The organism is Mycobacterium sp. NGS22 (genome assembly GCF_059813095.1).
Window position 1 is genome coordinate 114176 of record NZ_JCALDY010000007.1, and the last position, 56997, is coordinate 171172.

Sequence of the window (56997 nt, forward strand, 5' to 3'; positions counted from 1 at the left end):
ACCTCCTACTCCGCGTCCGCACCGGACAACACCATCCGCGCGTTCCGGGACGAGGTCATCTCGGCCATCGGCGTCAAGAATCTCGTCGACGTGCGATCCCCCGACGAGTTCTCCGGCAAGATCCTGGCCCCGGCTCACCTGCCGCAGGAACAGAGCCAGCGCCCCGGCCACGTCCCGAGCGCCATCAACGTGCCGTGGAGCAAGGCAGCCAACGAGGACGGCACCTTCAAGTCCGACGACGAGTTGGCCAAGTTGTACGCCGACGCCGGCCTGGACGGCTCCAAGGAGACGATTGCCTACTGTCGAATCGGGGAACGATCGTCGCACACCTGGTTCGTGCTGCAGGAATTGCTCGGACACCAGAACGTCAAGAACTACGACGGCAGTTGGACGGAATACGGCTCCCTGGTGGGTGCCCCGATCGAGTTGGGAAGCTGACATGTGCTCTGCACCGAAACAAGGACTGACGTTGCCCGCCAGCGTCGACCTGGAGAAGGAAACGGTGATCACCGGTCGCGTCGTCGACCGGGACGGACAAGCCGTCGGCGGCGCGTTCGTGCGGTTGTTGGACTCCTCCGACGAGTTCACCGCGGAGGTCGTCGCGTCGGCCACCGGTGACTTCCGCTTCTTCGCCGCGCCGGGATCGTGGACACTGCGGGCATTGTCCAAATTGGGCAACGGAGACGCCGCGGTGGCGCCGTCGGGCGCGGGCGTCCACGAGGTGGACATCAAGATCGCCTGACGGGTCGGTCACATCAGCGCCCGGATGTACCAGCCCGAGCAACAGGTGAGAATAGACTCGTCCCCGTGGTGCTGTTCTTCGAGATCATGCTGGTCGTGGCGACCGGGGTCATCTCCTGGTTTGCGCTGTATGCGCTGTACCGGTTGATCACCGACGAGTCGTGACCCCGACCGAGGGCGATGACGCGGCAGGCGGTTCCGAGGCCGCCGGTTCGGCGGATCGTGCCGTCGCCGCCGCGGCCGAACGCGCCAAACTGACCGCCGCGCGCAATATTCCGGCGTTCGACGACCTGCCGCTACCCGCGGACACCGCCAACCTGCGCGAGGGCGCCAGCCTGAACGACGCATTGCTGGCGTTGCTGCCGCTGGTCGGGGTCTGGCGCGGCGAAGGCGAGGGTCGCGGGAGCCACGGCGACTACCGCTTCGGCCAGCAGATCGTGGTCTCCCACGACGGGGGCGACTACCTGAACTGGGAAGCCCGGTCGTGGCGGCTCACCGCCTCGGGCGACTACGGAGAGCCCGGTCTGCGCGAGACGGGATTTTGGCGCTTCGTCAGCGACCCAGACGATCCGACCGAATCCACCGCGATCGAACTCTTGTTGGCACACTCGTCGGGATACGTCGAGCTCTTCTATGGGCGACCACTCACCCAGTCGTCGTGGGAGTTGGCCACCGACGCCCTGGCGCGCAGCCGGTCGGGTGTGCTGGTCGGCGGCGCCAAGCGGTTGTACGGCATCGTCGAGGGCGGCGACCTGGGTTACGTGGAGGAACGGGTCGACGCCGACGGCGCCTTGGTGCCGCATCTGTCGGCGCGCCTGGCTCGCTACGTCGGCTGATCGCCTCCCGCCGCAATGGCTGGCCGGGGAAATGGAGCGGCCCCCGAGCCATATTCCGGTTGGACAGACCGGAAGCTCGAGGGCCGGGTGACTGCGGGAAATTCGCCAGCGCGCGTTGATCGCTGACTCTTCCGAGCCAATGCAGCTAGCGCGCAGCCACCTCACATGTCCATGAAGCTATCAATTTCGCGGACCACCTCCTTTCCTGTGTACTGACGAAGCTACCACCGACCCCGAAACGGTTGCCAGCCATTAAATTTCGGCCGCTACCGGCCGTCCCGGTCGCTGACTATCGCGGCGTCGATCAACTCGGCGAACGTGGCCGCGAAGGGCGCGGGGGGCAGCAGCCGACCGTCCAGAGTGTGCACCCGGGCCGCCAGCGTCATGCTCGATATCAACCAAACGCCCTGAGCCGCAAGCAGATCCGCAACCCGAAGGGCACGGTAGTCGCAGTCGTAGCCGTTGCCGCGCGCGACCTCGAACAGCGCTTGTTGGGTGGTTCCCCGCAGGATGGGGAACCACGGCGGCGGGGTCAACAGACAGGGCTTGCCGTTCTCGCCGTCGGTCGCGATGACCACCGTCGAGCGCGGACCCTCCAGGACGTAACCGTCGGTGCTGACGAACACGACATCACCCGCGCCGCGGCGGGACGCGTGGCGCAACACCGCCATGTTCACCGCGTAAGACAGCGTCTTGGCGCCGGCCAGCAGCCAGGGCATCGCATCGATTCCCTTGGCCGGCAACCCTCTTTCGAGGGTGATCGCCGATACGCCGTCACGGCGCACCGCGGCCACTCGTTCCGGCACCTGGTTGACTGCGACGTAGCCGGTCGGGGCCGAACCGCTCTCCCGGCCGCGGCTGTAGACCAGCCGCATCGCGGCTTCCGCACCGGTGGTCGCGACCCACTGTCGGGTCGCGACGTCGATCGCGCGACGCCAGCCGGGCAAATCAGGTTCGGGTAGGTCCATCAGCTTGGCGGACTGGGTCAGCCGTTGCAGGTGCGACTCGATCAGACATGCCCTGCCGTCGCGCACCAGCAGCGTCTCGAACACCCCGTCACCGCGGACCGCGGCCAGGTCGTCGGCGTGCAGCAGCGGCGTTCCCGGATCGACGATCGCGCCGTCGAGCGTGACAACCACAGCGGCCATGAGGGGTCAGCCTAGCTACCCCGTCGTTCCCAGCGTGCGTCGCGCTGGCGTGACTGTCGACGTCGAGCGTCACGCCAGCGTGACGTTCGGGTGGCCCGGAGCCGTCGCCGTAAGGTTGACGTGTGAACCCAGTCCCTGCCCCGGATCCCGGACCCGACGCCGGTGCGATCTGGCATTACGGCGATCCGCTGGGTGAACAGCGGGCCGGCGAAACCGACGCCATCCTGGTGGACCGCTCGCATCGTGCAGTGCTGGCCCTGACCGGCGACGACCGGCAATCCTGGCTGCACAACATCTCCACCCAGCACGTCAGCGCACTGCCCGAAGGCGCGTGCACCCAGAATCTGAGTCTGGACGGGCAAGGCCGGGTCGAGGACCACTGGTTGCAGACCGAGCTGGGCGGCACCACCTACCTCGACACCGAGCCGTGGCGGGGCGAGCCGTTGCTGAACTACCTGTCCAGGATGGTCTTCTGGTCCGACGTCACACCCGCGGCCGCGGACCTGGCGGTGCTCTCACTGCTCGGTCCACGGCTGGCAGACACAACGGTGCTCGACGCGCTGGGACTGGACGCGCTACCGGCCGAAGGGCAGTCGATGCCGCTGGCCGGTGGCGGTTTGGTGCGACGTATGCGCGGCGTTGCGGACGGGCCGGTCGAACTGGACCTGCTGGTGCCGCGCGGCGAATCGGGCGACTGGCAGCGGCGCCTCGGTGTGCGCCCGGCCGGGGTGTGGGCCTATGAAGCTCATCGGGTGGCCGCGCTGCGTCCGCGGCTGGGCGTGGACACCGACGAGCGCACCATCCCGCACGAAGTGCGCTGGATCGGCGGCCCCGGCGAGGGCGCGGTGCATCTGGACAAGGGCTGCTACCGGGGACAGGAAACGGTCGCGCGGGTGCACAATCTGGGCAAACCGCCCCGGATGCTGGTCCTGCTGCACCTCGACGGTTCGGTGGACCGGCCGTCTACCGGTGACCCGGTCCTTGCCGGTGGGCGCACGGTCGGGCGGCTGGGAACGGTCGTCGAGCACGTCGACCTGGGCCCGATAGCGCTGGCGCTACTCAAACGCGGCATACCGGGCGACACCGAGCTGGCGGCGGGCGCCGAGGGCGAGGTCGCCGCGGTGATCGACGCCGAATCACTGCCGCCAGTCGACGAGGTGGGCGCCGGACGGCTCGCCGTGGAGCGGCTGCGCGGCGGTGGCCGTTGATCGACTGTGACGTCGACGACATCCCCGGGCCGGTCGGTGTCCCCAGGCAGGGCGAGCCGACGTTCGGGCACCGGGCACGGTAAGCTGTCGGCAGGACAATGACACTAAGAGATCGGAGCCGCCTACTTGTTAGGCCGCTCCGTTATTTCGCGAGGGGGTTCCCCCATGGGCCGCGGCCGGGCTAAGGCAAAGCAGACCAAGGTTGCTCGAGAACTGAAGTACAGCTCCCCGCAGACGGACTTCACGCGGCTGCAGCGCGAGCTGTCAGGGACGAGCACCGATGAGTCGGACCACGCGGACGACGATTCATACGACGACCAGGACGACTGGCGCCGCTAGACCTCACCACCCGACCGTGCCCTGCACATCGCAACGGCACGGTCGGCTTGACGTCTGGGCCTAGAAACGCGGGTGCTGTCCGACGAGCTTGGCCCGAGGGCCCTCTTTTCCTCCCTTGCCCACGGTGCCCAGCACCCAACAGTCCAGGTGCCGCGCGGTCAGTATCGCCTGGGCGCGATCGGTGTCCTCGGGGGCGACGACGGCGATCATGCCCACCCCCATGTTGAACGTCTTCTCCATCTCGGCCCGCGCTACCCGGCCCCGCTGGGCGATCATGCCGAACACCGGCGCCGGGGTCCATGTGCCGCGGTCCACCTCGGCGACCAGCCCGTGCGGGATGACCCGCGCCAGGTTGCCGGCCAGCCCTCCGCCGGTGACATGGCAGAACGTGCGGACCTGGGTCTCGGCGGCCAGTGCCAGACAGTCTTTGGCGTAGATGACGGTCGGCTCCAGCAGCTCCTCGCCCAGCGTGCGACCGAACTCCTCCACATAACCGGCGAGGTTCATCCGGTCGATGTCGAGGAGAACGGAACGGGCCAGCGAATAACCGTTGGAATGCAGTCCCGAGGATGCCATTGCGATGATGACGTCACCTGGTTTGACGCGCTCGGGGCCCAGCACGTCGTCGGCCTCGACCACGCCGACACCGGTCGCCGAGATGTCGTAGTGGTCCGGTTCCATCAGGCCGGGATGCTCGGCCGTCTCGCCCCCCAACAGGGCGCAGCCCGCCCGCACGCAGCCCTCGACGATGCCGCTGACGATCGCCGCGACCCGTTCCGGGACAGTGCGGCCCACCGCGATGTAGTCCTGCAGGAACAGCGGCTCGGCGCCACACACGACGAGGTCGTCGACCACCATCGCGACCAGGTCCAGCCCGACGGTGTCGTGCTTGTCCATCGCTTGAGCGACCGCGATCTTGGTGCCGACGCCGTCGGTGGACGCCGCCAGCACCGGTTCGCGGTAGTCGCCACGCAAGGCGAACAGCCCGGCGAATCCGCCCAGCCCACCACGTACCTCGGGTCTGGTGGCCCTGACTGCCAGCGGCTTGAACAAGTCGACGGCGCGGTCACCGGCCTCGATGTCCACCCCGGCCGATGCGTAAGTGACGCCTTCGGGATCCGTCATCGCGATAAAGGCTACCGGTAGCCGGCCACGGCGGTACGCGTCACCGCCGATTGCGCGCCGAGAGTCGTAATCGTCAGCGCGAGACGGGAACTTCCGGGACTTGCTGGCCGGACAACTCGCCCATGCCGGCCCCGCGCGCGGCGGTGGCGAGCATGTGCTCGATCACGTTCTTACCCAGCGCGCTCTCACTCGGCAGCTCGATCGGGTAGGTGCCGTCGAAGCACGCCGTGCACAACCGCGAGGCGGGTTGCTCGGTGGCCGCGATCAGCCCGCGCAGCGAGATGTATCCCAGCGTGTCGGCGTTGATCGCGTGCCGCACCGCCTCGAGCATCTCGCCTTCGTCCTCGACGGCGTTGGCGATCAACTCGGCCGGCGACGGGAAGTCGATGCCGTAGAAGCACGGCCATTTCACCGGCGGTGAGGCGATCCGCACGTGCACCTCCACCGCGCCGGCCTCACGCAGCATGCGCACCAGCGCGCGTTGGGTGTTACCTCGCACGATCGAGTCGTCGACGACGATGAGCCGCTTGCCGCGGATCACTTCTTTGAGCGGATTGAGCTTGAGCCGGATGCCGAGCTGGCGGATCGTCTGAGACGGCTGGATGAAGGTTCGCCCGACATATGCGTTCTTCATCAGGCCCTGGCCGTAGGGGATGCCCGATTCCTGGGCGTACCCCACCGCGGCGGGTGTGCCGGATTCCGGCACACCTATCACCAGGTCGGCGTCCACCGGGCATTCGCGGGCCAGCCGACGGCCGATCTCGAGCCGGGCACCGTGAATCGACCGCCCGGCGATGACGCTGTCCGGCCGGGCCAGATAGACGTACTCGAAGATGCAGCCCTTGGGCGACGGGTTGGCGAACCGGGTGGACCGCACTCCGTCGGCGTCGATGGCCAGCAGTTCACCGGGCTCGATGTCGCGGACGAAGGAGGCGCCGACGATGTCGAGCGCGGCGGTTTCGGAGGCGACGACCCAGCCGCGGTCGAGCCGGCCCAGCGACAACGGACGCACCCCGTGCGGGTCGCGACAGGCGTACAGGGTGTTCTCGTCCATGAACGTCAGACAGAACGCACCACGCACCGTCGGCAGCAGTTCCAGCGCCGCCTGTTCCAGGCTGGAGTCGGCCGCGCCGTGCGCCAGCAGCGCGCCCAGGATGTCGGAGTCGGTGGTCGCCGGTGCCGGGCACCGCCTGGCCATCAGCCCCGCGTCGCGGGCCCGGGCCGCCAGCTCGGCGGCGTTGACCAGATTTCCGTTGTGCCCCAAGGCAACTCCGGTCCCGGCCGCGGTGTTACGGAACACCGGCTGGGCGTTCTCCCAGGTCGTGTCCCCGGTCGTGGAGTAGCGGCAGTGCCCGATCGCGACGTGGCCGTCCATGGCCGCCAACGTCTGCTCGTCGAATACCTGACTGACCAGACCTAAGTCCTTGAACACCAGAACCTGGGATCCGTCGGCGACCGCGATGCCCGCGGCTTCCTGGCCGCGATGCTGCAACGCATACAGGCCGTAGTACGTGAGCTTGGCGACGTCTTCACCCGGGGCCCAGACCCCGAATACACCGCACTCTTCACGGGGCGAGTTGAAGTCTTCTTCGGGCTGCACGGTCACGGTTTGGCGGCTCCCTGGGGCGCGGGTAGTGACGGTAACGGAGTCTACGGCTTTGCCGCCGGTAGCGACGAATTCGGCGGGCGTGTTATTCCCGTTCATTTTCGGCGTGTCGCGCCAAACACGCAGGTCAAGTCACATATGCACCACCGGTAACAGGTGGCCAATCTCACTCGACCGGCTGCCCGACAGACGCAGCAGACCGCTGTCGGAGGCCTCGTCGAAACCCATCAGCCCCGTGGCCACCAACAGCCACGTGCGCGGGTCGGTCTCCACGACGTTCGGCGGTGTTCCGCGGGTGTGCCGGGGCCCCGCGACGCACTGCACCGCGACGAACGGCGGCACCCGGACTTCGACGCTGGCGCCGGGCGCCAGGGCAGCCAGTGTGCGGGCGGTAAGTCGCACAGCCGTCCCGAGCTCAGCCCGGTCCGGCCCGGGACGGGTCTCGTCGCGTAACCATTCCGCAATGGCCAGCACGGCCTGCCGAGTCTTCGCCGGATCAGCGCTATTCCGGGCAGCCATACCCTAGGGTCTCAGAACTATGGACCCGCGGACGCGGCCACCTTTCAAGACCATCGGCGTGCTCGCGCTGATTGTGCTGGTGATCGTGCTGGGGTCGCTGTATTGGCAGTTCCGCGGCAACTTCACCCCGAAGACCAAGTTGACGATGATCGCCCCGCGGGCGGGTCTGGTGATGGACCCCGGCGCCAAGGTCACCTACAACGGCGTGCAGATCGGCCGGGTGTCCCAAATCTCCGAGATCACCCACCACGGCGTCCCGGCAGCGCAGCTGGTGCTGGATATCTATCCGCGCTACATCCCGCAGATCCCGGCCAACGTCGCTGCCGAGATCAAGGCGACGACCGTGTTCGGCAACAAGTACATAGCGCTGAGCTCACCGACATCCGCGCCGTCACCGCAACACGTCACACCCTCGACGGTCATCAACGCGACCCAGGTGACCACCGAGTTCAACAGCTTGTTCGAAACTCTCACCGCCATCTCGGAGAAGGTCGACCCGGTCAAGCTCAATCTGACGTTGAACGCCGCCGCGCAGGCGCTGACCGGGTTGGGCGACGAGTTCGGCGCTTCGCTGTCGAATGGCAACGCCATCCTGGATGACCTGAACCCGCGACTGCCGCAGGCCCGCTTGGATATTCAGCGCCTCGCGGCCCTGGGAGACACCTACGCCGACGCCGTCCCAGACGTGGTGGAGGCCCTCGACGCCGCCGCGACCACGGCCCGCACCGTCGACAGGCAACAAGGTGACCTCGACGAGGCGTTACTGGCGGCTGCGGGCTTGGGCAACATCGGCTCGCCGGTATTCGAGCGGGCGGGGCCCTTCCTGACCCGCGGAGCCATCGACCTGGAACCGACCGCACGGCTGCTCGACGAGTACAGCCCCGAGGTCTTTTGCACATTGCGCAACTACGACCACGTCGCACCCAAAATCCGTGCGGCACTGGGGTTCAACGGCTACGCGCTCGGTGCGAACTCGGCGGGCGGCATCACCGGGGCGCCGCCGCCGTACTTCTACCCGGAGAACCTGCCCCGGGTGAATGCACGCGGCGGCCCCGGCGGCAAACCAGGCTGCTGGCAGCCGGTCACCCGTCAGCTGTGGCCCGCCCCGCTGCTGGTGATGGACGTCGGGGCCAGTCTGGCGCCCTACAACCACTTCGAACTTCCCTCGCCGCTGATGCTCGACTACGTGTGGGGTCGCCAGGTCGGTGACTACACCATCAATCCCTGATCTGTGCCCGCTGCACTACACCATCAGTAGTCCGCCATGGGGACCGCCGCCGCGGCAGTGCTGGTCGAGAATGTCCAGGGCTTCGCGCAGGAAAGCGTCTCCGTGCCGGATATGGGTCGCCGCCTGCAGCATTCCTGCGGCGTCTTCGGTGCGCGCGGCGGAGATGCAATAGGGCAGACCGATCTCGTAGTCGGTGACTGCCTGCTGCAGCGTTCTGTTCAGCGCCCGCTCCGGGCTCGGCAGCTGTTGGTGTAGTTCGCTGACCGCGCCGGCGGCGGATTGGCATGCCGCAGCCGTGGCCGCGACATCGCGGCGGGTGGCAGCAGCGGCAATGGTGTTTCGCTCGGCTACCAGGTGACTGATCAGCGGCTCGGATTTGGTGCGCCATGCCGCCAGCGACTCGGGCGTCGGTGCAACCGCTTCGCTGTCCGGTGAATCCGGTTGTTCGGTGCGGTAGTGAGCCCAGGCCGATAGAACGGCGATCACGATCAGCAGAACAGTCCAACCCGCCGCCATGACCCGGCGTTCGTGGCCATAACGGTCGATCTTCTGCAGCGAGATACCCGTGTCAGCGCGGTGGAGGCTTGCTGTGGCCATGGCTGCGTCCCTGCCTCTGTGCAATCGAAAATGGCCGGGTGGGGCGGTGCATCTGGCTCAGCTATCCGCAAGATCGAGGACCTCGACGCTCAAGTACCCGCGACTTTCCGCGGTAATCCCGGAAACCGGGTATTTCTTCGCCGGCGGCGTTAGCCGAAGAAGCGCGGCAGCACCGCTTCGGAGGTCTCGCGCAATTCGGCCAAGGGGATGGTGAACAGCCCTTGCACCTCGATGCCGTCCGAGGCCTGGTCGACGACGCCGATGCGGACGGCGGGCAATCCCCGCGCCTCGCACATGGACCGGAACCGGCTCTCCTCGGTGCGGGGTACGGCGACCAGCACCCGTCCGGAGGACTCGGAGAACAATGTCACGAACGGGTCTGATCCCTCGGGAAGCACTATGCGACAACCGGTTTCACCGGCCAGCGCCGCCTCGACGACGGCTTGGGCCAGCCCGCCCTCGGAGAGGTCGTGTGCGGCGGTCACCAGTCCGTCCCGGGATGCCGCGCTGAGCACCTCGGCCAGGAGCTTCTCCCGCGCCAGATCCACGGTGGGCGGTCGGCCACCCAGATGGTCGCCGGCGATCTGCGCCCAGACCGATCCGTCGAGTTCGTCGCGGGTATCGCCGAGCAGAATGAGGGTTTCTCCGGGTTCGGCGCCCAACCCTGTCGGGATGCGCCGGCCGACGTCGTCGATCACGCCGAGGACGCCGACTACCGGCGTCGGCAGGATCGCCGACGATCCCGTCTGGTTGTAGAAGCTGACGTTGCCGCCGGTGACCGGGATGCCCAGAGCCGCACAACCATCGGCCAACCCGCGCACCGCCTGGGAGAACTGCCACATCACGCCGGGATCTTCGGGCGAACCGAAGTTGAGGCAATTGGTCACCGCGACCGGGGTGGCGCCGGTGACCGCCACGTTGCGGTAGGCCTCGGCCAGCGCGAGCTGTGCACCGGTGTAGGGATCGAGCTGGGTGTAGCGTCCCGACGCGTCGGTGGACAGCGCGATACCGCGGCCGGTCGCCTCGTCGATGCGCAGCACACCGCCGTCGGCGTGCTCGGCGAGCACCGTGTTGCCGCGCACGTAGCGGTCGTACTGTTCGGTGATGAATGCCCGACTGCACAGATGCGGACTGCCAAGCAGCGCAAGCAAAGTCGCGCGTAGCTCGGCACCGGTGGACGGGCGGGGCAGCCCGGCGGACGTGTCGGCGTTGAGGGCATCCTGTGCTTCCGGGCGGGCGACCGGACGCTGATAGACCGGCCCTTCGTGGGCGACCGTGCGCGGCGGCACGTCCACGACCGTCTCCCCGTGCCAGGTGATGCGTAGCCGGTCTCCGTCGGTGACCTCGCCGATGACGGTGGCCAGCACTTCCCATCTGCGGCACACCGCCATGAACGCCTCGACGTTCTCCGGTGCCACCACCGCACACATCCGCTCCTGGGACTCGCTGCACAGCACCTCGGCCGGGGTCATGTCCTTGGCCCGCAGCGGTACGGTGTCCAGATCGATGGCCATGCCACCGTCCCCAGCAGAAGCCAATTCCGAGGTGGCGCATGACAATCCGGCACCGCCCAGGTCTTGGATGCCGATCACCAGACCACCGGCGTAGAGCTCCAGGCAGCACTCGATGAGCACTTTCTCCATGAACGGATCGCCGACCTGTACCGACGGCAGCTTCTTACGTGAGTTTTCGGCGTCAAAGGTGTCCGACGCCAGCACCGACACCCCGCCGATGCCGTCCAGACCGGTCCGCGCCCCGAACAGGATGATCTTGTTCCCGGCGCCCGAGGCGAACGCCAGATGCAGGTCCTCTTGCCGTAGGACACCGACGCACAACGCATTGACCAACGGGTTGCCGGCGTAGCTGGCGTCGAAGACGGTTTCACCGCCTATGTTGGGCAGTCCCAAGGAGTTTCCGTAGCCGCCGATACCTCGGACCACCCCGTCCACCACGCGACGGGTGTCGGGCGCATCGGCGGCACCGAACCGGAGCTGGTCCATCACCGCCACCGGGCGCGCGCCCATCGCCATGATGTCGCGCACGATGCCACCGACGCCGGTGGCCGCGCCCTGGTAGGGCTCCACATAGGAGGGGTGGTTGTGCGACTCCACTTTGAAGGTGACCGCCCAGCCGTCGCCGATGTCGACGACTCCGGCGTTCTCGCCGATGCCGGCCAGCATGCCGGTGCGCATCTCGTCGGTGGTGGTCTCACCGAAGTAGCGCAGGTGCACCTTGGAGGACTTGTACGAGCAGTGCTCGCTCCACATCACCGAATACATCGCCAGCTCGGTGTCGGTGGGCCGCCGGCCCAGGATCTCCCGGATCCGCTGGTACTCGTCGTCCTTGAGACCCAACTCGTGGAAGGGTTGCGGCTGGTCGGGGCTGGTTGCGGCGTGCTCGACGGTGTCGATCGATGAGGGCTGCGCGCTCGTCACGCAGTCAGTCTAGGTTCACCCCGGCAAGCCGGCTGACTCTCGTACCGTCGAACTGCTCGGCCCACCAACCGGCCAACGCCGCGGGATCGGTGGAGTCGAAGGTGACGATTTCCAGTGTGGGCGTCGTAGCCCACGGCCCTAGGCCGGGGCCGAGTCGGGCGAAAGGAACGCGCTGAGCGCAGCCGCATAGGCGGGCACATCGTGCGCGCCCATCAACTCGCGCGCGGAATGCATGGCAAGTTGCGGGGCACCGACGTCGACGGTCGGGATGCCGGTGCGTGCGGAGGCCATCGGCCCGATGGTCGACCCGCAGGGCAGATCCGCGCGATGTTCGTACCGCTGCAACGCAACTCCGGCCTGGCGGCACGCCATCGCGAAAGCCGCTGCGGTGCGTCCGTCGGTGGCGTAGCGCAGATTCGGGTGCACTTTGACTACGGGCCCCCCGTTGACCTCGATGAGATGGCCCGGCTCGTGCCGCTCGGGATAGTTCGGGTGGGTCGCGTGGGCCATGTCGGCCGACGCCAGCAGCGAAGCGGGCAGCAGCCGCAGGTAGTCCTCCCGGGATCCGCCGCCCGCGAGCACGATTCGTTCCAGCACGGTCGTCAGGAGATTGGACTGTGCACCGTGATCCGAGGTCGACCCAACCTCCTCGTGATCGAAAAGCACCAGCACGGGCAGGAACTCGCCGGGCGAAGCATTCAGCAGCGCTTCCAGTCCCGCGTAGCAACTGGCCTGATTGTCCAGCCGCGGCGCGCTGAGCAGGCTGGCGTCCGCGCCGATCACCGCCGAGGGGGTCAGGTCGTGCGTCATCAAATCGGCGCCCAGCACGTCGGCGGCGGAAACCTCGGCACGCTCGGCGACGTAGGCGAGGAAGGACTCGACCGCGGTGCCGACCCCCCATACGCCGTTGACGTGCCGCTGCGGATCCAGCGTCAACGCCTTGCGATCGTCGGCCAGGTGGATGGCAAGCTGGGGCACCCGCAGGATGGGTTCGTCGATCCGGACCAGTTGGTGAGTCACCGTCGTGCCGTCGCGCAACGACAACCTGCCGCTGACACCCAGGTCGCGGTCCAGCCAGGAGTTCAGCCACGCGCCGCCATATGGCTGCAGCGCCACCACCTTCCACCCGGCCACCGACCGGTCGGGATGTTGTTTGACCCGCAGGTTGGGGCTGTCGGTGTGCGCGCCGACGATCCGGAACGGAGTCACACCGTCCAAGCCGTGCCAGGCGACCAGCGACCCCGCGCGGACGGTGAAGTAGCGGCCGGGCTGCGCCGGCCAGCGGTCGGTCTCGTCGAGTTCGCGGTATCCGGCGTCGAGCAACCGCGCGGCCACCGTGGCACAGACGTGGAAGGGCGACGGCGAGGCGTCGATGAACTGAGCGAGACCCGCGGCGCTCGCCGACATGGCGGACATGGTCACCATCATCGCTGTCCCGGACAGCACCGTTGGAGTTAGGGTCTGCAGCGTGCCTCCGGTTCAGCCCCAACCCGTTCTAGCACCGCTGACGCCCGCCGCCATCTTTCTCGTGGCGACCATCGACGAGGGCGGCGAAGCAACGGTGCACGACGCGTTGGGCGACGTCTCCGGCCTGGTGCGCGCGATCGGATTCCGCGAGCCCGCCAAGCGTTTGTCAGCGATCGCCTCGATCGGTTCCGACGCCTGGGACCGGCTGTTCTCCGGTCCGCGCCCGGCCGAGCTGCATCCGTTCGTCGCCTTGGCGGGACCGCGGCACACCGCACCCGCCACACCGGGAGACCTGCTGTTCCACATTCGGGCCGAGAGCCTGGACATGTGCTTCGAACTCGCGGGTCGCATCCTCGAGGCGATGGCCGGTGCGGTCACCGTCGTCGACGAAGTGCACGGTTTCCGGTTCTTCGACAACCGCGATCTGCTCGGCTTCGTCGACGGCACCGAGAACCCCGACGGCCCGATCGCGGTGAGCGCCACGGCAATCGGCGACGAAGACCCCGACTTCGCCGGCTCCTGCTATGTGCACGTGCAGAAGTACGTGCACGACATGACGTCGTGGAACTCGTTGACGGTCACCGAACAGGAGCGGGTGATCGGGCGAACCAAGCTCGAAGACATCGAGCTCGACGACAACACGAAGCCGGCCGATTCGCATGTCGCGCTCAACGTCATCACCGACGAGGACGGCGACGAGCTGAAGATCGTGCGCCACAACATGCCGTTCGGCGCGGTCGGCAAAGGCGAGTACGGCACCTATTTCATCGGCTACTCACGCACCCCCACGGTCACCGAAACGATGCTGCGCAACATGTTTCTGGGCGATCCCCCGGGTAACACCGACCGCATCCTGGAGTTCTCCACCGCCGTCACCGGCGGCCTGTTCTTCTCCCCCACCGTCGACTTTCTCGACGATCCGCCGCCACTGCCGCAACATAGACCGGCCGTTGCGGTACCCGGCCCGCCACCCCACGACGGTTCACTGCAAATCGGCAGCCTGAAAGGAACCTCCCGATGAACAACCTCTATCGCGATCTGGCGCCAGTCACCGAAGTCGCCTGGGCCGAAATCGAATTGGAGGCCACCCGGACATTCAAACGACACATCGCGGGTCGCAGGGTGGTCGACGTCAGCGAGCCCGGTGGTCCGGTGACGGCGGCGGTCAGCACCGGGCGACTCCTCGACCTGGAGTCCCCCGCCGACGGCGTGATCGCCCACCTCCGGGACAGCCGGCCCCTGGTACGGCTACGAGTGCCATTCGTACTGTCGCGCAATGAAATCGACGACGTCGAGCGCGGCTCCAATGACGCCGACTGGGAACCGGTCAAGGCAGCCGCCAAAAAGCTTGCGTTCGTTGAGGATCGAGGAATCTTCGAGGGCTATGGGCCGGCATCGATCGAAGGCATCCGCGGCGCCAGCTCCAACCCGCCGCTCACGCTGCCGGAGGACGCGCGTGACTTTCCCGACGTGATCACCCAGGCGCTGTCGTCGTTGCGATTGGCCGGGGTCGACGGACCGTATTCGGTCCTGCTTTCCGCCGACGCCTACACCAAGGTCAGTGAGACCACCGAGCACGGCTATCCCATCCGTGAGCACCTGCACCGGTTAGTGGACGGGGACATCATCTGGGCACCGGCCATCGACGGCGCTTTCGTGTTGACCACGCGTGGCGGCGATTTCGACCTGCAGTTGGGTACCGATGTGTCGATCGGTTACCTCAGCCACGACGCCGACACCGTGCAGCTGTATCTGCAGGAGACCCTGACCTTCCTGTGCTACACCGCCGAGGCTTCGGTGGCGCTCGCGCCGCCGGCGTAGCCCGAGAGCACCAGCACAGGCAGGAACTCGCCGGGCGAAGCATTCAGCAACGCTTCCAGTCCCGCGTAGCAACTGGCCTGGTTGTCCAGCCGCGGCGCGCTGAGCAGGCTGGCGTCCGCGCCGATCACCGCCGAGGGGGTCAGGTCGTGCGTCATCGTTGACGTGCCGCTGCGGGTCCAGCGTCAACGCCTTGCGATCGTCGGCCAGGTGGATGGCAAGCTGGGGCACCCGCAGGATGCTGTTGGGTGTCGGGTCAGCGCCGCGCCGTAGGTACCACAATGGCTCGGTAGTGGGCGACGGTCCTGCCCAAGTCTGCCCCTGGAGCCAAATATCTGCTGAGTGGGATGCCTGACCCAGAATATCCCGCGGCTCGATCTTCATCGATCCGGGCCGATGCATCGATGGCGCCGTTCGTGCATAATGGGATGGACAACCCATTACGGGGTGAAGGAGGACTTACATGCCGAAGGTTCATCACCATTACCTCGCCGTGGATGGCCGCCAACTGTTCTACCGCGAGTCGGGCAGTCCCGAGAGGCCCACAATCGTTCTCCTGCACGGCTTTCCGACCAGCTCATACATGTTTCGCAATCTCATCCCTGCTCTCGCAGGTCGCTATCACGTGCTCGCACCCGACCATCTGGGTTTCGGGTTGTCCGACGCGCCGCCGGTCGAGGAATTTCATTACAGCTTCGATTCGCTCACCGATTTGACTGCCGGATTGCTGCAACAGTTGGGAATCGATCGGTATGCCCTCTACGTCCAGGACTACGGTGCTCCGATCGGTTGGCGGTTGGCACTGCGCAACCCGGACGCGATCACTGCGGTCGTCACCCAGAACGGCAATGGGTACGACGCCGGCTTCGTGCCGCAATTCTGGCAGCAGGTGTGGGCATATCAGGACGACCCGTCCGCCGGCAACGAGGCCGCTATCCGAGGGTTCCTCAGCTTGGCGGCCACCCGGTGGCAATACCTCACGGGCGTCGCCGATCCGACGCTGGTGGATCCCGACTGCTGGCATCACGACTATGCACTGCTCGCGCGCCCCGGGAACGACTCGATACAACTGAAGCTGTTCCGCGACTACGCAACCAACGCGCCGATGTATCCCCGGCTGCACGAATACTTCCGCGCCACCGGGGTTCCGCTGTTGGCGGTGTGGGGCCGCGGCGATGAGATTTTCGGTCCGGCCGGTGCCGAAGCGTTCGCCACCGATCTGCCCGACGCCGAAATTCATCTACTCGAAGGCGGGCATTTTCTGCTGGAGTCGGCGCTGGATGACGTCGCCGCACTGATGCTCGGTTTCCTGGACCGGAATCTGGTACCAAGCTGACCAGCCGCCCGATATCAGTGGGCTGAATATCCCATAATCGCAGTGGCGGTCACGTTAGCCTGACGCGATGGATCCGGATGCCGACTCCCATCCGCGGTTGACGGCGAAGGGGCGTGCCACCCGCGATCGGATCGTGCTCGCTACCGCCGAGTTGATCGTGACCGACGGCCTCGCGGCATTCAACATGGACAACGTGCGCCGCGCCGCCTCGGTGAGCGGTTCTCAACTGGCGCATTACTTCACCGATAAGGGCGCCTTGATTCGTGCGGTGATCGGTCGCCAGATCGGCGTGGTGCTTGATTTCCATCGGCAGCCCAAGCTCGGCGGGTTGACCACCTTCGCCGACTTCGAGCGGTGGATCGATCTCAATATGCGCTACCTCAGACGCATCGAGTACACCGGCACACCGACCTACCACGCCCTGGCCGCCCAGCTGGCCAAGTCCGACAGCGCCACCCGGGAAGCACTTGCAGCGGGTTACCGGCAATGGATCGTGCTGCTCGAGCGCGCACTGCAGCAGATGAAAGACGACCGAGTTCTCGTCGCCGACGCCGACGTGCATGCGTTGGCCTCGGTCATTGTCTCCGCCCACCAGGGTGGCGGCACCCTGGCCTTCACCTATCGTGCCGAGTGGCCGCACGCCGACGCGATCCGCTTCGCGATCAACTATCTGCGCACCTTTGCGGTCGATCCCGCTGAACGGGTGGCGCGAGCGCCGCGGCGTGCGCGCGGACGTGCGTCCATCCCGACCCGAAGTGACGCGCCCGATGTTCGGTTGACCAGCAAGGGTTTGGCGACCCGGGCCCGCATTGTCGACGCCGCCGCCCGGCTGATCTTCGAGCGCGGGGTGGCGAATACCAGCATCGACGACGTGCGATCCAGTGCCGGGGTGAGTGGATCGCAGATCACGCACTACTTTCGCGACAAGCGTGAACTGACCCGGCACGTCATCGCCGCGCGTCACACTGGCGTGCAGGCCTTCCACACCCGCCCGGCGTTCGGCCGCCTGGACAACGTGGACGCCCTACAAGCCTGGGCCGACGCGTGTGTCGCCGATGTCGACTCCGTGTATCGGCTCGGAGGGTGCGTCTACGGTTCGCTGGCCGGTGAACTCATCGACGCCGACGATGACATCCATGCCGATCTGTCCGCCGGCTACGACGCCTGGATCGCGCTGTTTCGCGACGGCCTGCTCCAAATGCAGAGTCGCGGCGACTTGCGGCCCGAAGCGGATGCACGACATCTGGCAACATCTCTCGTCGCGGCACACCAAGGCGGTGCCATGCTGACCTTCGTGGCCGGTGATCCGGCTCCGATAACCGCCGCCGTGTATGCCGCCGTCGACTATGTGCGTTCGTTTTCCAGCCAACGCAAGGCCCCTCGTGCCCGATCGGGAAACCCCAGACGCGCCTCGAAATCCTGACCCGGTCTGGACATTATGGGTTGCCCAGCCCATAATAATGGGACATCTGGCCCATTACTGATGGAAAGTCTGAAAAGCTATGCCTGTCAAAGAAGTCAGCGTGTTGCCGAGCGCACCAGCCGTGGTGCGTGAATCGGCCGCCGTCGAAAACATGCGTGCCATCGTCTTGGAGCGGTTCGGCGGGCTGGACAGCCTGGTGTACACCGACATACCGAAACCGCTCCCCCGGAACGGCGAGGTGGTGATCGAGGTCAAGGCCTTCGGCATCAACCACGCCGAGTTGCACATGCGGCGAGGCGAGTGGGCCGAAGCTGCCGAGGTCAGTGGTATCGAATGTGTCGGCATCGTCGATTCCTGCCCGGGTGGCGAATTCCCGGTGGGTGCGAAGGTCGCGGCCTTGATGGGCGGCCTCGGACGGACTGTCAACGGCAGCTATGCACAGTTCACCCGGGTGCGCACGGGGAATGTCGCGCTCATCGAATCCGATCTACCGTGGTCGCAACTGGCTGCGTTGCCGGAAACGTACGCCACCGCCTGGACGTGTCTGTTCCGCAACTTGACCTTGCAACCCGGCCAGAGGCTGCTGATCCGCGGCGCCACATCGTCTTTCGGCCAGGCTGCGGTGAAAATGGCGGTCGCAGCCGGCGCCCACGTCGTCGCCACCGTGCGCAGTCCGAAACGCATCCCGATGCTGGAGGCACTGGGTGTAGAGCGCGTGGAACTGGAACGAACCAACCTGGCCGCTCACCTCGCCGAAGCCAAGAACCTGGATGCCGTCTTGGATCTGGTGGGAAACAGCACCATCCTCGACTCCCTCGACATGTTGCGCCGTGGCGGTTCGGCCTGCCTGGCGGGATGGCTGGGCGGACTCGCGCCGATCAGCGACTTCAACCCGCTGCTGCGGATGGCAAGTGGAGTGAACCTGAACTTCTTCGGCAGCTTCGTCTTCGGCACCCCCGGCTTCCCACTGTCCGACGTGCCGCTACAGGACATCGCCGAACAGGTCGCCGACGGCTTGCTGGATGCCCGCCCGGCACGGATATTCGGCTTCGATCAGATCCGCGAAGCACATCGGGTGATGGAGTCCGGCGATGCCGGCGGAAAGATGGTCGTCACCATCGATGCGGAGCGCAACTGAAGCCCGGAGCATGGTAACCCCGAACGCCGACGCCGAACGAGTTCGGCAATTCTCCCATGGTGTCTTCGCGGTGATCATCACCATCCTGGTGCTGAAATTGGAACCGCCGAAAGCTGATTCGTTCGGTTCGCTGCTGCCGCTATGGCCAACGGGTTTGAGCTACGTAGTCAGCTATTTGTTCATGGCGGTGGTGTGGGTCAATCATCATCATCTGTTCCATTACGCCCAGGCAGCCACAACAAGGCTGGTCTGGTCGAACTTCGCGCACCTGTTCTCGGTGTCGTTGATCCCGTTCACCACCGAATGGATTGCCGAATCCCGCCTGGCCGGGGCACCCGTGGCGGTATATGCGGCGGTGTTCGTACTGGTTGATGTCACCTATCTCGCGCTGTGCCGGGAAGCCATCGAGCGTTGTGCCGCCGAGGATGTGTCGCGACGGATGCGCACAATGTTGCACATGAGATCTTTCGTCACGATCGGCGGATTCGCGGCGGCGGCAGTCATCGCACCCAAGTGGTCAATGGCAGCGATGATCCTGATCTGCCTGTGCCTGGTCGGGTACTTGCGTCCCGACATCGGCGCACCTTCGAAGCGGGCTGCGCGGTAGCTGTGTCGCCTTCGATTCTGGTCTTCGACGTAAACGAGACATTGATTGATATCGACTCGACGGCAGCAGTTTTCGGTGAACTCTTCGGCGATCGCCGAGTGCTGCGCGAGTGGTTCGGTCAACTGGTGATGTATTCGATGACAGTGACTCTGGCTGAGCGGTATGTCGATTTCGGCGCCCTCGGTGAGGGCGTGCTGCGCATGCTCGGCCAAATTCACCAAGTGGATCTGACCCAGCATGACGTCAACCGGGTCAGCGCGGCGATGCGAATGTTGCCGGCGCATGCCGACGCCGCCGACGCGTTAGCCCTGCTGCGCAACAACGGCTTTCGACTGGTCACCCTGACCAATTCCCCGCACGTTCCTGGCCTGCCGACGCCACTGGAGAACGCCGGGCTGGCCGGTCTGTTCGAGCGGCAGCTCAGCGTCGACCCGTGCCGCGCCTTCAAGCCCGCGGCGGACGTCTACCGGCATGTCTGCCGGAAACTCGACGTGGCGCCCGATGAGTGCATGATGGTGGCGGCTCACGGCTGGGATCTTCTCGGAGCACAAAACGTAGGCTTCAGCACGGCGCTGGTCGTTCGCCCAGGCAACCAGCCGTTGCTCGTTCCGGGGCTCCCACAACCGGACCTCGTGGTGACGGACCTGCACGAGCTGGCTGAGCGCCTCACGGCCGCGAGGTAGCCGAGCTCGCTCACCGCCCGGGTAGCTTCATTGACAGAACCGAGCCGAAAGGACCGTGCAGCCATGCCGGAGGAGCAGGAGTTCGACGTCGTAGTGCTCGGCGCCGGTCCCGTCGGGCAGAACGTCGCCGACCGGACACGGGCCGCGGGCTTGAGCGTCGCAGTGGTCGAACGCGAACTCGTGGGTGGCGAGTGCTCCTACTGGGCCTGTGTGCCGAGCAAGGCGCTGCTGCGTCCGGTCCTCGCCGTCTCCGACGCCCGCCGCCTCGACGGTGCGCGCCAGGCGATCATCGGCCCCATCCATCCGGGAGGTGTCTTCGCCCGCCGCGACCGCTACGTGAGCGACTGGGACGACACCGGACAGGTCGAGTGGGTGGAAGGCATCGGCGCCACACTGATCCGCGGACACGGACGGCTGGATGGTCCGCGACGAGTTGTGGTCACCACACCCGGCGGCAAGGAGGTGGCGTTGTCGGTCCGGCATGCGGTAGTCGTCTGTACCGGGAGCCGGCCGGCGTTGCCCGACCTGCCGGGTCTGTACGACGCCCGGCCGTGGACCAACCGCGAAGCAACCGACAGCAGCGAGGTCCCGAACCGGCTCGCCGTGGTCGGCGCCGGGGGCGTCGGCGTCGAAATGGCAACGGCCTGGCAGGGATTGGGCGCTCAGGTCACATTGCTGGTCCGAGGATCACAGCTGTTGCCCCAGATGGAGCCGTTTGTCGGTGAGCTCGTCGGCCGCGGACTCGCCGACGCGGGCGTGGATGTACGCATGGGCGTATCGGTGCAGGAGCTGCGCCGGGCCTATCCCTATTGCCCGGTGTCGCTGGCGTTGAGCGACGGCACCGACCTGGAAGTCGACGAGATACTTTTTGCCACCGGCCGAAAACCGCTCACCGATCACATCGGCTTGGAGACGGTCGGGCTGACGCCGGGCAGTTGGCTGGATGTCGACGACACCTGCCGGGTCAAGGGAATCGAAGACGGGTGGCTGTACGCGGCCGGCGACGTCAACCACCGCGCGCTGCTGACCCATCAGGGCAAGTACCAGGCCCGCATCGCCGGTGCCGCCATCGGTGCGCGCGCCACGGGACGACCGCTGGACACCGAACCGTGGGGCGCGCACGCGACCACCGCGGACCATCACGCCGTGCCGCAGGCGTTCTTCACCGATCCTGAAGCCGCGGCGGTGGGACTGACCGCCGAGCAGGCCGCCCAGGCCGGCCGCCGCACGAAGGTCATCGATGTCGAGATCGGCGATGTCGTCACGGGCGCCAAGCTTTTCGCCGACGGATATGTCGGTCGGGCCCGCATGGTGGTCGACGTGGACAGCCGGCATGTGCTGGGCGTGACCCTGGTGGGTCCGGGTGTCACCGAACTGCTGCACGCGGCCACCATCGCCGTCGCCGGCGAAGTGTCCATCGACCGGTTGTGGCATGCGGTCCCCTGCTTCCCGACCATCAGCGAGCTGTGGCTGAGACTCCTTGAGGCTTACCGGGATTCGTTCTATGTCGTCGTCTAGCCGAGCCGGTTTCTTCGACACTCGCGTGGGTCTCATCCTGGCTCTGACGATCAACGGCCTGGCGGTGAGCGCGTACCCCGATATAGTTGCCGTCTCCCAGAAAGCGGAACGCTACGGCTTTGATTCGGTGTGGTTGTGCGACCACTTCCTGACCATCAGTCCCGACGACTACGTCAAGGACGCCGGCATTGCCGACGGACCCGCCGGTGTCGACTCCGGCGCGCAGCCCACGTCGCTGCCTTTGCTGGAGTGCTGGACGGCGCTGAGCGCGCTGGCTCGCGACACCACTCGACTGCGGCTGGGCACCAGCGTGCTGTGCAACTCCTACCGCCACCCTTCGGTGCTGGCGAAGATGGCCGCCACGTTGGACGTCATCTCCGACGGGCGCCTGGATCTGGGCCTGGGCGCGGGCTGGTTCGAGCGCGAGTTCAATGCCTACGGCATCCCGTTTCCGCCGGTCCGCGACCGGGTCTCGGCACTCGAGGAGTCGCTGCAGGTGCTCAGGGCGGTGTGGACAGAGGCGAATCCCAGCTACGCCGGTCAGTTCTACACACTCGACGGTGCCGTGTGTGATCCGCCGCCGGTCCAGCAACCCCATCCCCCGCTGTGGGTGGGTGGTGAAGGCGACCGCGTCCAAACCATCGCCGCCCGTTCGGCGCAGGGGCTCAACGTGCGGTGGTGGTCACCCGAGCAGGTGAGCCGGCGCCGGGACTTCCTGAACCGGGCGTGCGAGTCGGCCGGGCGTGACCCCGGCACGCTTCGGGTGTCGGTGACGGCGTTGCTGGCACCCACCGAATCCGTCGAGCAGGAAGCGCGGATCCGCGCGGAATTCGCTTCGATTCCCGAATCGGGACTCATCGTCGGGTCCCCCGAACGGTGCGTCGAGCGCATTGGGCAGTACCAACGCTGCGGAATCGATCAGTTCCTCTTCACGATCCCGCACGTCGTCCGGTCCGATTATCTCGATGTCGTTGGGCGTGAGATCATTCCCTCGATCAAGGCGGCCTGAGCTGGGCGCTGTCGCTCAGCGAATTCTCAACTGATTCTTGGCAATCGCTGTCCGTCGCAGAAGGATTCGCATAGCCGCCGGCCTCAGCATGGCTACCATGACTGCGCTTTCGGCCGAGCCCTTCAGCACCAGCCTGATCGAACGCTATCTGTATAGCCGCGGTCGGCGCTTCTTCCGGGGCCGGCACGACGGCGAGTTCTTCTTCGTCCTCTCCGACAGCCGGCGCCTGCACGTCCACCTCGAGATCCCGGCCCTGCACGCCGACGTGTGCACGATCCGGGTCACACCGGCGTGCTTCTTCCCGGCCATCGAGCGCGCCCACCTGTCTCAGTTCGCCGACAGCTGGAACGAGCACAACCGCGACATCACGGCGATCGTGCACGCATCGTCGGATCCGCAGCGCATCGGCGTCACCGCCGAGCAATCCCGCTGGTTCGGCGAGCAGGTCAGCTTCGACGACTTCGCGGCCTTCGCCGACCGCGCCCTCAGCGCCGCGATCGACCTCTTCCGCAGGCTGGACCCGGCCGTCGAACTGCCGACCGCGCCGTTGCTTCTCGACGCCGGCTGACGGTCAGCCGATCAGCACCTTGTCCACGCGCGGCTCGCCCAGTTTGCGGCCTATCGCACCCCACGGGTCGGCGTAGCAGCCCGGCGCGTCCCGGTACGCCGCACGTCGCCGCAGCAGCATCCGCGCCAGCGGTGCCACCAGTCGCATCGGATGGCGACGCCAACCGGTCGCCGCACGCATCTCGGCCAGCATGTCCGGCCAGCTGTGCTGCTGAAATGCCAATGCCTGCTGAGCCTGGGTGGTGTCCATCCAGTCGGTGACGAACCAGTCCTCGTCGCTGTCGGGATTGCCGGGCCGGCCGACCGGCAGCACATCGTTCAGACCGCGGGTGGCGGCGAGCGCGGCGCCGACCTCGCCCTGCCGCAACTTGTGCGAGTCGTCGCCGGCAACCAGCAGGATCTCGCCCACCACGGCATCCCGTGCGGCAGTGGTCGCGGCGGCGAATGCGGCCGCGACATCGCGGACATCGACGCTGTGCATCCGCCCGTCGGCCGGCAGCGCACTTTCGAAGAACAGCGCGTCGAGGGTGAACGGCATCGCACCGGGGTCGACGCTCATGACGCCGCCGAGTCGCAGGATCACCCAGTCCAGGCCGGAGTGGCGGACGTGCTGCTCGGCCTCGGCTTTGTGCGCGCCGTAGAGATCCGAGGGATCCACCGGGCTCTCAGCGGTGAGCAGTTCGTGGTGACGGTGCGGGTTGCGGGCGCCGTGCACGGCGTTGCTGGACGCCTGGATGAAGCGGGGTGGACGCCGGCACGACTCGGCGGCGCGCAGCAGCGAGACGGTGGCGTCGACGTTGACCAGGCGCGCCAGGTCAGGCTTGCCGTAGATGACCGGCGGGATGACCGCGGCCAGATGGATGATCACCGTCGGTTCGACCTCTGGGACCAAAGTCGCCACGGCGTCCGGGTCGGTCAGGTTGGCCCAGCGCGCCTTGACGCCCGCCGGCAGTGCCCTGGCGGCTTTGCGCTGGGCGGAGGTGCCGATGTCGGTGGCGACCACTTGATGGCCGTCCGCGGCCAGCCGTCGTACGGTCTGCGAACCGACGAGTCCGAATCCTCCGGTGACCAGAACTTTCTCGGGCATTCTCTCCCCTGACCTCGCCATATGTGCGGTATGCCACATCCGGTGATAATGACATTCTCTTAATTTGAGAGTAGCATGTTCTCTACGGACGTAGAGAGGTCTAAAGGGGTAATTCCCATCACAGGCCGGATATCAAACGCAATCGGAGAACATTCATGGGCGCCGCCAGCAACACCCCTGACCACCGCGAGATCGCCAAGTGGGATCCCGCGTTCACCAAGCAGGTCATCGATGCCGTCGCGCCCGCGATGAAAGTCTGGCATCGCGCGGAGGTGCGGAACCTCGACAACATCCCGCCGGCCGGCGGTGCGTTGGTGGTGTCCAACCACTCCGGTGGCATGTTCACCCCGGACGTGTTCATCTTCTCCCCGGCCTACTACGACGCTTTCGGCTACGACCGGCCGGTCTACACCCTGGGCCACTACGGCCTGTTCATGGGACCCATCGACGGCTGGCTGCGCCGACTCGGGGTGATCGAGGCAAGCCGGGAGAACGCCGCCGAAGCGCTGCACTCCGGCGCGCTGGTGTTGGTTTTTCCCGGCGGCGACTACGACTCGTACCGGCCCACGTTCAGCGCGAACACCATCGACTTCAACGGACGCACCGGCTACGTCCGGACGGCCATCGAGGCCGGGGTGCCGATCGTTCCGACGGTGTCGATCGGCGCTCAGGAGACCCAACTGTTCCTGACCCGCGGCAACTGGCTGGCCCGCCGCCTGGGCCTGAACAGGTTCAGGTCAGACATCCTGCCGGTCAGCTTCGGTTTTCCGTTCGGCCTGAGCGTGTTCTTCCCGCCGAACGTGCCGCTGCCCGCCAAGGTGGTCACCGAGGTGCTCGAGCCCATCGACATCCTCGCCGAGTTCGGTGAGGATCCCGATGTCGCCGAGGTCGACGCCCATGTCCGTGCGGTGATGCAGGAAGCGTTGGATCGCTTGGCCGGCCAGCGCCGGCTGCCCATCCTGGGCTGATCGGAGGCCGTGACGTGCGAAGGCTCAACGGCATGGACGCGATGCTGCTCTACAGCGAGACGCCCAATCTGCACACGCACACCTTGAAGGTGACCGTCATCGACGCGTCGGGCTTCGACGGGACGTTCGGATTCGACGTCTTCCGGCGGCATCTGCAGCGCAAACTGCACCAGCTGGAGCCCCTGCGCTACCGGCTGGTCGAGGTGCCGTGGCGGCTCAATCACCCGATGTGGCAAGAGAACTGCGCCGTCGATCTGGACTACCACCTACGGCGGGTGCAGATCCCGGCACCGGGTGGACGCCGCGAACTGGATCGGGTGATCGGCGAGATCGCGTCCACGCCGCTGGACCGTAGCCGACCCCTGTGGGAGTTCCACTTCGCCGAAGGACTGGCCGACGGCCGGTACGCCGTGATCGGCAAGGTGCACCACTCGCTGGCCGACGGCGTCGCTTCGGCGAACCTGCTGGCGCGCGCCATGGATCTGACCGAGATGACCCTCGTCGCGGGCGAAGAAGGCAGCGGCACAACGACGTTCGCACCGCTGGTGCGCCAGGCGATGCGTGACCATGTGCGGCAGATCGCCGAACTGCCGGGTCTGGTCAAGGACGCCGCGTTGGGGATGGCCCGGGTGCGCCGCCGCGCCCGCGAGCGCGGCAGCCATCCCGATCTGGCCGCCGGGTTCGACGCTCCGCCCACCTTCCTCAACCACGTCGTGTCGCCGCAGCGCCGATTCGCCAGCGCCGCACTGCCGTTGGCCGATGTCAAGGCGACCGCAGCCGACTTGGGTGTCACCATCAACGACCTGATCCTGGCCACCGCCGCCGGAGGCCTACGGACGCTGCTGCTCGACTACGACGGGATCGCCGATCGTCCGATCATCGCGTCGGTCCCGACGGCCACCGACAAGTCAGACCGCGTCAGCGGCAACGAGATCAGCGGTCTGTCGGTGTCACTGCCGGTTCACGTCGCCGACCCGATGGAACGGGTGCGGTTGGTGGCGTTGGCCACCCGGGTGGCCAAGGAAGATCACGAACTCCTCGGCCCCAGGCTGTACGGGCGACTGATGAACTACCTGCCGGCCGCCGTCGCCCCGGCGATGTTCCGGTGGCTGGGCCGGCGCGACGCGCCCAACAAGATCATGAACGTCGCGGTGTCCAGCGTCATCGGACCGCGTCGGCGTGGCCACTTCGGCGGCGCGCCGGTCACCGAGATCTACTCCACAGGCGTGCTGTCACCGGGCGCACCCGTCAACATCACCGTCTGGAGTTACGCCGACCAGCTCGGCGTCGCGGTACTCACCGACGACCGGACATTCGCCGACCCGCACGACGCGACCGACGCGATCAGCGCCTCCTTCGACGAATTGCGCACGGCCGCAGGGTCTTACGTGAGCCTGTCGGCCTGAGTCTCAGGCGGTCAGCACCGCGTCGAGCGCCGAGTAGAACAGGCCCAGGCCGTCGTCGGAAGGGCCGGTCAGCGCTTCGGTGGCGTGTTCGGGGTGCGGCATCAGTCCGACGACGCGGCCGTTGGCCGAGCTGATACCGGCGATGTCGTTGAGAGAGCCGTTGAGGTTGTCCCGGTAGCGGAACACCACCCGGCCCTCGCCTTCCAGCTCGTCGATGGTTTCTTTCGGCGCCACGTAGCGGCCCTCACCGGACTTCAGCGGGATCAGCACGTCCGCGTCGGACTCGAAACGAGACGTCCACGCCGTCGACGTCGAGGACACGCGCAGCCACACGTCGCGGCAGATGAAGTGCAGGCCGGCGTTGCGGGTCAGGGCGCCGGGCAGCAGCCCGGCCTCACACAGCACCTGGAAACCGTTGCAGATTCCCAGTACCGGCATGCCGCGACCGGCCGCGGCGACCACTTCGCCCATCACCGGCGCGAACCGGGCGATCGCCCCCGCGCGCAGGTAGTCGCCGTAGGAGAAACCGCCGGGCACCACCACGGCGTCGACCGCTTTGAGGTCGGCGTCGGCGTGCCAGAGGTTGACGGCCTCGGCTCCGGCCAGTCGCGCCGCGCGGGCGGCATCTACGTCGTCGAGGGTGCCTGGAAAGGTGATGACGCCGATACGGGCCGTCACCGCGGGTCCCGGCTGATCGTCCAGTCCTCGATCACGGTGTTCGCCAGTAGCGATTCCGCGATCTCGGCAAGCACGGAGTCGTCGACGGAGTCGTCGACCTCCAACTCAAACCGCTTGCCCTGCCGCACATCTGAGATCCCCGGATGTCCGAGGCGCCCCAGCGCGCCGACGATCGCCTGACCCTGCGGGTCCAGAATCTCCGCTTTGGGCATCACGTGCACGACCACCCGGGCCACGCGCTCCTCCTGTCGAAAGTGGGTCCACCCGGCAGACAACAGTCCAGGCGGCAGGCCGGAGCCAACTCTACCGGCGATCGGCGGGGTGTGGTCAGGCGACCAGAATCAGTCCGTCGCCGCCGAGGTCGGTGATCCGTCGGTGCGCTTCGCCGGCGGGGTCCAGGGCGGCTTCGGACAGCGCGGTCCAGGCGTTGAGCGTCAGCGGGTCTGCGGATCGGGACGATCTGGCGCGCGCGGTCCGGGCCGCCTGGAAGAACTTGGCGATGCGGGGATGCTCGAGGTTTACGTTCAACGCGTCGCACCGGGCACCGGCGATTTCGGCCAGCGCAATGCTGTTGACCCCGAGCAATACCGGCGGCCTGGGCGTCGGCAACGGAAAACCGGCCCAGGTCGCTTCCCTGGCGGGGTTCCACTGGGCGTCGCACAGGTCCAGCACCTCGATCAGACGCTGATGACGCAGCGGCATCGAGTCGGCCAACGGGATGCCGAGGAGTTGGTGCTCCCGCGACCACGGACTGCTCGGCGCGGCGCCGGCCCCGAGGCCGAACACGAAGCGCCCGCCGCTGATCTCCTGCGCCGAAGCGGCCGCCGCGACCGTGACTCCGGCCGGCCGGTTGGCCGCGTTCACCACCAGGGTGCCGATCCGGATCGACGAGGTGGCCGCGGCCAGCGCACCGGCCAGTGTGAAGCACTCCAGCATCCGGGTTCCCGAGAGCATCGCACCGGACAGGTGGTCGAACACCCACGCCGTGCCGAACCCCTCAGCTTCGGCGCGCAGTACCTTGTCCCGCAGCTCCGGCCACGGATGGATGGCCGCGCTGTACAGCACGTCGACGGTGACCATTCGCCGAACCTACCGGAAAGCCGCAGCAGCAGAGAACATTTCAGTGTTCACGGGCAGGAGCCGAGGTAGGCCTCGCACAACGGGGCGGTGATGGCGTCCAGGACCGCGGCGTCGGAGAGCACCGGCCACGGCACCTCCGGGGACCCCGTCGTCCACAATGTGAGCTCGCTGATCGTGCTGCTGGCCGCGTGCGCCACCAGATAGGTGTGCATGACGACCGGTCCGCTGATCACCGCCGCCATACGCGTCGGCTCGTCGTCGGTGACCGACGGCGACTGGGCGGGGGCGCCGAGCTGACAGCCGCGCAGCGCGGCGACCGCGGTGCCGTACACCGACGCCGCGACGGCGCCGCCCCGAGCTGTGTCGCCGCGCCAGTGCAGGATCAGCGCCTGCAGTTGCCACTGGCCGTCGGAATGAGTCACCAGCGCGCGGGACGAGACCGCGGAGTCGCGGCTGTCCCGCGGGAAGGCTGGGGTGTTGCAGACCTGCTCGAACCTGAATTGGGGTGTCGGGGCACCGCCGGTCATGGGCACGGCCACGCCCGCCAAGGCCGGCCACCGGTACACGGCGTCGAGCGGCACCGACGGGTGCTGAATCCAGGCCGTCGCCGGGATTTGATCGCAGATCGGCGGACACGTTTGCGGATCGGCGTGCGCGGGCGTCGCTACGATCACCGTCGCCACGGCGAGGACCAGGGTGCCGGCGACCATCATCGTCGCCAGAAACATCCTCAGCTGCACCGCCCCCATCAAGGCACAATCGTAAACATGCAACTGACCCATTTCGGGCATTCCTGCCTACTCGCCGAGTTCGGTCCAACCAAGCTGCTTTTCGATCCCGGCAGCTTCGCGCACGGATTCGAGGGCATCACCGGCTTGTCCGCCATCGTCATCACGCATCAGCACCCCGACCACGTCGACGTGTCCCGGCTGCCGGCGTTGCTGGACGGCAACCCGGACGCCGCGCTGTACGCCGACCCGCAGACCACTGCGCAGCTGGGCGAGCCGTGCCGCGCGGTGCACGTCGGCGACGAGCTTTCGGTTGGGCAGCTGACCATCCGGGCGGTCGGCGGGCGTCACGCCGTCATCCACCCGGAAATCCCTGTGGTAGACAACATTTCGTATCTGGTCGGCGACGGCGAGCACCCCGCCCGGCTGATGCATCCCGGTGACGCGTTGTTCGTGCCGGACGAGCCGGTGGACGTGCTGGCCACTCCCGCGGCGGCGCCCTGGATGAAGATCTCCGAGGCCGTCGACTACCTGCGCGCGGTGAACCCCGCGCGGGCGGTGCCGATCCACCAGGGCATCGTGGCGCCCGACGCGCGCGGCATCTACTACGGCCGGCTGACCGAGATGACCAGCACCGACTTTCAGGTACTCCCCGAGGAGGACGCGGTCACCTTCTAGCGCCGAGGGCGGTCACCTTTTAGTGCCGAGCAACTCAGGTGATGTCGGAGGCGGCGCCGCGCCCGGCGGCCCGACCCGAAAAGATGCAGCCGCCCAGGAACGTCCCCTCCAGGGCCCGGTAACCGTGCACACCTCCGCCGCCGAAACCCGCGACCTCTCCGGCCGCATACAGACCGGTGACCGGGGTACCGTCCGACTTCAACACCCGTGAATCCAGGTCGGTTTCGATGCCGCCCAACGTCTTTCGAGTCAGGATGTGCAGTTTGACCGCGATCAGCGGCCCGGCCTTCGGGTCGACCAGGCGGTGCGGCGCCACCACCCGTCCCAGTCGGTCGCCCAGATAGGTACGGGCCGCGCGGATCGCGGTGATCTGTCCGTCCTTGGTGAACTTGTTGGCCACCTCGCGGTCCCGGGATGTGACGGCAGCCTCGACGGTGTCGTAGTCCAGCGGCTGCACGTCGGGCAACTCGTTCATGGCATCGACCAAGTCGCGCAACGAGTCCGCGCTGACGAAGTCCACTCCCCGGTCGACGAACGCCTGCACCGGCCCGGGTGGACCGGATCGGGCACGGGAGCGCACCAACTGCCGAACGCTCTGCCCGGTCAGGTCGGGATTCTGTTCCTGCCCGGACAGCGCGAATTCCTTCTCGATGATCTTGGCGTTCAACACGAACCACGTGTAGTCGTAGCCCGTCTGAGCGATGTACTCCAGGGTCCCCAACGTGTCGAACCCGGGATACAGCGGGACCGGCAACCGGTTGCCCGCGCCGTCCAGCCACAACGACGACGGGCCGGGGATGATCCGGATGCCGTGCCGCGGCCAGATCGGGTCGTAGTTGGTGATGCCCTCGGTGTAGTGCCACATCCGGTCGGGGTTGATCACCCGCGCGCCGGCTTTCTGGGCGATGCCGATCATCCTGCCGTCGACGTGGGCCGGCACCCCGCTGAGTAGCTGCTTGGGCGCGCGGCCCATGCGCCGCGGCCAGTTCTTGCGCACCAGGTCGTGGTTGGCGCCGATGCCGCCGCTGGTGACGATCACCGCCGAGGCCCGAAACTCGAACTTGCCCACAGCCTTCCGCGACGACGGCACGCCGCGCGGCTCGTCGGAGGGCTCCAGCACGGTGCCCCGCACGCCGGTCACCGCCTCCCGCTCCACGATCAGCCGGTCGACCTGGTGGCGGTGGACGAACCGTACATTGGGCCGGTTGCGCAGTTGCCGGGCGAAGATCTCGACCAGCGCGGGCCCGGTGCCCCAGGTGATGTGAAAGCGCGGCACCGAATTGCCGTGTCCCTGAGCGTCGTAACCGCCCCGCTCGGCCCAGCCGACCAGTGGGAAGAGCTTCAGCCCGCGGGCCCGCAGCCAGCTGCGTTTCTCTCCCGCCGCGAAATCGACGTAGGCATGCGCCCACTGCTCGGGCCAGTAGTCCTCGGGCCGATCGAAGGCGGCCGTGCCCAACCAGTCCTGCAGGGCCAGTTCGTGACTGTCGCGGATCCCGAGCCGGCGCTGCTCGGGACTGTCGACGAAGAACAGGCCGCCGAACGACCAGAACGCCTGCCCGCCGACGTTGGCGCTGTTCTCCTGGTCCACGATGAGCACCCGCAACCCGCGGTCGACCAGCTCGCAGGCGGCAACCAGCCCGGCCAGTCCGGCTCCCACGATGATCGCGTCGGCTTCGAACCCGTCCGGGACGGGACTCGCATCGCTCATGTCGGTACAGGTTAGTGCCACCCGCACGGCGGCCCTCAACGAGCGCTAAGCGGCGTCCAGAACCGCCTTGTCGGCCTGCCAGGTATAGACCATCGGCGTGCACTGCTGCATCAGGGCCAGGTCGACGGCGTCCAGCATGGCCTGCCGCGGCCCGGGCTTACGCAGGTGCCGCGCCGCGACCGCGATCCGGACCACCCCGCCGCGCCGGGCGGTCCGCTCGGCCGAGATCACGACCATCCGGCACCACCACGGCTCGGCCAGGTAACCTTCGCCGATCCCGAGCACCCGCGCCCGCACGGTACTGTGCCGCACCAGATCGGTCACCCCGTAGGCATCAGCGAGGAGCCGGAAACCGTTGGCCGGCAAGGCTTTGACGACTCCCGGCGAGACCAGCCAACCCGGCGCGGCGAACAGTCGGGTGCGTAGCCCCAGATGCTCGAGCACCCGGTCGGCGCCCTTGAGCCGCAGGTTGGCCTCGTGGGCGTGCAGGGTGGCGAACTCCCCGCGCCTCCTCTTGGTCGCCGATTCGTCGTAACCGTGCAGGACCAGGGCGTCTCCGTTCGTGCGGCGCGCGGTCAGCCAGTCGACGGTGTGGGGGTCGCGGTCCAAGCGGTATTGCTCACCAAGGCGGGGTGCCACCAGAAACGAGACAGGGACGGAGCGGGCATCCATCTCCGCGCAGAAGTCCTGCACGTCGTCCAGGGTGTGTTCGCCGATCCCCGAGACCGAGACGATCAATTTTCCAGACACGCTTGTAGTTTGCCGAGGTCAGATGTCGAGACGGTGAAGGACACGCTGCCGGCAGGCGTCTATCGCGCCCGAAACGGACGACGCGTCGGGGCAGGCCCGATCGATTAGATATGCTCAGCAACGCCATGGACGAGGCAGTTGCCACACCCGTCGAGACCGTCGACTACCCCGACAAGCTGGACGCAGCGACCCTGCGGATAGCCGGCGTCTGCATTCTCGCCTCGATGATGATGGGCCTGGACAGCACCGTCGTCAGCGTCGCGCAACGCACCTTCATCGCCGAGTTCGAGTCGACGCAGGCCGTGGTCGGCTGGACCATGACCGGCTACACGCTGGCGCTGGCCACCGTCATCCCGATAGCCGGCTGGGCCGCCGACCGCTTCGGCACCAAACGCCTGTGGATGGGTTCGGTGCTGGCGTTCATGGTGGGCTCCCTGTTGTGCGCAATCGCGCCGAACATTCTGCTGCTCAATGTGTTTCGTGCGGTACAGGGCATGTGCGGCGGAATGCTGATGCCGCTGGGGTTCATGATCCTGACCCGCGTGGCGGGCCCGAAGCGGTTGGGCCGGCTTATGTCGGTGCTGGGCATTCCTATGTTGCTGGGCCCGATCGGCGGTCCGATCGTCGGAGGCTGGCTGATCGGCGCCTTCAGCTGGCCCTGGATTTTCCTGATCAATCTGCCGATCGGGTTGTGCGCGTTCGTCCTTGCCGCGTACGTGTTTCCGCGGGACGATCCGGCGCCCTCGGAGACGTTTGACGCGGTCGGAGCTCTGCTGCTCTCCCCCGGTCTGGCCACCTTCCTGTTCGGGGTCTCCTCCATTCCCGGACGCGGCAGCGTGGCCGACCGGCACGTGTTGATACCGGTGACCATCGGCCTGATCCTGATCGTCGCGTTCCTGTTCCACGCCTGGTTCCGCGCCGATCACCCGCTCGTGGACCTGCGGCTGTTCAAGAATCCGGTGGTCACCAACGCAAACATCACCGGCTTTCTGTTCGCGGTCGCCTTCTTCGGCTCCATGCTGCTGCTCCCCAGCTATCTGCAGCAGGTCATGCACCTGACGCCGATGCAATCCGGCCTGCACCTGATCCCGCAGGGCATCGGTGCGATGCTGACCATGCCGTGGGCCGGGATCTTCATGGACCGCAAAGGTCCCGGCAAGAGCGTCCTGTTCGGCATCTCACTGATCGCGGTGGGGCTCAGCATCTTCACCCTCGCTGTCGCCCGGCAGTCCGCCTAACTGCCGCTGATGGTGGCAGCCCTGGTCGTCATGGGCATGGGAACGGGTTGCACCATGATGCCGCTGTCGGGGGCTTCGGTGCAGGCGCTGGCTCCGCACGAGATCGCCCGCGGGTCGACGTTGATCAGCGTCAACCTTCAGGTGGGCGGTTCGATCGGGACGGCGCTGATGTCGATGGTCCTCACCAGCCAGTTCAACCGCAGCCAAAACATCACCGCGGCAAACGAACTCGTGCGGCTCCGTCAGGAGGCCGTACGGCGCCAGGTTCCCGTCGATCCCAACGCCATACCCCCGCGGACCCTCGATGCCGATTTCGCCAGCCATCTGCTGCAGGATCTTTCGCGTTGTTACACAGTGGTATTGACGATCGCGGCAGTCCTGTTGATCACGACCCTGATCCCCGCGTCATTCCTGCCCAAACGCCCAGCCGGCTAACCACCGGCGGTCGACAGCAGCCAGGCGTACTGGAACGCGGTTTCCTTCCATCGCTCGTAGCGACCGCTGATCCCGCCGTGGCCGGCCTTCATCTGCGTCTTCAACAGCACCGGCTTTCCGTCAGTGTTGCTGTGCCGCAGCGCCGCGACCCACTTGGCCGGCTCCACGTAGTACACCCGGGTGTCGTTCAGCGACGTCATCGCCAGGATGGCCGGATAGGGCCGTTCGGCCACGTTCTCATACGGCGAGTAGGACTTCATGTACGCGTACACGTCACCGTCGTCCAGGGGATTTCCCCACTCGTCCCACTCGGTCACGGTCAGCGGCAGCGAGGGATCCAGGATCGTGGTCAACGGGTCGACGAAAGGCACCTGCGCCAGTATCCCGGCGAACAGGTCCGGCGCCATGTTGACCACCGCTCCCATCAGCAGTCCACCCGCGCTGCCGCCGAGGGCCACCAGCTGCTGCGGGCGGGTCAGTCCGGAGTCCACCAGATGCGTTGCGACCGCGATGAAGTCGGTAAAGGTGTTCTTCTTCTGCAACAGCTTGCCGTGCTCGTACCACAGCCGGCCCATCTCGCCGCCGCCGCGCACATGGGCGACCACGAACACCATTCCGCGATCCAGCAGCGACAGTCTGGCGATGGAGAACCGCGGATCCTCACACAACTCATACGCGCCGTAGCCGTAAACCATTGCCGGTGCCGGGAATTCGATACCAGCCTTGTGCACGATGGAGATCGGGACGCGGGCGCCGTCGTCGGCGACCGCCCAGTCCCGCCGTTCCACATAGTCCTCGCGACGGTATCCGCCGAGCACCGGCTGTTCCCGCAGCAGGGCGCGTTCCCCGGTGACCAGGTCCATGTCGTAGATGCGCACCGGCGTCACGAAGGACCCGGCCCCGACCCGCAGCTTCGGTGAGTCCCAGTTCGGATTGGCGCCCAACCCCGAAGACATCAGCTCGGAATCGAAGGCGATCTCCTCGGGCTCCCCGTAATCGCCGCCGGCTTGCAACGGCCACAACTGAATTCGCGGCAGTGCTTCGCGCCGGTAACTGACCACCAGTTGATTGGCGAAGGCGTCCACGCCGTCCAACCGGACGTCGTCGCGGTGCGCGATCAGGGTGCGTTGCCGGCTCGGATCGTCCACCGGGGCGTCGACCAGGGTGAAGTTGACCGCACCGTCGTTGTGCAGGATCAGGAACCGCTGTTCGCCGCCGACCACCGCGTGCTCGACCGAGTACTCGACACCCTCGCGGCGGGGCAACACGACGGTGAACTCCGCGTGGGAATCGGCCGCGTCGGCGTAGCGCACCTCGGAGGTGACCGACGAACCCGCCCCGATCAGCACATAGGCGTTGCTGCGGGTGCGCCCGACCCCCAGCCAGAACCGTTCGTCGGGTTCGTGATAGACCCGCTCGGACGGCTCCCCCGCGCCGAGTCGGTAGCGCCACACCGTATCCGGGCGCCACGCCTCGTCGACCGTGCTGTAGTAGACGGTGCGATTGTCGGTCGCCCAGGTCGCGCCGGCGCCGATGCCCGGGATTTCGTCGGGATAGACCTCACCGGTGCGTAAGTTCTTGAACCGCAACGTGTACCGTTCGTCGCCGACGACATCGACGGAGTAGGCCAGCAGTTCGGCGTCCAGGCTGACGCTGGCCGCACCCAGCGCGAAGAAGTCATGACCGTCGGCTTCCACGTTCTCGTCGAGCAGCACCTGCTCGCCGGGAATATCGGTGTGTTCGTCGAACTGCGGCGGGGTCCAGTCGTCGGGATCGGTGACCGGACAACGGCAGTGGACGCCGTACTGCTTGCCTTCGAAGGTCCGCGCGTAGTACCACCAGTCGCCGCGACGGGTCGGCACGGACAGGTCGGTTTCCTTGGTGCGCGCCTTGATCTCCTCGAAGATCTTCTGCCGCAACGGATCCAGATCGGCGGTCTGTGCGTCGACGTAGGCGTTCTCGGCCTCGAGGTAGGCGAGGACTTCGGGGCTTTCCTTGTCGCGCAGCCATTCGTAGGGGTCGACGAAGACGTCACCGTGATGTTCGCGACGGGTGTCCAAACGTTTGGCGACCGGCGGCGAGAGCCGTTGCGTCATGCGCCGGGACCGATCCAGTCGCCGAACCGCAGACCCGAAATCCGTTCGTATGCCTCAATGTAACGACCGCGAGTGGCGTCGACGATGTCGTCGGGCAGGGGTGGCGGCGGCTCGGTACCGTGCCGGTCCCAGCCCGATTCGGCGCTGGTGAGCCAGTTGCGGACGAACTGCTTGTCGAACGCGGTTTGCACCACACCCGGGCGGTAGTCGGCGGCCGGCCAGTAGCGCGACGAATCCGGCGTGAAGATCTCGTCGGCCAACACCAGGTTGCCCTGGGGATCGGTGCCGAACTCGAATTTGGTGTCCGCGATGATGATTCCCCGGCTCAGCGCGTGGTCGGCGGCCTGCCCGTAGATCTGCAGGGTGCGGTCGCGCAACTCCTCGGCGCGCACATCGCCGACCAGCTCGATCACCCGGTCAAAGTCGATGTTCTCGTCGTGGTCACCCAGCGCGGCCTTGGTCGCCGGCGTGAACAACGGCGTGCTGAACTTGCTGGCCTCCACCAACCCGGGCGGCAGCGGAATGCCGCAGACCTTCCCGGTGGCCTGGTAGTCCAACAACCCTGAGCCGGTCAGGTAGCCGCGGGCCACGCATTCCACCGGGAGCATCTCCAGCCGGCGCACCACCAGCGCGCGGCCCAGCACCTCGTCGGGGATGCGCGGATCGTCCGGCGGTCCGGCCAGGTGGTTGGGCACCCCGTCGAGTTCCGTCACCAGACCGAAGAAGAACACGCTCATCGCGGTCAGGATGCGGCCCTTGTCCGGGATGGTGCTGTCCAGGATGTAGTCGTACGCCGAGATCCGGTCGGTGGCGACCAGCAGCAGATGGTCGTCGTCGACGCGGTAGATCTCACGCACCTTGCCGCTGGCCAGATGCTGGTAATCGGACAATGCGGGTCGCATCGGGTCAGCCTATCGGGCGCCGCCGCGGGAAAAGACAATCCCATTCTGCTGCCGGCTGTGCTGGTATCGGTGTCATGACCCGCTATCTGCCTTACTCGACCCGGCCCGTCCGTCTGTTCGGTCAACTGATGAGCGACATCATCGTTTCGGTGTGGACGGTGATCTGGGTGCTCGTCGGTTTCGCCGTCCACGAGGCCATCGCGACGATCGCCGAGGCGGGACGGCAAGTGGAGGCCGGTTCGAAAGGGGTCGCCGGAAACCTGGCCTCGGCCGGGCACAGCGCACACAACGTTCCGTTGTTGGGTGACGCGCTGAGCCAGCCGCTCAACGCGGCCAGCGAGGCGGCGCTGGACATCGCGGGCGCCGGGCACAACCTGGACACCACCGCGAGCTGGCTGGCCTGGGTGTTGGCGTTGGCGGTCGCGTTGCCGCCCATCCTGGCGGTCACGATGCCGTGGCTGTACCTGCGCGTCCGCTTCTTCCGGCGCAAGTGGATCGTGACAGCGCTGGCCGGCACCGCCGCGGGTCAGCAGCTGCTGGCGCTGCGCGCGCTGGCCAATCGTTCCCCGGCGAAACTGGCCGCGGTCAGTGCGGACCCGGTCGGCGGGTGGCGCTACGAAGATCCCGTCGTGATGCGGGGACTGGCGGCCCTGGAGCTGCGGGCGGCCGGGATCAGGTTCCGCACGGAATGATCGCCAGCTCCTCGGTGAGCGCCGCGATCGCATACCGGATCTGCTCTTCGGTGTGGCAGCTGGTGATGAAGAACCGCAGCCGCGCCTGGTCCTCCGGCACGGCCGGATACAGGATCGGGTTGACGTTGATGCCGCGCTTGAGCAACGCATTCGACAACTGCAGCGCCGTCAGCGAACTGCCGACGATGCACGGGACGATCGGGGTGCCCTCGCTGTCGCCGGTGTCCAGACCCGCCGCGCGGGCCAGGCGCAGGAAGAGCGCCGACAGCTCGTGCAGCCGCCGCAGATGGCTGGGCTCGCTGCGCATCACCCTGATCGCGGCCAGCGCCGCCGCCGCGATGGCAGGCGGCAGGCCGCCGCTGAAGATGAAGCCCGGCGTCGTGTACTTCAGGAATTCGATCAGCTCCCGGCTGCCGGCGACGTAGCCACCGCAGCCGGCCAGCGCCTTCGACATGGTGCCGCTCCACAATTCGACGTCGTCCCGGTCGACGCCGAAGTGCTCGCCGATGCCGCCGCCCGTCGCGCCGATCACACCGATGCTGTGTGCCTCGTCGATCATCAGCAGCGCCCGATGCTTGTTCTTGACGTCGATGAAGGCGGGCAGGTCGGCGATGTCGCCGTCTTGGCTGTAGATGCCTTCGATGACGATCAGCACCCGGCGATATTGGTGGCGGATGTTGCCCAGCAGTTCGTCGAGCGCGGCGGGATCGTTGTGCGGGAAGGGTCGACGGGTGGCCCCGGATAGCTTGCAGCCCTGCACGATACTGTCGTGCGCGAGGCTGTCGTGGATGACGAGGTCGCTCTCGCCGAGCAGGTGCCCGATCACGGTGACGTTGGTGGCGTGGCCGTTGACCAGTGCCAAAGCATCCTGCGTGCCAAGGAGATTCGCCAACTCCTGCTCGAGGTCGCGGTGGATCGGCTTCTCACCGGACAGCAGCCGCGACGCCGAGCAGGAGCTGCCCCAGCGGCGCACCGCGTCCGCCATGGCCTCGGCCACCCGCGGGTGACCGGACATGCCCAGGTAGTTGAAGCTCGAAAAGTTGACCACCTCAACGCCATTGATGAACGACGTACCAGTGGTGACGCCGTCGTTGACCACGAAGTAGGGATTGTCGATGCCGGCCGCTTCGACCTGCGCGATCCGGTCGGCCAGCGCTTTGACCTCCTCGAAATCGCCGATGCGGAACTGTGGGGTGACGGCAGGCTGCGGCGCATCCACCGCCCCCAAAGTCGATCCCTGTCCCCCGGCCATGACGATCACGTCGCCGACTGTCGTCTGAGGCCCGAACGCCGCCAGATCGACTGTCGCGCTGGGGAGTTGGCGCTGCAGGCCGCTGATCAGGTTGGTCACCATGATGGAGTCGAAGCCCAGGTCCCCGACGATGGCCCGGCCCGGGCGCAGTTGCTGGACGGGGAACCCACTGAGGCGGGCGATCTCGGCGCGCACGAGATCCGCCACGTCGGCCGCTGCCTCCGATTCGGGCTGTCCGGCCGGCAGTTCGGCTCCCTGGCAGGCGGCCAGCACCGCGGCTTGCTCGCGGAACAGGGCGATGAGGTTGTCCATCGTGGACTCCTTGCCGGTGCTGGGCGTGGCGATGCCGGGTGGGCCGGCTTGCTCGGTGATGGTGAAGCGCTTGCGGGTGAATTCGTAGCCGCTGAGTCGGTGCGTGAACCTGGCCTGCGGGGGATACAGCGCGCTCCATTCGGGATTCAGCCCGTCGCGGTAGAGCGCGACGACGGCTTCGGTGATGCCGTTGGCGACGCTCAGCGTGGGCGGCGCATCAGGATGCGACCGGGTGATCATGGGGCCCAGCGTCGGCTTGGATCCGAACTCGACGAGGTGTGTGGGTTGGGCTCCCAGTGCGTCGGTCACCGCATCGGCGAACCGGACGGTGGCGCGGATGTGCGCCGTCCAGTAGTCGGCGTCCATGGGTTCGTCGTCCCCGAGCTCTCTGCCGTGCCGGGTGGAGAAGATCGGGACTGCCGGTGACTGGTAGGAGCATTGCGCGGCGACCGCCGCGAACTGCGCGAGCATCGGTTCCATCAGCCCCGAGTGAAAAGCGTGCGACACGTTGAGCCGGCGCACCTCGACACCCGACCCGGTCAGGATCGTCGCCGCCCGCTCGATGTCGCCGCGTGCCCCGGACAGCACGAACTCTCCGGTTCCGTTCACTGCGGCGAGATCGACTGGCAGGTCGGGCATTTCGCTGATCGGTGCGCGCACCGCCAACATGGCGCCACCGTCGGACAGTTGCTGCATCAGTTGTCCGCGTGCCACCACCAGCCGGCACGCGTCGTCCAGGCTGATGACCTCGGCGACGGCGGCGGCAGCGAATTCACCGATGCTGTGGCCGAGCAGCCAGGCGGGCTGGGCCCCGGCCTGGAGGAGCGCCTGCGCCTGCGCGTACTGCACGGCGAATATCGCAGGCTGGGCGAATTCGGTGCGGTGGATGCGGTCGTCGTCCATCACCTCCCCGAGACGCAGGCCGAGATAAGGCAGCATCGTCGTCTCGACTCGCTCGAACGCGTCGCGGAAGGCCGCGCCGGCTGCGGCGAAAGCCGTGTGCATACCCGGATATTGGGTTCCTTGACCGCTGAACAGCCAGCCCGCCGACATGCCGCCCGCGGTGCCGGTGTCGAAGTCCGCACCGCGCAGCGACGCGACCGCTGAAGCGCGGTCGTCGGCGACCATCCCCATGCGCATCTTGCCCATGGCCTTGATCCTGTTGCTCGACCAGCACAGCTGCGCGAGCGGCACAGTGCTGTTCTCGAGGTCATCAGCAAGCCGAACAGCGTTGCGCTGCAGCCCTTCCAACGAATCGGCCGACAGCGTCAGCACACCACCTCCGGCGGCGGCCGGCGCGGCGTCTTCCGGGACGGCAGTGGCGAGCACCACGTGACTGTTGGTGCCGCCGATGCCGAAGCTGGAGACCCCGGCGTAGACGACCTCGTCCGGCAGCTCCATCGGCTCGGCAAGCAACCGCAGGCCACCGTCGTGCAGCTTCAGCTGTGCGTTCTCGTCGTCGGCGAATCGGGTGGGCGGGACCACCCGGTGGTGCAGGCTGAGCACCACCTTGATCAGGCCGGCGATACCCGCGGCGCCTTCGGTGTGGCCGAGGTTGCCCTTGATCGAGCCGATCGCGCAAGGCTTTTCCCGTCCGCGGCGGTGGGTGTGGGCGAGTGCTCGCGCCTCGATCATGTCGCCCAACAGGGTGCCGGTGCCGTGCGCTTCCAGGAAGCTGATCTGCGCCGGGACGATGCCGGCGGCGCGGTACGCCGCGGCGGCGAGCTGTTGCTGCGCCCAGCGGTTCGGCGCGGTGATGCCGTTGCTGCGGCCGTCGCTGTTGACCGCGCTGCCCTTGATCACCGCGTAGACGGGCAACCGCTCGGCTAGCGCGTCGGCCAGTCGCCGCAGCACGATCACCGCGACGCCTTCGCCCCGGCCGATCCCGTCGGCGGATGCGCTGAACGGCTTGCACCTTCCGTCCGGCGCGGCCAGACCGGCCTGGGTGTAGAACGCGTTCAGCGCCGGGGTGAGCGTCAGGTTGACCCCGGCGGCCAGCGCCTGGTCGCACTCGTGGTTGCGCAGCGCCTGGGCCGCCAGGTGCACCGCGACCAGTGACGAGGAGCAAGCGGTGTCGACAGCGAGGCTGGGGCCTTTGAAGTCGAACTGATAGGACAGCCGGTTGGCCGTCATGAAATAGCCGTTGCCCGTGCCGGTTTGGGCGGTGATCCGGCCGTAGTCGCGCATCTGCAGGTGTGCCCATTCGTTGGCCATCACGCCGACATACACCCCGGTGTGGGAACCGGCCTGCCCACGCGGATCCAGGGTGGCGTTTTCGATTGCGCGCCAAGCGGTTTGCAACAGCAACCGTTGCTGCGGGTCCATGGCTTCGGCTTCGCGGGGCGGGATACCGAAGAAATCGTTGTCGAAAGCGTCGGCGTCGGCGATCAGACCTGCGCTGCGGTGGTTGATGGTCCCGTCTTGCTGCAGCGCGGCGGCGTCCCACCGCGCGGACGCGGGGATCTCGTCGATGCCGTCCTCGCCGCCCATCAGCAGCCGCCACAGCGCGGCCGGGTCGCTCGCCTTGGGAAACCGGCAGTCCAATCCGACGACGGCGATGTCGGTCATTACGCGACGGCTTCTGACTGCTCCACTAGGGCCGAGCTGATGTACTCGGCGATGTGGGACAGGGTCGGGTAATCGAAGATCAGCGTCGGATCGACGTCGATGTCGTAGAACATCTCCATCTCGCCGACCAGACCGACCGCGCGAACCGAGTCGACACCCATGTCGGCCAACGGGACCATGGGGTCAAGCGTAGAGGGTGCGACCTCCAGAGACGAGGCGAGAGTGGCGGTCAGCCAGCGCAATATCGGGCGGTGGTTCGCGATCATGGCCTGCTCCTCGAGTCGTTGCGGAACTGCTGTTGCAAAGACTTTGAGGCGCAGCGCTTGAAGCGTTCTAAAGAGTTTCTTGGAGCCCTCAGCCGGGGGCCGGGCTGGCGTGCAGAACGTCGGTGAGTTCGGACTTCAGGAAAGCTGTGCGCATCGAGGCGCGCTGCACCTTTCCGCTTGTCGTGAGGTGGATTCCGGCGCGTCCGACGAACACCACACCCGGGGACGGAACCTCGAAGGCGCGTGCGACGGCGCGCTTGAGCGCGGTGGCGAGTTCGTCGTAGGTCGTCTCGGCCAGTAAGCCGTCCTTGACGGTCTGGATCACTACGAGTCGCTCGGCGTCGTCGACATCGACCGAGACGACGACTCCGCGCGAACCGGCCAGCGCGGGGTGCACGGTCTGCACGAACTCTTCGATGTCCTGTGGGTACAGGTTGCGGCCGTTGACGATCAGCAGATCCTTCCGCCGCCCGGTGACGTACAACTCACCGTCGTGCAGCAAGCCGAGGTCGCCGGTGCGCAGGTACGGGCCTTCGCCCCCGGCGGTGCGAGCGCGGAATCGCTCGGCCGTCTCCGCGGGACGGTTGTGGTAACCGCTGGCGACGCTGCGGCCCCGCAACCAGATTTCGCCGACGCGATCTTCGGGCAGGCACTCCAGCGTGTCCGGTTCGACGATGCGTACCTCGATGCCGGGTCCGGGTGCACCGGAACTGACCAGGCTGACCGAACGTCCCGCCCCGGGCGTGTACCGGTTCTGCTCGAGGTCCTCGGCATCGGCGTCGAGGTAACGCTGGGCACCGCGGCTGACGGTGGCGAGCAGCGTCACCTCGGCCATTCCATACGCGGGACGGGCGGCCGAGGCCGCGAAGCCGGCCGGAGCAAGCAAGTCCTGTAGTCGTTCGATGGTGCGGCGGCGGACGGGCTCGGCACCGTTGAGCGCCACCTGCCACGACGAGAGGTCCAGGCCGGCGAGTTGCTCCGGTGTCAGCCGCCGCGCGATCAGATCGTAGGCGAAGTTGGGTGCGGCGGCATGCGTGCCGCGATAGTCGCTGATCGCGTTCAGCATCCGGATCGGTTGTTTCAGAAACGCCAGCGGCGACATGCCCACGACATCGCTGAGGCTGAAATAGGCGACCAGCACACTCACCAGGCCCATGTCGTGGAAGTGTGGGATCCAGCCGACGACAACCGATTCGGCGGTCACCTCGAGAGCCTGCGCCAGGGCGGACACGTTGTTCAGGACGTTGTCATGAGTGACGGCAACACCTTTGGGGTCACCGGTCGAGCCCGACGTGTACTGCAGGAAAGCGACGGTCTCGGGTGAGACGTCCGGCATGGTCCACTCGCCGGAGTCCGCCAGCGCGCCGTCGTCGACGGCCACGCAGTGGATCTTGCGGTCTAGTCCGAGACCGTCGATGCCCGCGGCGAGCATGTCGCGCAGGCCGGCGCTGGTCAGCGTGAGGCTGGTGTCGGCGTCGCGCAATATCCCGGCAACGCGCTGCAGGCTTCGCTCGTCGTGGGGCAGGGGCGCGGGGACAGCGACGACACCGGCGTACACGCAACCCAGGAAACCGATCCAGAACTCGATGCCCTGCTCGAACAACAGCAGCACCGGGCGATCGGCCTGCGGGCAGGAATCGAGCCACACCGCCACTTCGCGGGCGCACCGGTCCAGCTCCCCGAACGTGGTGACCTCCGGGATCAGGTCTCGTCGGGACTCGCGCAGGAACGTGAATCTTCTTGTTTCGCAGTAATCCTCGAATTGAGATCGAAAGCAGGCGACCAGATCGGGGTGCGCGGTGTCTGGCTGTGCTTCATTCATCGCCGCTCCTGTGACCAGGCATCTTCTACGGCGTCATCGTAAACCGGTGCCGGCCGAATAGGCGGAATCCGGCTGAGCTAGACGTCGCGCAATTCGACGATCAGGTGCCGGATGCCGGTGTGCCGGTTGCTGCGGGTCCATTCGACCGGCTCGGCCAGCCGGACGGCGCCGAACCGGGACAGCAGCTCCTCGTAGAGCACCCGCAGCTCCAGGCGCGCCAGGTTCGCCCCCAGGCAGTAGTGCACTCCCTGTCCGAACCCCAAGTGGGGATTGGGTTTTCGGGTGATGTCGAATTCGTCGGCGCGGTCGAAGACATCGTCGTCCCGGTTGGCCGATCCTTCCCAGATCTGCACCTTCTGGCCCGCCTCGATCGACTGTCCGGCGAGGCAGACGTCGCGGGTGGCGGTGCGCCGCTTGGAAGGCGACGGAGAAGTCCACCGGACCATTTCCTCGATCGCCGTCGGCAACAGGCCGAAATCGGCCCGCAGCGACCGCAATTGGGCGGGATGCTCGGCCAGCGCCAACAACCCGCCCGCGACCGCATTGCGGGTGGTCTCCGCGCCGGCGCTGAAAAGCAGGCTGAAGAACAGGTACAACTCCAGATCGGACATGATCGCGTCGTCGGCTCCGGGCATGGTGGCGTTGGCGACCACAGACAACATGTCGTCGGTCGGCTCGGCGCGTTTGGCGGCGATCAGCTCCTGGCCGTAGGTGATCATCCGCGTCCCGGCTTCTTCCAGGGAGAGCTGCGCCAGCGACGCCTTGCGGGAAGCGCCGAAGTCGAACTGCGGCTCGATGGCCTCGAACAGCCAATGGCGTTCGGACTCCGGCACTCCGAGCAGTATGCAGATCATCTGCATCGGCAGTTCGGCGGCGATCTCGACCACGAAGTCGAACGGTTCACCGGGCACCACCGCGTCCAGCAGCCGGCGGGCCCGGGTGCGCAGGTCGTCCTCGACGCGGGTGATCATCCGCGGCGTCAGCCCGGAGCTGACCAGCCGGCGGATCTGCGAGTGCCGCGGGTCGTCCATCATGTTCAGCACCTGACCGGCGATGGCCAGGTCTTGCAGCAACGTGCCGCCGAACGGCCGGTCACCGCCCGTCACCGACGAGTAGGTCACCGGATCGCGCAGCACGGCAAGGGTTTCGGGGTAGGTGGCCACCGACCAGAAGCCTTCGCCGTCCGGGGTGTTATCGGTCGGTTCGTGCCAGTACACCGGTGCCTCGCGACGATGCACGGCGAACAAGTCGTGCGGAAAACCCTGGGCGAAGTTGCCCAGATCAGTGAAATCGATCTGGGTGAGCGTCACAGTCACAAGATCGCCGCGGGCGTGTACTTGGCCGCCTCCGGATAGCGCTCGACGAGTTTCTCGACCAGCGCTACGACCTCGTCCACTTGGTCCCCGGCGGCACCGACGAATGCCTTCCTGTCGGCCAGCGCGGCGTCCAGCGCGGCCCGGTCCAGCGGCAGCCGGGGGTCGGCGGCCAGTCGGTCCAGCAGGTCGGGCTCAGCGCCCCGTTCGCGCATGGCCAGCGCGGTGGCGACCGCATGCTCGCGGATCACGTGATGCGCGACTTCGCGTCCCACGCCCGCGCGCACCGCCGCGATCAACACCTTGGTGGTCGCCAGGAACGGTAGGTAGCGGTCCAGCTCGCGCTGGATCACCGCGGGATAGGCACCGAACTCGTCGAGCACCGTCAGGAACGTCTCGATCTGGCCGTCGATCGCAAAGAAGCTGTCCGGCAACGCAACCCGGCGCACCACCGAACAGAACACATCACCCTCGTTCCACTGCGCACCGGACAGCTCGGCGGCCATCGACGCGTAGCCGCGCAACACCACCTGTAGGCCGTTGACCCGTTCGCAGCTACGGGTGTTCATCTTGTGCGGCATCGCCGACGAGCCGACCTGTCCCTCGGCGAACCCCTCGGTGACCAACTCGTGGCCGGCCATCAGCCGGATGGTGTGCGCCAGCGACGACGGTCCGGCGCCCAACTGCACCAGCGCGGAGACCACGTCGTGGTCCAGCGAACGCGGATACACCTGCCCGACACTGTCGAAAACCGTTGAGAAGCCGAGGAATTCGGTGATCGAGCGTTCCAACTCGGACAGCTTGGCGCCATCCCCGTCGAGCAGGTCGAGCATGTCCTGGGAGGTGCCCATCGGGCCCTTGATGCCGCGCAACGGGTAACGGTCGATCAACTCGCGCAACCGGGTCAACGCGATCAGCGTCTCCTGCGCGGCCGAGGCGAACCGCTTGCCCAACGTGGTGGCCTGCGCGGCGACGTTGTGGCTGCGCCCGGCCATCACCAGGTCGCGATAGGTCACGGCGCGCTCGGCCAACCGCGCCACCACCGCGACCCCGTGCGCGAAGACCACTTCCAACGAGCGCCTGATCTGCAGTTGCTCCACGTTCTCGGTCAGGTCGCGGCTGGTCATTCCCTTGTGCACGTGCTCGTGACCGGCCAGTGCATTGAACTCCTCGATGCGGGCCTTGACGTCGTGCCGCAACACCCGCTCCCGTGCCGCGATCGAAGCCAGGTCCACATCGTCGAGCACCCGCTCGTAATCGGCGATCGCCTCGGCCGGCACCGGCACCCCGAGTTCGGCCTGCGCCCGGACCACGGCCAACCACAGCCGCCGTTCCGCAGTCACCTTGGCCTCGGGCGACCAGATCGCCACCATCTCGGCGCTGGCGTACCGCGCGGCCAGCACATTCGGAATGCTCACAGACAGCTAGCTTACGGTCGCGCGCGACTCCGTACGTTCGCTCGGGTCGCCGCACGTCGCTCTCAGCGGGCGGCGACCCGGAAGCTACATCGTCACGCCGTCGGTGGCCGCGGGCGCGCTGATGATCCGTATCTGTGGTTGATCGACTGGTGCGAGCACATCGATCAGATCGATCACCGTCGCCAACGCCGCCGCCCTCGGGTCACGGCCCTCGACCAGCGCCGACACCACCGAACCGTCGACCGCGCAGATCAGCGTGCACACGAGTTCGATCTGAACCGACCGGCCTGATCTTTCGATGGCCTCGGCGACCGCCTCCGCCCGTTGCCGCAGGCTGCGGCGCATGCTCTCCCGCAGAGCGGGCAGCCGGGTACAGGCGATGTGCCGTTCATATCGGGATATCAGTTGCTCGGCGAGTCCTGGTCCGGACACGTCCCCCACAAGCAGATCGACCAGCACCTCGGCGGTGGTCTCAGGCCCCCGACGCCGCCGCGACAGGCCGTTGACCCTGGCCCGCAGCTGCGCCACCTCGATCATCCCGATGTGTTCGACCGCGCGGGCGATCAAATCGTCGAGTGACGAGAAGTAATACGTGGTAGACGCCAAGGGCAGACCGGCCCGGCGGGCAACTGCCCGGTGCCGTACCGCTTCGAACCCGCCCTCGCCGAGCAGCTCGGCGGCAGCGCTCACCAGCGCGTACCGCCTACGTTCTCCTTTTGGAGTAACTGCTGCTGTCACGCCCACCCATGCTGCCAGTCAAAGTGGTACAGCATTGCCATTTTCGCCAAACGGACATGGCATGATGGCCCGCATGCCTGACATCAGTCGCCGCACCGTACTGGGCCTCGGTGCCAGCGCGGCATGCGGTGCGGTCGGCGCATATGCGCTCGACGTGCTGTTTGCGGCACGCACGTCCGACGCCGCCCCTATGCCCCGAACTGGCACAAACGTTCCATTGGCTCCGACACGGCCGCTGGATCCGGCACCCGCCGGACAGGTGGCGCCGACGATGGTGACCGGCTCGTTCAATTCGGCCGCGCGCGGCGGGATATCCACCAACTGGGCCATCGCGCGTCCGCCCGGCCAGACCAAGCCGCTTCGTCCCGTCATCGCGCTGCACGGCAAGGGCAACGACGCGGCCACCGTGATGGCCGGCGGCGTCGAGCAGGGTCTGGCCCAGGCCGTCAACGCGGGATTGCCGCCATTCGCGGTGGTCGCGGTCGACGGCGGCGGTGGCTATTGGCACAAGCGGGCCTCGGGTGAGGACGCCGGGGCGATGGTGTTGAGCGAGCTGCTTCCGCTGCTGGACGGCCAGGGTCTGGACACCTCGCGGGTGGCGTTTCTGGGGTGGTCCATGGGCGGCTACGGCGCTTTGTTGCTGGGCGGGCGGCTCGGCGCGGGCCGTACCGCGGCGATCTGCGCGGTGAGCCCGGCGCTGTGGACGTCGGCGGGGGCGGCGGCGCCCGGCGCGTTCGACGGGCCGGAGGACTACGCGGCCAACTCGGTCTGGGGGATGCCGGCGCTGGGGTCGATCCCGATCCGGATCGACTGCGGCGACAGCGATCCCTTCTACGGCGCGACCAAGCAGTTCATCGCCCAGCTGCCCAATCCGCCGGCGGGCGGGTTCTCCCCGGGTGGCCACAACGGCGGTTTCTGGAGCTCTCAGCTCCCGGCCGAACTCACCTGGCTGGCTCCGCTGCTCACCGCATAGTGCCGAGCTGGGGGCACCTCCCGCTTGCGGGGAGACGCAAAAGCTCCCTATTCCGGCCGGAAACGGGAGCTTTTGCGTCTTTTCGCGGACGTGCGACGATCCGGGCGTGAGCACATCGTTCGGTTGGGACTTCCCCTACGCCTGGCCACGCATGCCGATATTGGGCGCCAACGTGGTCTGTACGTCGCAACCCCTGGCCGCCCAGGCCGGACTGCGCATGCTCGCCGACGGCGGCAACGCCGTCGACGCGGCCATCGCCACCGCCGTCACGCTCACCGTCGTCGAACCAGTGTCCAACGGCATCGGAGCGGACGCCTTCGCCATCGTCTGGGACGGTAAAGAACTGCACGGCCTCAACGCCTCGGGCCGCTCGCCGGCGGCTTGGACACCGGAATACTTTGCCGGACAACCGGTTCCAGCGATGGGCTGGAACACCGTGACGGTGCCCGGTGCGGTGTCGGCCTGGGCCGGGTTGCACGCCGAGTTCGGCAAGCTGCCATTCGAGCGTCTCTTCGCACCTGCAATCGCCTATGGCCGCAACGGTTTTCCAGTGTCACCGACCGTGGCGTCGCAGTGGGCGGCTCAGGTCCCGGTGTTCGCAACCCAACCCGGATTCGCCCCCGCTTTCATGCCGAATGGACGAGCGCCCAGGCCGGGTGAAGTGGTCACGTTGCGCGATCACGCTGCCACGCTGGAAAAAATCGCCGCGACCAAGGGCGGTGTCTTCTATCGGGGGGAGCTGGCCGACCGGCTCGAAGCGCATTCGGCCACGCACGGCGGCGCGATGCTGGCCACCGATCTGGCCGCCCACCGCGCCGATTGGGTCGGCTTGATCGACGGGGACTACCGCGGGTACACGGTGCACGAGATACCTCCCAACGGCCAGGGCATCGTCGCGCTGATCGCGCTGGGCATCCTCGAACACTTCGACCTGTCGTCGTGGGCCGTCGATTCCGCCGACAGCGTGCATCTGCAGATCGAAGCGCTCAAGCTCGCCTTCGCCGACGCGCAGGCTCATCTCGCCGACATCGACCACATGACGGTGAGCCCGGGCCAGCTGTTGGACCGCCAATACCTCGAAGCCCGGGCTGCCCTGATCGATCCGGCTCGTGCCCTGCCGGCGTCGGCCGGGTCACCTCGGGGCGGCACCGTATATCTGACCGCCGCGGACGCCTCCGGCTTGATGGTGTCGATGATCCAGTCCAACTACATGGGCTTCGGATCCGGAGTAGTGGTGCCGGGCACCGGCATCGCACTGCAGAATCGCGGCTCCGGTTTCGCTGTGGCGCTGGGTCACCCCAACCGGGTCGGTCCGCGTAAGCGGCCCTATCACACCATCATTCCCGCGTTCGTGACCAAAGCCGGCTCGCCAGTGATGAGCTTCGGGGTCATGGGCGGGCCGATGCAGCCGCAAGGTCATGTCCAGGTGATGGTCCGCATCGCCGACTACGGACAGAATCCGCAGGCGGCCTGCGACGGCCCACGGTTCCGGTGGATCCAGGGACTGCAGGTCGCCTGCGAGAAAGGGTTCGCGCCGTCCACCCTCGACGAGTTGCGCCGGCGCGGACACGAGCTGCTGGTCGTCGACGACTACAACGCATTCGGCAGCTGCCAGGCGATCTGGCGACTGGACGAGGGCTATCTCGCCGTGAGCGATCCACGGCGGGACGGGCAAGCCGTCGCCTTCTGACTGGTAACCGAACTTTAAGTATTAGGTATGTTTTGGTTAACAGAAGGTAGCCAGACAGTGAACAGCGCTATACCCTGATCCGTGGGCCTGGTGCTGGAGGGTGCGCCGGGCGGTTACGAACGGTGCGGTGATTGGGTTGATTCAGGTAAGTCCCGGCATCGGGTTGAAGGTCGAAGAAGTGTTCGCCGGATACACGATTGTCCGGTTTCTGGGATCCGGCGGGATGGGCGAAGTCTATCTCGCTCAGCATCCGCGGCTGCCCCGCCTGGAGGCGCTCAAGGTACTGGGCAGCGACGTCTCGGCTGACGAGGACTATCGCCGGCGCTTCGTCCGGGAGGCAGACCTGGCGGCCGCCCTGTGGCATCCGAACATCGTGCGGGTCAACGACCGAGGCGAGTTCAACGGCCAACTCTGGCTGGCGATGGACTTCGTCGACGGAACCGACGCGGCGACCCTGGTCCGCGAGCACTATCCGGTGGGCATGCCCGCCGAGAAGGTGGCGCCGATCCTCACTGCTATCGCCACCGCACTCGACTACGCACATCAGCAGCACGACCTGATGCACCGCGATGTCAGCCCGGCGAACATCCTGCTCGCCGAGCCGGCAGACGGTGACCAACGAATCCTGTTGAGCGATTTCGGGATTGCCCGGGCGCTCGGCGACACCAGCGGCCTGACCGCGACCAACATGACGATCGGCACGCTGCCCTACGCCGCACCCGAACAGCTGACGGACGAAGAGATCGACGGGCGCGCCGATCAATACGCTCTGGCGGCGACCGTCTACCACTTGCTGACCGGATCACAGCTCTTCCCGCACACCAACCCGGCCGTCGTGATCGGGCGCCATCTGTCGGCCCCGCCTCCGCCACTGGCCGATACACACCCGATGCTCAGGGTGTTCGACCCGGTGCTGGCCGTGGCCCTCGCCAAGGACCCTGCCGACCGATTCGCCACCTGCACCGAATTCGCCGAGGCCTTCGAAGAGGCGGTCCGTTCCGGGCGGCACCCGGCAGCCTCGGCGACGACCATGCCCCGACCTCTCGCGGTCCGGCCGCCCAAGAGCGCCGGCTCCGTCGACGCCGACCAACGGCCACGACGCAAACGGTGGGGAACTTTCGCGGCCGCGGCCGCGGTTGTCGCGCTCACCGCCGTCGGCGCCAGCGGATACCCCGGCAGCAGCAAGACCACGGCGGCGGAGGGACCTGCGATGTCGGCGCCGCCGCAACCGATGGTGCAGAACGCGCCACCGATCGCACCGCAAGCGGCACCGATTCCGACTGCGGCGCCCGCCCCGGCTCCCGCGCCTGCGGCCGCCCCGGCTCCCGCGCCTGCGGCCTCCCCGGCCGCGCGAGCGCCCGAGGTTGCCCCGCGGGCGCCCGCGCCGACCCTGGCGACGCCCGCGCCCGCTGCGAAGGCCCCGACGCCGGTCGCGCAACCGGCAGCGCCTGCCCCGCAGCAACCGGCGCCCAGTCCCGACCAGGCCTACCTGAATCTGATGTCGGGGATTCCTGGTGTCACCGTCACCGACCCGTCGGTCGCGGTCGCCACCGGCCGTAACGCCTGCACGGTCCTGCAGAACGGCGCCAGCCCCAACGACGTCGCGAACGCGACCGTGAACGGCAACGAGGGAATCACGCCTTCGCAGGCCGCGGCGGGGGTAAACGCGGCAATCAGCGTGTACTGCCCGCAATATCAGCAGTAGGACGCTCAGACGCTGATCGCGCCTTCGGCGGCCCGCTGGCCGATGTCCGTCCGAAAGTGGCTGCCGGGCAACTTGATCGAACCGAGGATCTGGTACGCCTGCGCGCGGGCCTGTGACAGGTCGGCACCGGTGCCGACCACCGAGAGCACCCGGCCGCCGGACGACACGATCGCACCGTCGTCGCGACGTGCCGTTCCCGCATGCAGCACACCCTCCGCATCCGAGCCGACGACGACGTCCCCGACCCGGGGGCGACCGGGATAGTTCTCCGCGGCCAGCACCACCGTGACGGCCGCACCGTCCCGCCAACGCAGCTCACCGAAGTCGGACAGCTTTCCGCTGCCGGCGGCGTGGAGCAACTGTCCTAGCGGCGAATCCAGTAGTGCCAGCACCGCCTGGGTCTCCGGATCGCCGAAGCGACAGTTGAATTCGACGACCGCGGGACCGTTGGAAGTGATCGCCAGACCGGCATAGAGCAGTCCACTGAACGGGCTGCCACGCCGAACCATCTCGGCCGCAACGGGTTCGACGATCTGGTGGACGATTTCGCGGTAGACGGTGTCGGGCAGCCAGCCCAGCGGTGCATAGGCGCCCATGCCGCCAGTGTTTGGGCCGGTGTCGCCATCGCCGACCCGCTTGAAGTCCTGCGCGGGAAGCAGTGGCACCACGGTCGCACCGTCGACCACGCAGAACAGCGACACCTCGGGTCCGTCCAGGAAGGACTCCAACAAGACCGGATGCCCGGCCTCGAGCAAGGCGGCTGCGTGCGCGCGGGCGGTGTCGCGGTCCGAAGTCACCACCACACCTTTGCCGGCCGCCAACGAATCGTCCTTGACCACCCAGGCCGGGTCGCCGGAAGGCGGCCCGAATCGGTCCAGCGCGCCGTCCAAATGCGATGGATTGTCGACTATTTCACTCGACGCGGTACGCACCCCGGCCGCGGCCATCACATCTTTGGCGAATGCTTTGGAGCCCTCGATCAGGGCGGCACCTTTGCTAGGCCCGAAGCAGGCGATGCCGGCGGCGCGTACCGCGTCGGCCACACCGAGCACCAGAGGGACCTCGGGACCGATGACCACGAGGTCGGCGGCTACCTTGCGGGCCAGCGCGATCACCTCATCGCCGGAGGTGATGTCGACGGCGTGCTGCTCGGCCAGCCGGGCGGTGCCCGCGTTACCGGGCGCCACGATCAGGCCCGTCACCTCGGGATCTCTACTCAGCGCCAGCAATAGGGCATGTTCACGGGCACCGGAACCGATCACCAGGACTCGCACGACACGTCACACTAGCCGCAAGGCCCGCCCCTTGCGCGAGCAGACACAAAAGCCCCCATTTCGTGCCGAAATGAGGGGCTTTTGCGTCTGCTCGGCAACCGGCCGATCAATTGCGCACTAATCGCGCGTGTCCCCCCGATGCATCTTCACCGCGCTGTCGACATTGCCCTTCTTGTCCTCTTCACCACCCTCGGCCGCCGCCTTCCTGCGCTTCCGCACGACGGCGTCGACCGCACCGTTGAGCGCCGAACCCAGCGGGAACCCGAGATAGTGGGTGAGGAACAGCGCCATCTCCTTGAGTTCGGTCTCGGACAGCTCCTCGTTGAGCAGCGCGGCGTTGATCTGGATCTCAGCCAGATCGCGGCTGCCTACCGCGGTCACCGCCGTCAGCGTCATGATGCGCTTGTCGCGCATCGACAATCCCGGCCGGGTCCAGATGGAGCCGAAGAGATGATCGACGGTGAGGTCGAAGTACGCGTCGCCCTCGATGTTGGGCATCTCCCAGCCGTAGACCTCGTTCATCTTGTCCAGGCCCTTGCGGCGCAGCTCGTCCATCACGACTCCTTCGATGTGTGCGGCACGCCAAGGCTCGCGGCCAGTCGTTCGTAGGCGATTCGGGCCAGCGGGAGATCCACCGACACCGCCTCTCCCAATGCCAGCGCCAAGCTCAGGTCTTTCTCGCCGAGGCCCCGGGTGTGCAGGAAGGGCTGGTAGAGGAAATTGTCCGGCTCCAGGTCGTTCATGTCTTCGCGCACCATGATGGCCCCCGGCCCGCCGGTGAGCGCGTCGGTGTGGCGCACCACCCTGCCCAGAGCCTGCAGATCCAGCCCGGCTGCCTCGGCGAGCTTCATGGCCTCGCACGCCGCCGCATAGGAGGTGAACGTCAACATGTTGCGGGCCAACTTCATTCGCGTCCCTGCACCCGGCTCGCCGGCGTGGATGACCACCGACGCCCAATGTTTGAACGCCGGCTTGATCCGCTCGTAGACCTCGCGTTCGGCGCCCACCATCGTGGCCAGCTCGCCCTTGGCCGCGGCAGCCGCACCGCCGCTTACCGGCGCGTCGACGATATGGATGCCTTGGGGTTTGAGTTCAGCGGCCAACTCGGTGGCGGTGCTGTCGCTGATGGTCGAGTGAATCGCGATCACCGTGCCGGGCTTGGCCTTGCCGGCCAACTCGCCGACCACCTCACGCACCTGGGCGTCATTGAGCACGGTGATGTGGATGATGTCGGCGGCGGCGACGTCGGCGACGCTGTCGGCCAGGCCGGCACCCTTCTCGGCCAGCGGCGTCATCGCCTCGGTCCGGATGTCGTAAACCGTCACTCCGCCAGGCCATTCGGTCATCTTCGTGGCCATCGGCGCGCCCATGTTTCCCAGGCCGATGTAGCCGAGCTTGAGTTCGGTCATGGCCGGAAAATCTGTCCGCCGTCGACGTTGAAGATCTGCCCGGTGATCCAGGAAGCCTGGTCGCTCAGCAGGAACAGACACATCCCCACCAAGTCCTCGGGTGTGCCTATGCGGGACAGGGGAAGACCCTTCACGATGTCGTCGACGATCTCCTTGGGCGTGGAAGTCCGGCTGGCCTCGGTGTCGATGGGGCCCGGCGCGATTGCGTTGATCCGGATGTTCTGCCCGCCCAGTTCGCGCGAAAGTTGTTGAGTCAGACCGTTGATGCCGACCTTGGCCAGACCGTAGTAGTTCGCGTACAGGTACGCCGCGGTCGACGACTGGTTGACGATGGCCCCGCCACCGCGCTTGGCCATCTTCTTGTAGACCGCGCGGGTGCACCACAGCGCGCCGTCGAGGTTGACGCTCATGAACTTCCGGTAGTACTCGGGGTCCACCGTGAGCAGGAAGTCGATCTTCATGCCGCCGAAGATCGCGGCGTTGTTCACCAGGTAATCGATGCCACCCAGCTCGGCCAGCGTGCGGTCGGCCATCGCCTTGGCCGACGCCGGGTCCGACACGTCCACCGGGACGCTGATGGCGGTGCCGCCGTCGGCGACGATCTGCTTGGCCACTCCCTCGGCCGCGTCGGCGTTGATGTCAGCCACCACCACCGCCGCACCCTCGCGAGCCAGCGCCTCGGCGTAGGCCTGACCGATGCCGCCACCGGACCCGGTGACGATAGCTACCTTGTTGTCGAACTGTCCCACCCAGATCTCCTCTAATTCGCTGCTGTCGCAATGAGTTTGGTTTCCAGGTACTCCTCGAAACCGGCCAGGCCCATCTCACGGCCGTTGCCGGACTGCTTGTACCCGCCGAACGGCGCGTCCGCGGAGTACCAGACACCGCCGTTGACGTTGATGGTTCCTGCCCTGATCCTCGACGCGACATGAGCGGCCCGCTCGGGGTCGGCACCGTACACGGTGCCGGACAGCCCGTAGGGCGAGTCGTTGGCGATGCGCACCGCGTCGTCGTCGCCGTCGTGGGCGATCACGGTGAGCACCGGCCCGAAGATCTCCTCCCGCGACACACGGGCATCATTGCCCAGACCCGCGATCACGGTCGGTGAGATGAAGAAGCCGACATCCCGGCCTTCGGGACGGCCGCCACCGCACGCGAACGTGCCGCCCTCGGCGACCGCCGAATCCAGATAGCTCTGCACCCGGTCCCGCTGCCGGGCCGAAATCAGCGGCCCGCAAATCGTTTTCGGGTTGGTGGGATCGCCGGCCCGGATGCCGCCCATCGTTGCCGCCGCGATGGCGACCGCCTCGTCGTAACGGGCCCGGGGCACCACCAGGCGGGTGGTGATCGCACAACCCTGCCCGGCATGCATGCACACCGAGAAACCGGCAACCCCGGCGGCCGCCCCCAGGTCGGCGTCGTCGAGCACTACGAAAGCCGACTTGCCACCCAGCTCCAGAAAGACCTTTTTGATCGTCATCGCACCGTCGCTCATCACGCTGCGGCCGGTGGCGGTGGAGCCGGTGAACGAAATCATGTCCACCCGTGGGTCTTTGGCCAACAACGCCCCCACACTGTGGTCGCTGGAGGTGACGATGTTCACCACACCGGGCGGAAAATCGGTGTGTTCGGCGATGAGCTCCCCCAAAACCGCTGCGCACCAAGGTGTATCGGGCGCAGGCTTGAGGACGACGGTGTTGCCCGCGGCCAGGGCGGGACCTAGTTTCGCGAGGTTGATCTGGTGCGGAAAGTTCCACGGCGTGATGGCGCCGACGACACCGACGGCCTCCCGGGCGACGGTGCGCTTGGTGGGGATGCCCATCGGCGCGGCCTGACCGAGGTCCTGGTTCCACTCGTAGGACTCGGCGGTGTCCGCGGCGAACGCCAGGTCGTTGACCGGCCCCTCGAGCTGGGCCATCGAGGTCAGCATGCGCGGCGCGCCGACTTCGGAGATCGTGATCTCGCGCAGTTCTTCGATGTGCTGCTGCATGGCTTCCCGCAGCTGGCGAACGCAACGCACCCGCAACTCGGTGTTGCGCGACCAGTCGGTGTCGTCGAAAGCCCGGCGCGCGGCTTCGATCGCGCGACCCATGTCCTGAGCGTCGGCGTCGGCCGCGAGACCCAACACCTCCTCGGTGGCCGGGTTGACGGTCGGGAAGGTGCCCGCGCCGCCCTCCGATAACTTGCCGTCGATGAACAGTGCGCTAACGCCGTCGGCCAACAGGGCCATCTGCCACTCCCGAGAATCATCTTCAATGGACAGCTGTCCGATATCTTCGCATCGCACCATAGCCCCACGGTCCGCGGCGGTGCAAGACCCGATCCCGCAGGTCAGCTCGCAGTACTCGAACACGTCGGCCTGACATGCGGGTTTGGCCACGGGGCTTGCTTAGGGTCGCGATCATCCTCTAGTTTGGACATGTGTCCAGCGATGCACTGGTTTCGGACGCAGCCCAGGCCCAG

Annotated in this window: 51 protein-coding genes and 3 pseudogenes (2 of these 54 only partly in view); 25 read left to right on the forward strand and 29 right to left on the reverse strand. The window is 67.1% G+C overall.

All coding sequences use genetic code 11. The features are described from left to right. The 3 genes from AC5Y47_RS08815 to AC5Y47_RS08825 all read left to right on the forward strand — a co-directional run. Positions 1–438, forward strand: partial view of a sulfurtransferase gene (locus tag AC5Y47_RS08815; RefSeq protein ID WP_499943538.1) — the 3' portion only. Its footprint begins 396 nt before the window's first position; the window shows 438 of its 834 coding nt (coding positions 397–834); its start codon lies beyond the left edge, outside the window; its stop codon occupies positions 436–438. Position 439: 1 nt separating this feature from the next. Continuing rightward, positions 440–742, forward strand: coding sequence for a DUF1416 domain-containing protein (locus tag AC5Y47_RS08820; RefSeq protein ID WP_499943539.1), 303 nt, complete (start codon positions 440–442; stop codon positions 740–742). A gap of 160 nt (positions 743–902) precedes the next feature. Beyond that, the gene (locus AC5Y47_RS08825) at positions 903–1577 is read left to right on the forward strand and encodes a heme-binding beta-barrel domain-containing protein (protein ID WP_499943541.1); all 675 of its coding nucleotides are present in this window, start codon (positions 903–905) and stop codon (positions 1575–1577) included. A gap of 266 nt (positions 1578–1843) precedes the next feature. On the opposite strand, the gene AC5Y47_RS08830 is transcribed toward AC5Y47_RS08825, so the two are convergent. Then, complete coding sequence (locus AC5Y47_RS08830; protein WP_499943678.1) at positions 1844–2716, reverse strand: aminodeoxychorismate lyase; 873 nt, start codon at positions 2714–2716, stop codon at positions 1844–1846. Positions 2717–2847: 131 nt separating this feature from the next. On the opposite strand from AC5Y47_RS08830, the gene ygfZ reads away from it, so the two are divergent. Together ygfZ and AC5Y47_RS08840 are read left to right on the forward strand one after the other, a co-directional pair. Then, on the forward strand, positions 2848–3933 hold the full coding sequence (gene ygfZ / locus AC5Y47_RS08835) for a CAF17-like 4Fe-4S cluster assembly/insertion protein YgfZ (protein WP_499943542.1): 1086 nt from the start codon (positions 2848–2850) through the stop codon (positions 3931–3933). A 165-nt stretch (positions 3934–4098) separates the two neighbouring features. Then, positions 4099–4272 carry a DUF3073 domain-containing protein gene (locus AC5Y47_RS08840; RefSeq protein ID WP_499943543.1) on the forward strand — a complete coding sequence of 58 codons (174 nt, stop codon included), beginning with the start codon at positions 4099–4101 and terminating at the stop codon, positions 4270–4272. 60 nt (positions 4273–4332) lie between these two features. Here the strand turns inward: AC5Y47_RS08840 and purM are convergent, their stop codons facing one another. From purM to AC5Y47_RS08855, 3 genes are all read right to left on the reverse strand, one after another. Beyond that, positions 4333–5397: a phosphoribosylformylglycinamidine cyclo-ligase gene (gene purM / locus AC5Y47_RS08845; RefSeq protein ID WP_499943544.1), complete on the reverse strand. Its 1065-nt coding sequence runs from the start codon at positions 5395–5397 to the stop codon at positions 4333–4335. A 73-nt stretch (positions 5398–5470) separates the two neighbouring features. Further along, positions 5471–7003, reverse strand: a complete 1533-nt coding sequence (gene purF / locus AC5Y47_RS08850; RefSeq protein ID WP_499943545.1) for an amidophosphoribosyltransferase — start codon at positions 7001–7003, stop codon at positions 5471–5473. Positions 7004–7135: 132 nt separating this feature from the next. Next, entirely contained in the window at positions 7136–7522 is a 387-nt protein-coding gene (locus tag AC5Y47_RS08855) for a sterol carrier family protein (protein WP_499943546.1), read from the reverse strand. Positions 7523–7541: 19 nt separating this feature from the next. Between AC5Y47_RS08855 and AC5Y47_RS08860 the strand changes: the two genes are divergently transcribed. Beyond that, positions 7542–8750, forward strand: a complete 1209-nt coding sequence (locus AC5Y47_RS08860) for an MCE family protein (RefSeq protein ID WP_499943547.1) — start codon at positions 7542–7544, stop codon at positions 8748–8750. Between the two features lie 15 nt (positions 8751–8765). On the opposite strand, the gene AC5Y47_RS08865 is transcribed toward AC5Y47_RS08860, so the two are convergent. The 4 genes and pseudogenes from AC5Y47_RS08865 to AC5Y47_RS08880 form a co-directional block, all read right to left on the reverse strand. Beyond that, the gene (locus tag AC5Y47_RS08865; RefSeq protein ID WP_499943549.1) at positions 8766–9347 is read right to left on the reverse strand and encodes a hypothetical protein; all 582 of its coding nucleotides are present in this window, start codon (positions 9345–9347) and stop codon (positions 8766–8768) included. 149 nt (positions 9348–9496) lie between these two features. Next, entirely contained in the window at positions 9497–11782 is a 2286-nt protein-coding gene (gene purL / locus AC5Y47_RS08870) for a phosphoribosylformylglycinamidine synthase subunit PurL (protein WP_499943550.1), read from the reverse strand. Positions 11783–11801: 19 nt separating this feature from the next. Then, positions 11802–11897, reverse strand: a pseudogene (locus AC5Y47_RS08875) (VOC family protein); the annotation flags it as partial. Positions 11898–11920: 23 nt separating this feature from the next. Further along, positions 11921–13189, reverse strand: coding sequence for a M18 family aminopeptidase (locus AC5Y47_RS08880; RefSeq protein ID WP_499943680.1), 1269 nt, complete (start codon positions 13187–13189; stop codon positions 11921–11923). A gap of 7 nt (positions 13190–13196) precedes the next feature. Between AC5Y47_RS08880 and AC5Y47_RS08885 the strand changes: the two genes are divergently transcribed. After that, positions 13197–14270: a Dyp-type peroxidase gene (locus AC5Y47_RS08885; protein ID WP_499943681.1), complete on the forward strand. Its 1074-nt coding sequence runs from the start codon at positions 13197–13199 to the stop codon at positions 14268–14270. Further along, positions 14267–15070, forward strand: coding sequence for a family 1 encapsulin nanocompartment shell protein (locus AC5Y47_RS08890; RefSeq protein WP_499943551.1), 804 nt, complete (start codon positions 14267–14269; stop codon positions 15068–15070). The genes AC5Y47_RS08885 and AC5Y47_RS08890 overlap by 4 nt, the downstream gene beginning before the upstream one ends. Here the strand turns inward: AC5Y47_RS08890 and AC5Y47_RS08895 are convergent. Then, positions 15046–15307: pseudogene (locus AC5Y47_RS08895) on the reverse strand (M18 family aminopeptidase); the annotation flags it as partial. The gene AC5Y47_RS08890 and the pseudogene AC5Y47_RS08895 sit on opposite strands and share 25 nt — an antisense overlap. Before the next feature lie 223 nt (positions 15308–15530). Between AC5Y47_RS08895 and AC5Y47_RS08900 the strand changes: the two are divergent. From AC5Y47_RS08900 to AC5Y47_RS08935, 8 genes are all read left to right on the forward strand, one after another. Then, positions 15531–16403, forward strand: coding sequence for an alpha/beta fold hydrolase (locus AC5Y47_RS08900; protein ID WP_499943552.1), 873 nt, complete (start codon positions 15531–15533; stop codon positions 16401–16403). Between the two features lie 67 nt (positions 16404–16470). After that, positions 16471–17826 carry a TetR/AcrR family transcriptional regulator gene (locus AC5Y47_RS08905; protein WP_499943553.1) on the forward strand — a complete coding sequence of 452 codons (1356 nt, stop codon included), beginning with the start codon at positions 16471–16473 and terminating at the stop codon, positions 17824–17826. Between the two features lie 79 nt (positions 17827–17905). Next, positions 17906–18964: a zinc-binding dehydrogenase gene (locus AC5Y47_RS08910; protein WP_499943554.1), complete on the forward strand. Its 1059-nt coding sequence runs from the start codon at positions 17906–17908 to the stop codon at positions 18962–18964. A gap of 10 nt (positions 18965–18974) precedes the next feature. Continuing rightward, complete coding sequence (locus AC5Y47_RS08915; RefSeq protein ID WP_499943555.1) at positions 18975–19571, forward strand: TMEM175 family protein; 597 nt, start codon at positions 18975–18977, stop codon at positions 19569–19571. 2 nt (positions 19572–19573) lie between these two features. Continuing rightward, complete coding sequence (locus AC5Y47_RS08920; protein WP_499943556.1) at positions 19574–20254, forward strand: haloacid dehalogenase type II; 681 nt, start codon at positions 19574–19576, stop codon at positions 20252–20254. A 63-nt stretch (positions 20255–20317) separates the two neighbouring features. Then, positions 20318–21772: a dihydrolipoyl dehydrogenase family protein gene (locus AC5Y47_RS08925; RefSeq protein ID WP_499943557.1), complete on the forward strand. Its 1455-nt coding sequence runs from the start codon at positions 20318–20320 to the stop codon at positions 21770–21772. Beyond that, positions 21759–22781, forward strand: a complete 1023-nt coding sequence (locus tag AC5Y47_RS08930; protein ID WP_499943559.1) for a TIGR03619 family F420-dependent LLM class oxidoreductase — start codon at positions 21759–21761, stop codon at positions 22779–22781. The genes AC5Y47_RS08925 and AC5Y47_RS08930 overlap by 14 nt, the downstream gene beginning before the upstream one ends. A gap of 97 nt (positions 22782–22878) precedes the next feature. Continuing rightward, positions 22879–23349, forward strand: coding sequence for a hypothetical protein (locus tag AC5Y47_RS08935; RefSeq protein WP_499943560.1), 471 nt, complete (start codon positions 22879–22881; stop codon positions 23347–23349). 3 nt (positions 23350–23352) lie between these two features. Here the strand turns inward: AC5Y47_RS08935 and AC5Y47_RS08940 are convergent, their stop codons facing one another. Next, positions 23353–24435, reverse strand: a complete 1083-nt coding sequence (locus tag AC5Y47_RS08940) for an NAD-dependent epimerase/dehydratase family protein (protein ID WP_499943561.1) — start codon at positions 24433–24435, stop codon at positions 23353–23355. A 155-nt stretch (positions 24436–24590) separates the two neighbouring features. Between AC5Y47_RS08940 and AC5Y47_RS08945 the strand changes: the two genes are divergently transcribed. Both AC5Y47_RS08945 and AC5Y47_RS08950 read left to right on the forward strand, forming a co-directional pair. Continuing rightward, entirely contained in the window at positions 24591–25403 is an 813-nt protein-coding gene (locus AC5Y47_RS08945; RefSeq protein WP_499943562.1) for a lysophospholipid acyltransferase family protein, read from the forward strand. A 14-nt stretch (positions 25404–25417) separates the two neighbouring features. Further along, positions 25418–26809, forward strand: coding sequence for a WS/DGAT/MGAT family O-acyltransferase (locus AC5Y47_RS08950; RefSeq protein WP_499943563.1), 1392 nt, complete (start codon positions 25418–25420; stop codon positions 26807–26809). 3 nt (positions 26810–26812) lie between these two features. Here AC5Y47_RS08950 and purQ read toward each other — a convergent pair whose 3' ends face one another. The 4 genes from purQ to AC5Y47_RS08970 form a co-directional block, all read right to left on the reverse strand. Beyond that, on the reverse strand, positions 26813–27487 hold the full coding sequence (gene purQ, locus AC5Y47_RS08955; protein WP_499943564.1) for a phosphoribosylformylglycinamidine synthase subunit PurQ: 675 nt from the start codon (positions 27485–27487) through the stop codon (positions 26813–26815). Then, positions 27484–27723, reverse strand: coding sequence for a phosphoribosylformylglycinamidine synthase subunit PurS (gene purS / locus AC5Y47_RS08960; protein WP_499943566.1), 240 nt, complete (start codon positions 27721–27723; stop codon positions 27484–27486). Before purS ends, purQ begins: the two co-directional genes overlap by 4 nt. A 91-nt stretch (positions 27724–27814) precedes the next feature. Next, the gene (locus AC5Y47_RS08965) at positions 27815–28567 is read right to left on the reverse strand and encodes an LLM class flavin-dependent oxidoreductase (RefSeq protein ID WP_499943568.1); all 753 of its coding nucleotides are present in this window, start codon (positions 28565–28567) and stop codon (positions 27815–27817) included. Positions 28568–28614: 47 nt separating this feature from the next. After that, positions 28615–29358 carry an ATPase gene (locus AC5Y47_RS08970; protein WP_499943569.1) on the reverse strand — a complete coding sequence of 248 codons (744 nt, stop codon included), beginning with the start codon at positions 29356–29358 and terminating at the stop codon, positions 28615–28617. Here AC5Y47_RS08970 and AC5Y47_RS08975 point away from each other — a divergent pair. Continuing rightward, the gene (locus AC5Y47_RS08975) at positions 29335–29973 is read left to right on the forward strand and encodes an MBL fold metallo-hydrolase (RefSeq protein ID WP_499943570.1); all 639 of its coding nucleotides are present in this window, start codon (positions 29335–29337) and stop codon (positions 29971–29973) included. The two genes, AC5Y47_RS08970 and AC5Y47_RS08975, sit on opposite strands and share 24 nt — an antisense overlap. A gap of 34 nt (positions 29974–30007) precedes the next feature. Here AC5Y47_RS08975 and AC5Y47_RS08980 read toward each other — a convergent pair whose 3' ends face one another. Together AC5Y47_RS08980 and AC5Y47_RS08985 are read right to left on the reverse strand one after the other, a co-directional pair. After that, complete coding sequence (locus AC5Y47_RS08980; RefSeq protein ID WP_499943682.1) at positions 30008–31702, reverse strand: FAD-binding dehydrogenase; 1695 nt, start codon at positions 31700–31702, stop codon at positions 30008–30010. Positions 31703–31726: 24 nt separating this feature from the next. Continuing rightward, a complete protein-coding gene (locus tag AC5Y47_RS08985) occupies positions 31727–32431 on the reverse strand; it encodes a DUF2334 domain-containing protein (protein WP_499943571.1) in 705 nt (234 codons plus the stop codon). Positions 32432–32541: 110 nt separating this feature from the next. Between AC5Y47_RS08985 and AC5Y47_RS08990 the strand changes: the two are divergent. Further along, positions 32542–34098, forward strand: a pseudogene (locus tag AC5Y47_RS08990) (DHA2 family efflux MFS transporter permease subunit); the annotation flags it as partial. A gap of 2 nt (positions 34099–34100) precedes the next feature. On the opposite strand, the gene AC5Y47_RS08995 reads toward AC5Y47_RS08990, so the two are convergent. Beyond that, on the reverse strand, positions 34101–36200 hold the full coding sequence (locus AC5Y47_RS08995; protein WP_499943572.1) for a S9 family peptidase: 2100 nt from the start codon (positions 36198–36200) through the stop codon (positions 34101–34103). After that, complete coding sequence (locus tag AC5Y47_RS09000; protein WP_499943573.1) at positions 36197–37102, reverse strand: phosphoribosylaminoimidazolesuccinocarboxamide synthase; 906 nt, start codon at positions 37100–37102, stop codon at positions 36197–36199. Before AC5Y47_RS09000 ends, AC5Y47_RS08995 begins: the two co-directional genes overlap by 4 nt. A 74-nt stretch (positions 37103–37176) precedes the next feature. Between AC5Y47_RS09000 and AC5Y47_RS09005 the strand changes: the two genes are divergently transcribed. Beyond that, positions 37177–37794: a hypothetical protein gene (locus tag AC5Y47_RS09005; protein ID WP_499943574.1), complete on the forward strand. Its 618-nt coding sequence runs from the start codon at positions 37177–37179 to the stop codon at positions 37792–37794. Here AC5Y47_RS09005 and AC5Y47_RS09010 read toward each other — a convergent pair. From AC5Y47_RS09010 to AC5Y47_RS09035, 6 genes are all read right to left on the reverse strand, one after another. Then, the gene (locus AC5Y47_RS09010) at positions 37775–41926 is read right to left on the reverse strand and encodes a type I polyketide synthase (protein ID WP_499943575.1); all 4152 of its coding nucleotides are present in this window, start codon (positions 41924–41926) and stop codon (positions 37775–37777) included. The two genes, AC5Y47_RS09005 and AC5Y47_RS09010, sit on opposite strands and share 20 nt — an antisense overlap. Next, a complete protein-coding gene (locus AC5Y47_RS09015) occupies positions 41926–42192 on the reverse strand; it encodes an acyl carrier protein (protein WP_499943577.1) in 267 nt (88 codons plus the stop codon). The genes AC5Y47_RS09010 and AC5Y47_RS09015 overlap by 1 nt, the downstream gene beginning before the upstream one ends. A gap of 88 nt (positions 42193–42280) precedes the next feature. Continuing rightward, on the reverse strand, positions 42281–44014 hold the full coding sequence (locus tag AC5Y47_RS09020; RefSeq protein WP_499943578.1) for a fatty acyl-AMP ligase: 1734 nt from the start codon (positions 44012–44014) through the stop codon (positions 42281–42283). 77 nt (positions 44015–44091) lie between these two features. Then, the gene (locus tag AC5Y47_RS09025) at positions 44092–45324 is read right to left on the reverse strand and encodes a cytochrome P450 (protein WP_499943579.1); all 1233 of its coding nucleotides are present in this window, start codon (positions 45322–45324) and stop codon (positions 44092–44094) included. 2 nt (positions 45325–45326) lie between these two features. Beyond that, positions 45327–46745 (reverse strand): adenylosuccinate lyase, encoded by a 1419-nt coding sequence (purB, locus tag AC5Y47_RS09030; protein ID WP_499943580.1) that lies wholly within the window; start codon positions 46743–46745, stop codon positions 45327–45329. Positions 46746–46829: 84 nt separating this feature from the next. Then, on the reverse strand, positions 46830–47489 hold the full coding sequence (locus AC5Y47_RS09035) for a TetR/AcrR family transcriptional regulator (RefSeq protein ID WP_499943581.1): 660 nt from the start codon (positions 47487–47489) through the stop codon (positions 46830–46832). A gap of 55 nt (positions 47490–47544) precedes the next feature. Between AC5Y47_RS09035 and AC5Y47_RS09040 the strand changes: the two genes are divergently transcribed. The 3 genes from AC5Y47_RS09040 to AC5Y47_RS09050 all read left to right on the forward strand — a co-directional run bounded on the left by AC5Y47_RS09040 (position 47545) and on the right by AC5Y47_RS09050 (position 51851). Continuing rightward, positions 47545–48456, forward strand: a complete 912-nt coding sequence (locus AC5Y47_RS09040; RefSeq protein WP_499943582.1) for an alpha/beta hydrolase-fold protein — start codon at positions 47545–47547, stop codon at positions 48454–48456. Positions 48457–48562: 106 nt separating this feature from the next. Next, complete coding sequence (locus AC5Y47_RS09045) at positions 48563–50146, forward strand: gamma-glutamyltransferase family protein (RefSeq protein ID WP_499943583.1); 1584 nt, start codon at positions 48563–48565, stop codon at positions 50144–50146. Positions 50147–50369: 223 nt separating this feature from the next. Then, entirely contained in the window at positions 50370–51851 is a 1482-nt protein-coding gene (locus AC5Y47_RS09050) for a serine/threonine-protein kinase (protein ID WP_499943684.1), read from the forward strand. A 5-nt stretch (positions 51852–51856) separates the two neighbouring features. Here AC5Y47_RS09050 and purD read toward each other — a convergent pair whose 3' ends face one another. From purD to AC5Y47_RS09075, 5 genes are all read right to left on the reverse strand, one after another. Then, on the reverse strand, positions 51857–53125 hold the full coding sequence (gene purD, locus AC5Y47_RS09055) for a phosphoribosylamine--glycine ligase (RefSeq protein ID WP_499943584.1): 1269 nt from the start codon (positions 53123–53125) through the stop codon (positions 51857–51859). Between the two features lie 117 nt (positions 53126–53242). After that, a complete protein-coding gene (locus tag AC5Y47_RS09060; RefSeq protein ID WP_499943585.1) occupies positions 53243–53680 on the reverse strand; it encodes a carboxymuconolactone decarboxylase family protein in 438 nt (145 codons plus the stop codon). Continuing rightward, positions 53680–54534 (reverse strand): NAD(P)-dependent oxidoreductase, encoded by an 855-nt coding sequence (locus AC5Y47_RS09065; protein ID WP_499943586.1) that lies wholly within the window; start codon positions 54532–54534, stop codon positions 53680–53682. The genes AC5Y47_RS09060 and AC5Y47_RS09065 overlap by 1 nt, the downstream gene beginning before the upstream one ends. Then, the gene (locus tag AC5Y47_RS09070; RefSeq protein ID WP_499943587.1) at positions 54531–55283 is read right to left on the reverse strand and encodes an SDR family oxidoreductase; all 753 of its coding nucleotides are present in this window, start codon (positions 55281–55283) and stop codon (positions 54531–54533) included. Before AC5Y47_RS09070 ends, AC5Y47_RS09065 begins: the two co-directional genes overlap by 4 nt. An 11-nt stretch (positions 55284–55294) precedes the next feature. Then, a complete protein-coding gene (locus AC5Y47_RS09075) occupies positions 55295–56764 on the reverse strand; it encodes an aldehyde dehydrogenase (RefSeq protein WP_499943588.1) in 1470 nt (489 codons plus the stop codon). Between the two features lie 191 nt (positions 56765–56955). Here AC5Y47_RS09075 and AC5Y47_RS09080 point away from each other — a divergent pair, with 191 nt between their 5' ends. After that, positions 56956–56997, forward strand: partial view of a TetR/AcrR family transcriptional regulator gene (locus AC5Y47_RS09080; RefSeq protein WP_499943589.1) — the 5' end (the start) only. Its footprint extends 585 nt past the window's final position; only the first 42 of its 627 coding nucleotides appear in the window; it begins with the start codon at positions 56956–56958; its stop codon lies beyond the right edge, outside the window.

What these genes read in the sequence shown, in the direction of transcription:
- AC5Y47_RS08820 (WP_499943539.1), top strand. Translation starts at nt 440, where the DNA reads ATGTGCTCTGCACCGAAACAAGGACTGACGTTGCCCGCCAGCGTCGAC.
- AC5Y47_RS08840 (WP_499943543.1), top strand. Translation starts at nt 4,099, where the DNA reads ATGGGCCGCGGCCGGGCTAAGGCAAAGCAGACCAAGGTTGCTCGAGAA.
- purM (WP_499943544.1), bottom strand. Translation starts at nt 5,397, where the DNA reads ATGACGGATCCCGAAGGCGTCACTTACGCATCGGCCGGGGTGGACATC.
- AC5Y47_RS08855 (WP_499943546.1), bottom strand. Translation starts at nt 7,522, where the DNA reads ATGGCTGCCCGGAATAGCGCTGATCCGGCGAAGACTCGGCAGGCCGTG.
- AC5Y47_RS08860 (WP_499943547.1), top strand. Translation starts at nt 7,542, where the DNA reads ATGGACCCGCGGACGCGGCCACCTTTCAAGACCATCGGCGTGCTCGCG.
- AC5Y47_RS08865 (WP_499943549.1), bottom strand. Translation starts at nt 9,347, where the DNA reads ATGGCCACAGCAAGCCTCCACCGCGCTGACACGGGTATCTCGCTGCAG.
- AC5Y47_RS08880 (WP_499943680.1), bottom strand. Translation starts at nt 13,189, where the DNA reads ATGTCGGCGAGCGCCGCGGGTCTCGCTCAGTTCATCGACGCCTCGCCG.
- AC5Y47_RS08885 (WP_499943681.1), top strand. Translation starts at nt 13,197, where the DNA reads ATGGTCACCATCATCGCTGTCCCGGACAGCACCGTTGGAGTTAGGGTC.
- AC5Y47_RS08890 (WP_499943551.1), top strand. Translation starts at nt 14,267, where the DNA reads ATGAACAACCTCTATCGCGATCTGGCGCCAGTCACCGAAGTCGCCTGG.
- AC5Y47_RS08900 (WP_499943552.1), top strand. Translation starts at nt 15,531, where the DNA reads ATGCCGAAGGTTCATCACCATTACCTCGCCGTGGATGGCCGCCAACTG.
- AC5Y47_RS08905 (WP_499943553.1), top strand. Translation starts at nt 16,471, where the DNA reads ATGGATCCGGATGCCGACTCCCATCCGCGGTTGACGGCGAAGGGGCGT.
- AC5Y47_RS08910 (WP_499943554.1), top strand. Translation starts at nt 17,906, where the DNA reads ATGCCTGTCAAAGAAGTCAGCGTGTTGCCGAGCGCACCAGCCGTGGTG.
- AC5Y47_RS08915 (WP_499943555.1), top strand. Translation starts at nt 18,975, where the DNA reads ATGGTAACCCCGAACGCCGACGCCGAACGAGTTCGGCAATTCTCCCAT.
- AC5Y47_RS08925 (WP_499943557.1), top strand. Translation starts at nt 20,318, where the DNA reads ATGCCGGAGGAGCAGGAGTTCGACGTCGTAGTGCTCGGCGCCGGTCCC.
- AC5Y47_RS08930 (WP_499943559.1), top strand. Translation starts at nt 21,759, where the DNA reads ATGTCGTCGTCTAGCCGAGCCGGTTTCTTCGACACTCGCGTGGGTCTC.
- AC5Y47_RS08935 (WP_499943560.1), top strand. Translation starts at nt 22,879, where the DNA reads ATGACTGCGCTTTCGGCCGAGCCCTTCAGCACCAGCCTGATCGAACGC.
- AC5Y47_RS08940 (WP_499943561.1), bottom strand. Translation starts at nt 24,435, where the DNA reads ATGCCCGAGAAAGTTCTGGTCACCGGAGGATTCGGACTCGTCGGTTCG.
- AC5Y47_RS08945 (WP_499943562.1), top strand. Translation starts at nt 24,591, where the DNA reads ATGGGCGCCGCCAGCAACACCCCTGACCACCGCGAGATCGCCAAGTGG.
- AC5Y47_RS08965 (WP_499943568.1), bottom strand. Translation starts at nt 28,567, where the DNA reads ATGGTCACCGTCGACGTGCTGTACAGCGCGGCCATCCATCCGTGGCCG.
- AC5Y47_RS08975 (WP_499943570.1), top strand. Translation starts at nt 29,335, where the DNA reads ATGCAACTGACCCATTTCGGGCATTCCTGCCTACTCGCCGAGTTCGGT.
- AC5Y47_RS08970 (WP_499943569.1), bottom strand. Translation starts at nt 29,358, where the DNA reads ATGCCCGAAATGGGTCAGTTGCATGTTTACGATTGTGCCTTGATGGGG.
- AC5Y47_RS08995 (WP_499943572.1), bottom strand. Translation starts at nt 36,200, where the DNA reads ATGACGCAACGGCTCTCGCCGCCGGTCGCCAAACGTTTGGACACCCGT.
- AC5Y47_RS09000 (WP_499943573.1), bottom strand. Translation starts at nt 37,102, where the DNA reads ATGCGACCCGCATTGTCCGATTACCAGCATCTGGCCAGCGGCAAGGTG.
- AC5Y47_RS09005 (WP_499943574.1), top strand. Translation starts at nt 37,177, where the DNA reads ATGACCCGCTATCTGCCTTACTCGACCCGGCCCGTCCGTCTGTTCGGT.
- AC5Y47_RS09010 (WP_499943575.1), bottom strand. Translation starts at nt 41,926, where the DNA reads ATGACCGACATCGCCGTCGTCGGATTGGACTGCCGGTTTCCCAAGGCG.
- AC5Y47_RS09015 (WP_499943577.1), bottom strand. Translation starts at nt 42,192, where the DNA reads ATGATCGCGAACCACCGCCCGATATTGCGCTGGCTGACCGCCACTCTC.
- AC5Y47_RS09020 (WP_499943578.1), bottom strand. Translation starts at nt 44,014, where the DNA reads ATGAATGAAGCACAGCCAGACACCGCGCACCCCGATCTGGTCGCCTGC.
- AC5Y47_RS09040 (WP_499943582.1), top strand. Translation starts at nt 47,545, where the DNA reads ATGATGGCCCGCATGCCTGACATCAGTCGCCGCACCGTACTGGGCCTC.
- AC5Y47_RS09050 (WP_499943684.1), top strand. Translation starts at nt 50,370, where the DNA reads ATGGGCGAAGTCTATCTCGCTCAGCATCCGCGGCTGCCCCGCCTGGAG.
- AC5Y47_RS09060 (WP_499943585.1), bottom strand. Translation starts at nt 53,680, where the DNA reads ATGGACGAGCTGCGCCGCAAGGGCCTGGACAAGATGAACGAGGTCTAC.
- AC5Y47_RS09065 (WP_499943586.1), bottom strand. Translation starts at nt 54,534, where the DNA reads ATGACCGAACTCAAGCTCGGCTACATCGGCCTGGGAAACATGGGCGCG.
- AC5Y47_RS09075 (WP_499943588.1), bottom strand. Translation starts at nt 56,764, where the DNA reads ATGGCCCTGTTGGCCGACGGCGTTAGCGCACTGTTCATCGACGGCAAG.